The organism is Streptomyces sp. NPDC013457, assembly GCF_043089925.1.
GTDB lineage: Bacteria > Actinomycetota > Actinomycetes > Streptomycetales > Streptomycetaceae > Streptomyces.
In genome coordinates this window covers 425,434-483,104 of sequence record NZ_JBICBL010000002.1, presented here as the reverse complement: position 1 = coordinate 483,104, position 57,671 = coordinate 425,434, and the positions used below count along the sequence as shown (strand labels likewise).

Here is a 57,671-nt window from a genome sequence, read left to right as displayed (position 1 = left end):
CCGAGGACGCGCAGTGGCTGGTCGTCGTCGAGGACCCGGACGGCCGGCTCGACTCCGCGGCACTGGACGAACTCGCCGCGGAGTACGAAGGCTGGCTGGAGGCACCGTAACGAGCCGAGCGGCCCTTACGCGGACGGGTCCGAACCGTCCGGGGCCGAGGCCGGGTCGGCGCCCGGGCGGGAGCCCGTGTCGGCGCCCTCGGCGGCAGGCTCCCGTGACGGCGGTACGGCCGGCAGCTCGGCGAGCTCGATGCCGAACAGGTCCCGGTACGCCGCCCTCACCTCCCCTTCACCGTCGAGCAGCCGCTCCGTCCGCTCCCCGCCCTGCACGGTCGTGACGAGCCTGTGGCCGCTGAGGGTGATCCGTCCCTCCTCGGTGAGCCGGGAGCAGATGGGCGAGCGGGTGAAGTGCGAGTCCGGGGAGGTGCGGTGGTACCAGGCCCCGGCCGTGAAGTCGGCGAGCACACGCGGCCGGCGCTCCAGCCGGTACCGCGGCTCGCCGTCGCGCAGCACGTCCAGGTCGCCCTCGTCGGTCTCCACGACACGGAACGTGCCTGCGGGATCGAGCTGGTCGCCCCGCTCGTCCAGCGCCAGCGGGAGGTGGCTGTGGTCGCCGAATCCGACGTCCACGAGCCACCGCCCCTCCTCCGCCGTCTCCACCAGCACCGCCATGTGGTCGTACGGGATGCCCAGCACCCCGTCCTTGCCGACGACACGCGCCTGGAGGAGCGTGGCGGTGAAGCCGAGCTCGCGCAGCAGGACGGCGAAGGTGGAGTTGAGTTCGTAGCAGAACCCGCCCCTGCCCGCCTCGACGATCTTGTCGAGCAGCGGCTTCTCCTCCAGGACGATGTCCTCGCCGAGCTGGATGGACAGGTTCTCGAAGGGGATCGCCCTCAAGTGGCGCAGATGAAGGTCGCGCAGCGCGGCCAGGTCCGGGCGTTCCGGTCGGACCGCTCCGATGCGCCGCAGATACGCCTCGACCGGCACGTCCACCGAGACCGCGGCGACCGCCGCCTCCCCCGTGTCCGCCGTGTCGGCCGTGTCCCCCGTGTCCGAAGCCCGCTGGGTATGAGTGGTCATGCTCCGAGTCTGGCGCCGCGCCCCTCGGTTCGGCCATGCGGCGCTGGTCCTAGGTCGGATGCCCGAGGCCCGTGGCCCGAGGCGTCCCCGCACCGCCTCCCGTACCGTCCGGGTCATGTCCGATCATGAACATCCCCTCCCCCGTCCCCGCTCGCAGCGCAAGCAGGACGTTCTCACCCGCCTCACGCAGGACGAGGACCTCTGGGTCGCGACCGCGTCCGGCAGCGACGAACCGTGCCTGGTCCCGCTCTCCTTCGTCTGGGACGTCCAGGACGGGCTGCCGGACCGCGGGACCCTTCTGCTCTGCACGAAGCGGACCAATCCCACGGCCCGCAATCTCACCCCGAGGGGCGAGGTCAGGCTCAGCCTCGGGCACACCCGGGACGTGGTGCTGATCGACGGCACGGCGGAGGCGGTGGAGGGCGCCGACCTGCCGACCTCCTCGGCCGACGTCTTCGCGGCCAAGCTGGCCTGGGATCCGCGCGGCCGGCCCGCCTGGGTCTACCTCCGTGTCACCCCCAGGTCGGTGAAAGCCTGGCGCGAGGCGAACGAACTGGCGGAGCGGGAGCTGATGCGTGCCGGGGAGTGGCTGGTCTGACGTCCTGCCGGCGCCGGCCGGGCTCAGGCCGTGGGTACGGCATCCTGGGCGGGCGTGGGCAGTTCGCGGGTACGGGCGAGCGGCGAGGGCAGCAGCCAGAGCACGGCGAACAGACCTCCGACGGTGGCGATCCAGAGGGTCGGGCGCAGCCCGAGGGCCGTGCCGAGTACACCGGCGGCGAGCGCTCCGATCGGACGGAAGCCGTGGTTGAGGGTGCGGAAGGCGCCCATCACCCGGGCCCGGATGCTCTCGGGTATCAGCGCCATCTGCCACGACGCCGCGGCGATGTCGACGATCATGACGGCGACGCAGGAGAGGAACTCCGCCGTGAACAGCAGCGCGACGACGAGGGCGGTGGGGCCCTGGCTGAGCGGTATGAGCAGCAGCGGCGCGGTGAAGCCGACGAAGCCGAACACGATCGAGGGGCCGATCCCGATGCGGCGTACGACCGCCCCGCTGCATGCGGCGCCGACCAGCCCTCCCACCGCTCCCGCGCCGAGCACGGCGCCGAGAACGCCGGCGCTGAGGCCCAGTTCGACGGTGGCGTAGAGCACGAACAGCGTGTGGAACATGTAGTTGAAGAACTGGATCGTTCCCGAGGCCGCGAACAGCGCCCGCATGGACGGCTCCCGGACGAGCCAGCGCAGGCCCTCGGTGAAGTGGCCCTTGCCGCCCGGTGCCGGCGGGGGCTCCACGGGTCTGATCCGGGCCAGGTAGCCCGCCGAGACGAGATAGGTGAGGGCGTCGGCGACCAGGGCGATGGGCGCCGTCAGCATCTGCACGAGTACACCGCCCGCGCTGGGACCCGCCAGCCAGGCCATCGAACGACTGCCGTTGACCAGTGAGTTGGCCTGGACATAGCGGTCGGCCGGGACCAGCGCCACGAACAGCGAGGCGTTGCAGGCCTCGAAGAGCACGGCCAGCGCGCCGACCCCGAAGGCCACGAAGTACAGCTGCCCGAGGGTGAGGGCGTCGAGCAGATAGGCGACGGGAAGGGTCAGCAGCAGCGCGGCCCGTGCGAGGTCGGCCGCGATCATGGCGCGCCGCCGCTTCGCCTGCCGGTCGGCCCAGGCCCCGAAGGGCAGGTTGAGCAGCAGCGCGGGCAGCAGTTCCGCGGTCTTGAGCCAGCTCATCTCCGCGGCGTCGGCGCCGAGGACGAGTACGGCCGCGAGCGGAATCGCGATGAGGGAGATCTGGTCGCCGACGAGCGAGACGGTCTGGCCGGTCCAGTACCGCCGGAAGGTCCGCTCCCGCAGCAGCGCGGGTATGCGTTCCGTCAGTCTCATCCCTCACTCCTCATCGTCTTCGTGGAGGAGATCGGGGATCTCCTCGGGAATCTCTCGGTCCAGATACGCGATCCGCAGCACGCTGACCGGCCGGGCCCCTTCGGGCCGCAGCGACGCGTCGCCCGCGCGGTCCTCGTACGGCTGCAGCAACTCGTCGACCCGCCGGCTGAAGGTGGCCAGCTCGTCCGGCGTGAGGTGGAGCAGGGAGTCGCCGAACATCTCGGCCTCCCGCCACTCCCTGGGCAGCCGGTGCCGGTCCTCCATGGCCCGCAGGACCCGCTCGAAGTACCGCTCGGCGATCGCGACGCTCAGGGCGTCCGCCGCCTCCGCGACGGAGGCGTCCTCGCTGTCGCCCGGCCATTCGGTGTACCGGGCGGTCGCGCGCCAGGGCTTCTCCCTCCCCCGGCCGCCCGGCGCCTCCTCCACCAGCCCGTACTTGGCGAGTATCCGCAGGTGGTACGAGCAGCTGGCCACCGACTCCCCGGTCAGCTCGGCCGCCCGGGTCGCGGTGAAGGGCCCGCTCCGGCGCAGCAGACCGACCAGGGTCATCCGCGTGGGGTGGGCGTAGGCCCGCAGGGCGCGGGCGTCCGTGAGGCTGATGCTGCGCGGCTGCTCGTCGCCGGGCGGCGTGGCCGCTGTCTCATGCTCCGACATGATGTAAAGCTATCTTTAGAAAGACTCCTTTACAAGCGTTTCTTTACCTGCGTGTCGTTCGCAAGCGCGTCGTTCACGGGCGTCGTCGCGCGCTCGGCACGGCCAGCAGCCCCGCCCCTGCCCCCGTCACCGCGATCGCGCCGTCCCGATCCGTCCGCAGCACCTCGGCGCCCGCCGCCCGCAACGCCTCGACCGTCCGGGGCGAGGGGTGGCCGTACGGGTTGTCCCGGCCGGCCGACACCAGCGCCAGCCGCGGTCTGACCGCCCGTATCAGCCCGGGATCCTGATGGGCGGAACCGTGATGGGCGACCTTGAGCACGTCCACCGGACCGATCCCCGGGTACGCCCGCAACAGGCCTCGCTGGGACGGCGGTTCGAGGTCTCCCAGGAGCAGCAGCCGCAGCCTGCGCCCGGTCCGGACGAGCAGCGTCACACTGGCGTCGTTCGGCCCCGACTCCTCCGCCCCCACCCCGTCGGCCCGCGCCCGCGGCCACAGCACCTGCCACTCCAGCGGGCCCAGGCGTCTTCGCTCTCCGGTCCCGGCCCGGACCACGGGCACTCCCGCCTCCGCGGCCGTGCGGCGCACGAACGCCGCCTGCCCTGGGGGCTCTTCGAGCCCCGTCGTCTGGATCGCCCCGACCGCGCGCCCGCGCAGCACCCCGGGCAGCCCCGCGACATGGTCCGCGTGAAAGTGCGTCAGCACCACCAGGGGAACCATGCTGACCCCGAGATCGTGCAGACACCGGTCCACCAGGACCGGGTCGGGCCCCGCGTCCACGACCACCGCCGCACCACCACCGGCGGCCAGCACCGTCGCGTCGCCCTGCCCCACCTCGCACATCGCGAACGACCAGTCCGGCGGCGGCCAGCCGCTGACCAGCCGGGTCAGCGGCGGCGGCCTCACCACCGCGAGGAACAGCAGGGCGACACAGCCCGCTGCGATCCTCCGCCGGAAGGGCAGCCTCCAGGCTCCGAACACCACCAGGCCGAAGACACCCGCCAGCAGCAGCGCGCCCCACCATCCGCCGGGCCACTCCGTCTCCGCCCCGGGCAGGGAGGCACCGGCCCGGGCCACGCCGGCGACCCACCCGGCGGGCCAGGCCGCGACCCTCGCCACCAGCTCCGCCGCCGGCAGCGAGACCGGGGCCAGCGCGAGCGCGGCGAAGCCCAGCACCGTGGCCGGCGCCACGGCCAACTCGGCGAGCACGTTGCAGGGGATCGCGACCAGGCTCACCCGGGCGGCGAAGACCACCACCACGGGCGCGCACAGCGCCTGGGCGGCCAGGGCCGCCGCCAGCGCCTCGGCGATCCTCCCCGGCACCCCGCGCCGCCGCAGCGCATCGCTCCAGCGCGGCGCGACGGTCAGCAGCGCACCGGTGGCCAGGACCGAGAGCAGGAATCCGTAACTCCGCGCGAGCCACGGGTCGTAGAGCACCAGGACCAGCACCGCCGCGGCCAGCGCGGGGACGAGCGACCTGCGGCGGCCCGTGCCGATGGCGAGCAGGGCGACCGCGCCGCAGGCCGCCGCCCGCAGCACGCTCGGATCCGGTCGGCACACGACGACGAAGGCGAGCGTCAGCCCTCCCCCGACGACGGCGGTGGACCGCAGCGAGAGCCCGAGCCGAGGCGCGAGCCCACCGCGTTCCGCCCGCATCGCCGTACCCGGCCGTCCGATGAGCAGGAGCAGCACGATCGTGAGGTTGGAGCCGGAGACGGCCAGAAGATGGGTGAGATCCGTGGCCTCGAAGGCGTCGCTCAGCTCCGGTTCGATCCGCGAGGTGTCGCCGACGACCAGGCCGGGCAACAGCGCCCGGGCGTCCGGAGGAAGGTCCTCCGTCGCGCGACGCAACCCCGCCCGCAGCTTCCCCGCCGTGCGCTGCGCGGCGTTCGGCGGCCCCGTGATCCAGGGTGGTCCGGCCCCGTGCACCCGGAACACCGCCGCGAACCGGTCATCCGGGTGCATCGGGGGCGCGAGCCGTGCGGCGATCCGCAGCCGGGTCGAGGGCAGCAGCCGCAGCCACTCCCGCTGGGCCTCCCCGGCCGGCACGACCACCAGGACCGGAGTCCTGGTCCGGTGCGCGACTCCGCCCCTCACCTCGATCCGGCTCACCTCCGCGTCCAGCACGACGGAGACCGGCGCCGCCCTGTCGCCCCGGATCCGGGCCCGGGTGAGCCGTGGGTCGGAGGTGACCGTCACCTCCGCCCTCGCCCGGGCGTACTCCTCCGCGAGGCCGGGCACCGGCCCGCGGCGCAGGTCCGCCGCCTGGAACCCGCCCGAAGCGGCACCGGCGGCTGCGCAGAGCAGCACGGCACCGCCCGCGGTGGCCCGCAGCGCCCAGCCGGGCCGCACCCGGAGAGCCACCAGAAGGGCAGCGGCCACCGCCAGACAGACCAGCACCCCCGCGACCACCCACCACCCGGCCGCCCCCACCGCCCACGCCGCCGCTCCCCACGCCGCCAGCGCCGGTGGCACGAGTCGGAGGTCGACCGGCCCCTCCTCAGGCCTTCGCCCACGCCCGGTCGCCTCACCCGTCTCGTCCGCCTCGTCCGCCTCGTCCGCCTCGTCCGCCTCGAGCACACCGGGCTCGACGGGCACACCGCGCACGTCCGGCGCGTGGGGCGGCTTGGGCGCGCTCATGGCCGGACCAGGGGTGACAGGTCCGCGAACCGGCGCTCTCCGATGCCGTTGACCTCGCGCAGCTCGGCGACCGACCGGAACCCGCCGTGCTCCGTACGGTGGTCGACGATGTGCTGGGCCAGTACCGGCCCGACCCCGGGCAGGGTGTCGAGCTGCTCGACCGTCGCCGCGTTGAGACTCAGCGGCGCCGCCCGCGTACCCGCAGCGGCGCCCGGCCCCGTGCCCACGCCCGCACCACCGCCACCCACGACCGCGGCCGCCGGCACTCCGACGGCGACCTGCTCTCCGTCCATGAGGATCCGGGCGCGGTTGAGGTGGGTGAGATCCGTCCCCGGACGGACTCCGCCGGCCGCCCGCAGCGCGTCGGCGACCCGCGACCCGGCCGGCAGGGTCAGCACCCCGGGCCGTCGCACCTTGCCGCTCACATCGACCACGACGCCCGTGGGCGGTGCCGCGCTCGTCGGCGCCGCCGGGACCACGGGGGACGCCCCGGCCTCCGGCATCGGAGCCGCCCGCACGATCTCCGGCGCCCTGACGGCCTCCGGCCGCCCGGTCCAGAAGTACCGACCGGCGACCCCGGCGGCGACGACGAGCACCACGGAGAGCGCGGCGAGCGTCCTCGGTTCCAGGCCGCACCGGGACTGGACCCAGACCGGTAACCGCTCGCTCAGCGCGAGCCGCAGCCGCTCCCACCGCCCGGCGGCCACCCTCTCGCCCGGGTGGCCCGGTGGCGCCTCGACGACCTCCTGCGCGCCCCACTCCGGCGGGGGCGACGGCGATGGCGACGACTGCGGCGAAGCCGCGGGCCCGGCCGCGTCGAGGAACAGCGCCTCTCCCCGGCGCCGTACGGCGGCGCCGTTCACCGCGACCGCGCTTCTCCGCCGTGCCCGGCCTCGGTCGGTGAGAGGCCTCGTCGGGGGCGAACCGCGCCCGCGGACACGGATGCGCCCGTCCGATCCGGGCGCGCGGCCGGGACCGCTGGACGCGGCAGGACGAGTGATGCGACGCGCGGAGTCACGCGTCGGCGGACGGGATGCGAGATGTGTGCGAAGAGCCATGGACAGGACGGTAGGCACATCCGTCCGAATCCGCTGAGACCCCTCGATTTCCGTGGACAGGCGCCCAGTTGTGGAAAAACCCGTCACTCACACGAGGGACGGGAAACGTCAGCGGGGCGACACGACGACGGCCAGAAGCCCGGGACCGGTGTGCGCCCCGATCACCGCTCCCACCTCGCTGACGTGCAACTCCTCCATCCCCGGCACCCGTTCCCGCAGACGGTCGGCCAGCACGGCGGCCCGCTCGGGGGCGGAGAGATGGTGCACGGCGATGTCGACGGCACCGGTGCCCGCCCGTTCCACCGCGATCTCCTCGAGCCGGGCGATCGCCTTCGACGCCGTCCGGACCTTCTCGCGCAGCTCGATCCGGCCTCCGTCGAGCTGGAGCAGAGGCTTCACCGCGAGCGCGGAGCCGAGCAGGGCCTGCGCGGCTCCGATCCGGCCGCCGCGGCGGAGATAGTCCAGCGTGTCGACGTAGAAGAACGCGGACGTACCGGCGGCACGCTTCTCGGCGGCGGCGACCGCCTCGTCGATCGAACCGTCGGCGTCCACGACCTCGGCCGCCGCAAGCGCGCAGAAGCCGAGCGCCATCCCCACCATGCGCGTGTCGACCACCCTGACCGGTACGGGCGCGTCCTTGGCGGCGACGACGGCGGCGTCGTACGTACCCGAGAACTCGCCGGAGAGGTGCAGCGAGACGATCCCCCGCGCCCCGGCCTCGGCCGCCGCGCGGTACGTCGCCGCGAAGACCTCGGGGCCCGGCCGCGAGGTCGTCACCGGCCGCCGCTTCTGGAGCGCCTGGGCCAGCGAGCGGGCCGAGATCTCGGTGCCCTCCTCCAGCGCTCTGTCGCCGATGACGACGGTGAGCGGGACCGCTGTGATGCCGTGCCGCTCCATCGCCTGGGGTGGCAGGTAGGCCGTGGAATCGGTGACGATCGCGACATGCCGGGACATGAGCGGGAGGTTACCCGCCGGGGCGGCCCCACGGCAGCCCGGCCCCGTGTTCCGCGACGTCGGCGCGTTCCTCGGCGTCGGCCGGAGGTCAGTTCGTGGTCTCGGGGCGCGCCGTCTTCTCCCATGGATAGGCGGCCCGGCGCGGGTCGGGGGCCGTGATCGCCTGCGGCGGCTGCTGCCCGGGGGCCGCCGTGTCGGGACGCTGCCCCGCGGCCGCTCCGTCCGCCTCGGCGGACGCCGACGCGGACGAGGCGGCCCGGCCGTCGGCCTCGCCGGGCCACACCTGTCCACGCTCGGCGCCCGGCGCGGCGGAACCCGCGTCGGGCCAGGAGAAGTCGTCCGAGGCCGGGTCCTGGGCGGTCGCCCCCGACCAGTGGCGCAGCGCGCCCGCCTCCAGGTCGATCTGGGCGCTGAGGGAGCTCAGGTCGTCCTCGGCGAACCGCCGCGCCCGGTCCCTGGCCGCCCAGCGCAGCGAGTCGGCCGAGTGCGTGATCCGCTCCGTGCGCTCCCGCAGGTCCTTGAGCTGTGCGGCGACCCTCGCCCGGTCGGGCTCGCGCTCCAGGCGCTTGAGGTCCTCGTCCAGCTCACGGCCGTGGGCGGTGAGACGCTGGAAGAGGTCGAGCGACTCCTTCAGCGAGGCGTCCTCGGCCACCCCGGCCTGCAGGGCGTCCTGCGTCGCGCGCATCGAGGTGCGCAGGGAGAGCCGCAGCTGTGCCAGTTCCCCGCCGACGCCGGCCTGCCCGAAGCTCTTGGCGCGCAGGGTGGTGTCCTCGACGGTGCGCCGGGCCTGGTGGATCGTGCGGTCGACGCCGCGTTTGGCGGCCTTGACCGCCTTCACGGTCGCGTAGACCCCCAGCGCCACGAAGGCGAAGAAGAGCAGCGCCATGATCACAATCGCGGCTTCCATGTGCGCCCCTCCGGCGTGGGTCGAGTTCCCTCGGCTGTCGTTCTTCCACGGTAAACGGAACGGGCAGGCCGGTGGTTCCCTGGGAACCCCCAACCTGCCCGTAGGGGAAAGCCCCCATGCCGTGCCGTGCGGCTGTCAGGCGACGATGTTGACCAGCTTCGGCGCGCGCACGATCACCTTGCGGATCTCGGCTCCGCCCAGCGCCGCGACCACGTTCGCGTCACCCAGCGCCAGCGCCTCCAGCTCCGCGTCCGTGATCGCCGGGGAGACCTCCAGCCGGGCCTTGACCTTGCCCTTGATCTGCACGACGCAGGTCACGGTCTCGTCCACGACGTACGCCGGGTCGGCGACCGGGAAGTCCTGGTGGACGACCGAGTCGGTGTGGCCCAGCTTGCGCCACAGCTCCTCGGCGATGTGCGGTGCCAGCGGGGCGACCAGCAGGACCAGTCGTTCGGCGACCGAACGGGCGACCGGGCCGCCCACCTTGGTCAGGTGGTTGTTCAGCTCGGTGACCTTGGCGATGGCGGTGTTGAAGCGCATGGCCGCCATGTCCTGCGAGACGCCGTCGATCGCCTTGTGCAGGGCGCGCAGCGTGTCCGCGTCGATGCCGGCGTCCTCGGTGTCGACGACCGTCGCCTCGCCGGTCGACTCGTCGACGATGTTGCGCCACAGCCGCTGCAGCAGCCGGTACTGGCCGACCACCGCGCGCGTGTCCCACGGGCGGGAGACGTCCAGCGGACCCATCGCCATCTCGTACAGACGCAGGGTGTCGGCGCCGAACTCGGCGCAGATCTCGTCCGGCGTGACGGCGTTCTTCAGGGACTTGCCCATCTTGCCCAGGACGCGGCTGACCTTCTCGCCCTCGTACCAGAAGGCGCCGTCGCGCTCCTCCACCTCGGCCGCCGGCACGGCGATACCGCGCGCGTCCCGGTAGACGAAGGCCTGGATCATGCCCTGGTTGTACAGCTTGTGGAACGGCTCGGCCGAGGAGACGTGCCCCAGGTCGAACAGCACCTTGGACCAGAACCGCGCGTACAGCAGGTGCAGTACGGCGTGCTCGGCGCCGCCGACGTACAGGTCGACGCCACCGGTGGGCATGCCCTCACGGGGGCCCATCCAGTACTGCTCGATCGCCGGGTCGACCAGCTTCTCGGAGTTGTTCGGGTCCAGGTAGCGCAGCTCGTACCAGCAGGAACCGGCCCAGTTGGGCATGGTGTTGGTCTCGCGGCGGTACTTCTTCGGTCCGTCGCCCAGGTCCAGCGTGACGTTGACCCAGTCCTCGTTGCGGGACAGGGGCGTCTCGGGCTGGGTGTCGGCGTCGTCCGGGTCGAAGGTCCGCGGCGAGTAGTCGTCGACCTCGGGCAGCTCCAGCGGCAGCATCGACTCGGGCAGCGAGTGCGCGATGCCGTCCTCGTCGTAGACGATCGGGAAGGGCTCGCCCCAGTACCGCTGGCGGCTGAACAGCCAGTCGCGCAGACGGAAGTTGACGGTGCCCTCGCCGATGCCGCGGTCGGCCAGCCAGGCGGTGATCCTCGCCTTGGCCTCGACGACGCCCAGGCCGTCCAGGGAGATCTCGTCGTTCGCGGAGTTGACCAGCTTCGCCTCGTACGAGGCGAAGGCGTCGTCCCACGTGGACGGGTCGGTGCCACGGTCGTCGCTCGGCTCGACGACGCAGCGCATCGGCAGCTCGAAGGCGCGGGCGAAGGCGAAGTCGCGGGTGTCGTGCGCCGGGACGGCCATGATGGCGCCGGTGCCGTAGCCCATCAGGACGTAGTCGGCGATGAAGACCGGGACCTGCTCGCCGCTGACCGGGTTGGTCGCGTACGCGCCGGTGAAGACGCCGGTCTTGTCCTTGGCCTCGGCCTGGCGCTCGACGTCGGACTTGGAGGCGGCCTGCTTGCGGTAGGCGGCGACGGCGTCGGCCGGCGTGGCGTGCCCGCCCGTCCACACGTCGTGGGTACCGGCCGGCCACGCGTCCGGGACGATCTTCTCGACCAGGTCGTGCTCCGGGGCCAGGACCATGTAGGTGGCGCCGAACAGGGTGTCCTGGCGGGTGGTGAAGACGGTGATCGCGCCGGTCTCACCGACCTGGAAGTCGACGCGGGCGCCCTCGGAGCGGCCGATCCAGTTGCGCTGCTGCAGCTTGATGGCCTCGGGCCAGTCCAGCGCGTCCAGGTCGTCCAGCAGGCGGTCCGCGTAGGCGGTGATGCGCATGTTCCACTGGCGCAGCTTGGCCTTGAAGACGGGGAAGTTGCCGCGCTCGGAACGGCCGTCGGCGGTGACCTCCTCGTTGGCCAGGACGGTGCCCAGGCCGGGGCACCAGTTGACCGGCGCGTCGGAGGCGTAGGCCAGGCGGTACTCGCTCAGGGCGTCGGCGCGCTCGGCGGCGCTCAGCTCGCTCCACGCGCGCGTGGAGGCGCCGGGGATCTCACGGGTGCCGTTCTCGAACTGCTCGACCAGCTCGGCGATCGGACGGGCCTTCTTCGCCTCGCCGTCGTACCAGGAGTTGAAGATCTGCAGGAAGATCCACTGCGTCCACTTGTAGTACTCCGGGTCGATCGTCGCGAACGACCGGCGCTTGTCGTGGCCCAGGCCCAGCCGGCGCAGCTGGACCTTCATGTTCTCCATGTTGGCCTCGGTGGACACGCGCGGGTGCGTGCCCGTCTGCACGGCGTACTGCTCGGCCGGCAGGCCGAAGGCGTCGAAGCCCAGCGTGTGCAGCACGTTGTGCCCGGTCATGCGCTGGTGGCGGGCGAAGACATCGGTGGCGATGTAGCCCAGCGGGTGACCGACGTGCAGGCCCGCACCCGAGGGGTAGGGGAACATGTCCATGATGAACTTCTTGGGGCGTGCCGCGATCGCCGCGTCACCCGCCAGGTCACCGGTCGGGTTGGGAGCCTCGTAGGTTCCCTCGGCGTCCCAGAAGTCCTGCCAGCGTGCCTCGATGTCGGCGGCCATGGCCGCCGTGTAACGATGCGGGGCCGCCGTCTCGGCAGCCGAATTCATCTCGCTCATGATCCTTGAAGCTCCATCGATCGTCTCTGCCCACTGCCCGCGAACTGCACTGCCACGAAATGAAAAATCCCCTCGCACAGGAGGGGACGCCGCGCCGATTCCGACCGGATCTTTCATCCGTCGGGACTGATCAGCGCGGCTCGCTAAGCAGAAGGCGTACGGCACGCATGGCGTCAGGGTACCGCAGGGCCCGTGCGGGCCGCACCGGCGTTCCACCGTGCGGCCGGGCCGCCCGAGCCGCCCGGGTTACTCCGCGTATCGCCCTTATCCGGGGCAACCCAAAAGTCAGTTACGCGTCCTGCGCGCTGTAAACGTGCAAACCACCTACCGCCTGGTATGGGGCGACCTAGCATGCGGCAACGGGACCTCTTAATCCGCACCATTCGGAGTCGCCCCCATGAACCCTCATCGCAAGATCCGCTCCACTCCCGCCCAGCGCACCGGTTTGAGCAGACCGGCGCAGGGCGGGATATCGGCCGCGGCCCTGGTGATCATTCCTTTGCTCGCCATCGTCGGCAGTGACGGATTCCGGGCCGCGCTCGACTTCACCAGCGGCGTGCTGTCGCTGGTGTCCCTGACCGCGTCGGTCGCGTGGGGTCTGATCGCCACCGACCGGCTGTTGCTGTCGACCCGGCACCGGCTGCTCGCCCAGGGCATCCATCGCGCCACCGCGATCGCCTCGCTCGGCTTCCTGCTGCTGCACGGCACCGTCAAGGTCTCGCTCGGCCATGTGGAACTCATCGGCGCGCTCATCCCCTTCGGGCTGGGCATCACGGGCACGTCGGCGCTCATCGGCTTCGGCTCGCTCGCCGGACTCCTCATGGTCGTCGCCGCGACCACCGGAGCGCTGCGCAGCGCACTGGCCGGCCGCGGCCGCTTCGCGGCCCGCTGGCGGCCGCTGCACATGCTGGCCTACCCGGCCTGGTGCTTCGCCCTCGTGCACGGTCTGTACACGGGGCGGCCGGCCGCCACCTGGGTCGTGGTCATGTACTGCCTGGCTCTGACCGCGGTCGCCTCCGCCGTCTCGCTCAGGATGCTGCCCGCCCCGACGCAGCGGGCGCTCGCCGACCGGTTCGCCGGGCTCCTCGCCTCCCTGGAAGGCCGTACACGGCCCCTGGAGCGCGACCGCGCCGAGCTGCCCGGCCTGGCCACAGCACCGGCCGAACCCGCCGTCACGTTCGGCGAGGAGCCACGCTACGAACCCCCCACCGTGTCCACCGAGTGGCTCGACCGCCCCACGCCCGGCGTCCCCGGCGGCTTCTCCGCCGCCTACCGCGCGGTGTCCCGCGCCACCGCCGCGCCCGAGCCCCCTCCCTACACCCCCGAAGGCACTGCCCCGCTCGCCGAACGCATCCCCCTGACCGAGGAGCTCCCCGTCGTCCCCGACACACCCGTCCGTCCCGGCTACTGGCCCTCTCCCTCGCCCCCGATGCCGACGTACACGACCCCACCCGCGATGCAGTCGTACGAGGAGCCGCCCGCGGCGCCGATGTACACGGCCCCGCCCTCCGTCCCGGCGTACTCCACCCCGCCCCCGGTGCCGACGTACACGACCCCGCAGCCGACCCCGACCTACGCCACCCCGCCTCCCGCGGGTGAGCCCTGGACCGCACCCGCAGGAGACCGCCCGTGAACGCCCCGCTCCCCGACGTCCCCGAGGTCCGCGTCGTCGGTCTGCCCCAGCTCACCCAGGGCTTCGACCTGGTCGAGCGGCTCGGCCTCGACATGCACCTGAAGGTGCACGGGCCCCTGGATCCCATGAGCGGCGACCAGCTCGCCCAGCTCGCGGACGACATATCCCTCCACGGGCGCGGGGGCGCCGGGTTTCCCTTCGGCCGCAAACTCAGAGCGGTCGGCAAGGCGGCGATCCGCCGCGGAGTGCGCCCCGTCGTCGTCGTCAACGGCAGCGAGGGCGAGCCCGCCTGCCGCAAGGACACGGTCCTGCTCAACCGTGCCCCGCACCTGATCCTGGACGGCGCGCTGCTGGCCGCAGAGGCGCTCGGCGCCCGGACGCTGATCGTCGCCGTGACGCGCAACTCCACGGAGATCTCCATCCGGTCGGCGCTCGCCGAGCGGGGTCTCACCGACCGGCGCGGGCAGCCGCTGCGCGCGCGTGTCGTGCGGACTCCGGAGCGGATGGTCTCCGGAGAGGCCTCGGCGGTGATCCGCGCGGCATCGGGCGGGCCCGCCCTGCCGGCCGGCCGCCGGGAGCGCGCGGCGGAGTCGGGCGTGGGCGGCGCGCCGACGCTGCTGTCCAACGCCGAGACGTACGCCCAGCTGGCGATAGCCGCCCGGGTCGGCCCACGCCGCTACGGGCACTCCGGTCTGGACTCGGAGCCCGGCACGGTCCTGCTGACGCTCTCCGGGGCGGTGGCGCGCCCCATGGTCGTCGAGGTGCCGACGGGTGTCCCGCTGCGGTACGTGCTCCAGCTGGCGGGCGCCCCGCTGCTGCCCCAGGGCGTCCTCACGGGCGGCTACCACGGCAACTGGATCGACTCGGTCTCGGTCGACAACGCCGTCGTCTCGCGCGCGTCGCTGGCGGCCGTCGGCGGCGCGCTGGGGGCCGGGGCGATCCTGCCGATCGGCCCGGAGACCTGTCCGCTCGGCGAGTCGCTGCGGGTCGCGAACTGGCTGGCGGCGGAGACGGCGGGACAGTGCGGACCCTGCCGGCTCGGGCTTCCCGCGGCGGCGGGCGGACTGTCCGACGTCCTGAACGGAGGCGGCCCGGCCGCCCTGGAGGCGCTGCGGGAGGTCACCCAGGCGGTCAAGGGCCGCGGCGCCTGCAAGCACCCTGACGGTTCGGCCCGCTTCTTCGCCTCGACCCTCTCGGCCTTCACGGACGATCTGGCCGCCCATGTCCTCGACGGCGGCTGCGGCCGGCCGACGGTCGGTGTGCTGCCGCTCCCCGCCCCCGGCTACCAGGACGCGGAGGAGTCGATTCCGAGCGGCGAGAAGCTGGCGGTGGACTGGACGCTGTGCCAGGGCCACGGGCTCTGCGCCGACATCGTGCCGGAGCTGATCAGGCTGGGCCCCGACGGCTACCCGGCGCTCGCCGACGCCTCCGTGCCGATGCATCTGCGGGGCCGGGCGCAGCGGGCCGTACGCCGCTGTCCCGCGCTGGCCCTCCGGATCGAGCAGGGGCCCCAGGAGCGGCCGGCCCTGCCGCCGGGCGGTGGCCGTAAGGCACTGGGCAGCGGACGGGGTTGATCCCCGGACCACCGGAAACGAAGAAGCGGACCATCCGATTCGGATGGTCCGCTTCTCTTTCTGTGGAGCTAAGGAGAATTGAACTCCTGACCTCCTGCATGCCATGCAGGCGCTCTACCAACTGAGCTATAGCCCCTTGCTGTCCGCCTCGTCCGGGTTTCCCCCGCGGCGACAGACAGAACATTAACCGGCTCCCCGTGGGATCACCAAATCGTTTCCCTGGCGGCCCGACGGCGACGGGTAGGGTCCCCCTCTGTGACCGTGTCCGTGCTCGCCCGAACCCGCGCCCGCCAGTGGCCTCTCGCCACCGCCGCGGCTGCCTGTCTCCTGTCGTTCATAGCGTTCTGGGTGGCCCAGCGGCTCGCCCACGTGAACATGCTCGACGTGATGGTCTACCGGGCGGAGGGGGAGACGGTCCGGGCCGGGGGCGACCTCTACGCGATGCGTGCCACCTCGGCGAACCTCGCCATGACCTATCCGCCCTTCGCGGGGCTGCTGTTCGTCCCGCTGACGTTCGTGGGCGTTCCGCTGATGCGGACACTGACGACCGCGGGGAACCTGCTCCTCGTGCTCGCGCTGGTCCAGCTCTCCCTGCAACTGGTCCGCCCGTCCCTGCCCGGAGCGCGGCTGTGGCGCGCGGCGCTGCTGGTGGCGGCGGTCGTGGTCTGGTGCGAGCCGGTGTGGACGACCCTGCGGTACGGGCAGATCAACCTGCTCATCGCCGTGGCCGTGCTGTGGGACTTCACACGGCGCGAGGGGAACCGCTGGGCGGGAGTGGGCATCGGTCTGGCGACTGCGGTGAAGCTCACACCGGGACTCTTCGTGGTGTTCCTGCTGGTCGCCGGGGTGCTCCGGTGGCGCCGGGAGAGGCGCTGGAACCAGTGGCTGCGCACGGCCGCCACGGCGACGGGGGTGTTCCTCGCGACGACCCTGGCGAGCGCGCTGGCCCTGCCGTACGACTCCAGGCGGTTCTGGACCGAGACGCTCTTCGAGACGGGGCGGGTCGGCTTCGCCGAGGAGACCGCCAACCAGTCGCTGCGTGGAGTGCTGGCCCGGCTGATGCACACCGACGACCCGGGCCTGTGGTGGCTGGTGGTCGCGGTGCTCTTCGGAGGCGCGGCGATGGCGCTCGCGGTACGGGCCGCGCTGCGGGGGGACAAGGCCCTGGCCGTCGTGGTCTGCGCGATCACGGCGCTGATGGTCAGCCCGATCTCCTGGTCCCACCACTGGGTGTGGTGCGTCCCGCTGCTCGTTCTGCTGGTGGAGCGCCGTGACCAAGTGCGGCCGCGCTGGGCCGCGGGGGCGGTGGCGCTGGTCTTCGCCTCGTTCGCGCTGTGGTGGGTGCCACACGACCCGGGCCGCCCCGAACTCGACCAGAACGCCGGTCAGATGCTGCTGTCCGCGGTCTATCCGCTGACCATGACGGTGCTCTTCGCGGGTTACGCGCTGGCGCGCCGGCGTCAGGCCGTGGCGAAGGAGTAGAACCGCTTGAGGGTGCAGTGCTCGTCGAGGAGACGGCCGTAGATCGGCTCTCCTTCGAGCTCGCGGTACGTCTCGATCGGGTCGCCCTTTATGATCAGCGCCCGCGCGCACTCCTCGCACCAGTACTGGTACTCGGCATTGACCGGATCCATGTCCCTGACGATGGGCGTACCGCTGCCGCACCAGTCGCATTTCCGCCTGTGTGCTCCCATCACTCAGCTCCAGCTGTGGCCGCAGGACGTGCACACATAGGACACTCCGCCGTTGTCACCGAGCATTTGGGCCACCTGGGCGGAACCGCACGAGGAGCAGTCGAGCCGCGGTCCGGCCCCCTCGACGGCGGCGCGGACCGCGCGTGGGACCGCGTCTGGGACCGCTGCGGGCTCGGCGACAGCATGGGCCTCGGCATCCTCGGCACCACTCACGGCCAACGCGCACTCCCCTCCCGCCCGGACCCTCGTTCCCCTCCGGCCGTCCGATTCTGCCATGGCCCCGCAAGGGGGTCAGGCGCGTCGGCGTACGAGGGCGGTCGACGCGCCCAAGATCGACGCGGCGGCGAGCGCGAGAGCGCACGCCCAGAGCGCGTCGGCGGAGGCGGGCGCCCCCGGCGCGTCCAGCCGGCCGAGGAAGAGGGTGCCGAAGGTCGCCACGCCGATCAGCTGGCCGAGCTGGGTCACGGTGGCGAGCAGGCCACCGGCGTCGGCGGCGTCCTCGGGCCGCACCCCGGCCAACGCGCCGGTCAGCGCGGGGCTGAAGGCCAGCGCGAGCCCGCCGCCCATGGCCGCGAGCGCCAGGTAGAGCACCCCGCCGCCGCTGCCGCCGTCCTTGAGCAGGCCTCCGACGGCGGCCGCCGCGACCGCCGCGACGAGGAATCCCCCGGGGATCAGGAAGCGCTGACCGCGGGCGGGCCAGCGGCGCCAGGTGAGACCGACCGCGCCGAAGACGACGGCGGCCGGCGCGAAGGTCAGCCCGGCGCGCAGGGCGCTGTACCCGAGCCCTCCCTGCAGGTGCAGGGTGATGGTGAAGAGGAACCCCGCGTTGACGGCCATCGCCACACCGATCCGGATCGCGGCCCGTCCGATCCCGGGGGTGCGCAGGACGCGCGGAGAGAGGAGCGGGGCGCCGCCGCGGCGGGCGAGCCGCGACTCGTACGCCCCGAAGACGGCGAGGACCACGGCGGACGCCGCGAGCGAGAGCCAGGCCCACAGCGGCCATCCCTCCTCCTGCCCGAGGACCAGGGGGACGGTCAGGAGGGAGACGGCGGCGGCGAGCAGGACCAGGCCGGGCAGGTCGAGGGAGCGCGAGCGTTCCGGTTCGGTGCGCGCGTCGGGCGGCAGGACGCGGGCGCCGAGGGCCAGCAGGGCCAGGCCGATGGGGACGTTGACGAGGAACACCGGCCGCCAGCCGCTGCCGAACAGATCCGCGCTGACGAGGACTCCGCCCGCGACCTGGCCCGCGGCGGCGCCGGTGGCCAGCACCGCGGAGTACGCGCCGAGCGCGCGGACGCGGGCCTCCCCAGTGAAGTTGCGCTGGATGAGGCTGAGCACCTGCGGGATCATCAGGGCGGCGCCGGCGCCCTGGACGATCCGGAAGGCGATCAACTGGCCCGTTCCCGCGGCCAGTCCGCAGGCGAGCGAGGCGGCGGTGAAGAGGGCGAGTCCGCCGAGGTAGGTACGGCGGTGGCCGAGCCGGTCGCCGAGGCGCGCGCCGGTGATCAGCAGGACCGCGTAGGCGACGGTGTATCCGGCGACGACGAGCTGAAGTCCCGCTCCGGAGGCGGAGAGTTCGGTACGGATGGTGGGTGCGGCGACGTTGACGATGAAGACGTCGAGCAGCGCCATGAACTGGGCGGCGAGCACCACCGCGAGCAGCATCCGCCGCCGGTTGTCAGTGCCGCCGTCTTTACTGAGTACGGGACGTGTTGAGGTCGTCGTCATGTCAGGGAGCCTGACGCCGATCCGATACGAGTAACGAGAGCCCGCCGATGCTGGTACTGACACCACCTGGCAACGGCGGCGGGGGGACTCGATCATGGGGGTGTGACGATCGTGGCAACACCGACACCGCGCCGGCGCAGGCACGAACTGGCCGCGTTCCTGCGCAGCCGCCGGGCCCGGGTGACGCCGGAGGACGTGGGCATGCCACCAGGCCTGCGCCGCCGCACGCCCGGGCTGCGCCGCGAGGAGGTGGCCCAGCTCTCCGGCGTCGGCGTCACCTGGTACACCTGGCTGGAACAGGGGCGCCCGATCAACGCCTCCGCCCAGGTGCTGGACGCGGTGGCGCGTGTCCTCCGGCTCGACCGGCCCGAGCGGGAGCATCTGTACCACCTGGCGGAGGTGCCGTTCGCACCCGACCAGAGCACCGAGGACGTGGACGTCGTCAGCCCGGAGATCCAGGGCATCCTGGACGCCCTGGCGCCCCATCCGGCGGTCGTCTACAACAGCCGGTACGACGTGCTCGCGACCAACTCCCCCTACCGGCTGCTGTTCTCCGTCCCGGAGATGAGAGCGCCCGGCGTCCGCAACGTCCTGTGGACGCTCTTCACGATCCGCGACGCGGACTGCCCGCTCGTCGACAAGGAGCGCGAGCTGCCGCTCATGGTCGCCCAGATGCGCGGGGCGTACGGCCGGCACGTCGGCGAGCCCGCCTGGGAGTCGTTCGTCCGGCGGCTGTCGGAGGCGAGCCCGGAGTTCGCGCGAATGTGGCGGAGCGGCGATGTCGTGCCGCCCCGCAGCCAGATCAAGACGTTCCGTCACGACGCGGTGGGCGTGCTGCGGCTGACGTCGGTGTCGCTCTCGATCAACGGGATGCCGGAGTGCCGGATCGTGGCGTACACGCCGAACGACGAGGAGAGCCGGCGGGCCGTAGAGACGCTGTGCGTCGAGGAGGTGGACACCTGGGAGTGACGGAAACGACGAATCCCGCCCCCTGGCGGGGACGGGATTCGGTGACTGTGGAGCTAAGGAGAATTGAACTCCTGACCTCCTGCATGCCATGCAGGCGCTCTACCAACTGAGCTATAGCCCCTCGTGTTCTTCGCGCTCCGCGCTGCGAACAAGAAGAACTTTAGCCTGTGACCTGCCGGAAAGTGAAATCCGGGTCTGCGGGCCGCTCAGTCGTCGTCGCCGAGGACCGGCTCGGGCAGCGTGCCGGCGTTGTGCTCCATGAGCCGCCAGCCCCGGGCGCCCTCACCGAGGACGGACCAGCAGCAGTTGGAGAGCCCGCCGAGGCTCTCCCAGTGATGCGCCTCCAGGCCGAGGAGCCGTCCGATGGTGGTGCGGATCGTGCCACCGTGGCTCACGACGACGAGCGTGCCGTCCTCGGGCAGCTTGTCGGCGTAATCCAGGACCACCGGGGCGGCCCGGTCGGCGACCTCGGTCTCCAGCTCGCCGCCGCCCCGGCGCACGGGCTCGCCGCGCTTCCAGGCGGCGTACTGCTCGCCGTACAGCGCGACGATCTCGTCGTGGGTCAGCCCCTGCCACTCCCCCGCGTACGTCTCGCGCAGGGCGGAGTCGTGCGCGACGGGGTGACCGGTGAGCGCGGCCAGCTCGGCCGCGGTGGCCGCCGCCCGCTTCAGGTCGGACGCGATGATCGCGTCCGGCTTGAGCGAGGCGAGCAGCCGAGCGGACCGGCGCGCCTGGGCGACACCGGTCTCGGTCAGCTCGATGTCCGTGGAGCCCTGGAAGCGGCGCTCCAGGTTCCACGAGGTCTGACCGTGCCGCCACAGGACGATGCGGCGGCCGCTGCCGCCTCTGGCGGTGCTCAGCTCAGCTCACCGTCCGTCCCGTCGGCGGCACCCGTCAGCGCGGCGTGCTCGGCGGCCTTGCCGCGGGTCTTCAGGGCGTCCTCGGGGAGGGGAAGCTCGGGGCAGTCCTTCCAGAGCCGCTCCAGGGCGTAGAAGACCCGCTCCTCGCTGTGCTGGACGTGGACGACGATGTCGACGTAGTCGAGGAGGATCCAGCGGGCGTCGCGGTCGCCCTCACGGCGGACCGGCTTGGCGCCGAGGTCCTTGTTCAGCCGCTCCTCGATCTCGTCGACGATCGACTTGACCTGGCGGTCGTTGGGCGCGGAGGCGAGCAGGAAGGCGTCGGTGATCGACAGCACATCGCTGACGTCGTACGCGATGATGTCGTGCGCGAGCCGGTCGGCCGCCGCCTGGGCGGCGGCGTTGACGAGCTCGATGGAGCGATCCGTGGCGGTCACAAGCAGGCTTTCGTCGGCGGTCAGAGACACATCAAGGGTCTCACGTACCGCCGACCGCCCCGCAAACGATTACGAACGGGTCACTTCTTGCTCCCGGGGATCTTGTAATCCTGGCCCAGGACCACCGTGACCGCCGCGTTTCCGACGGGCTCGCCCTTCTTGACCGCGGTCTCCGGGAGGCCGAGGGTCTTGGCGACCTCGACCGCGGTCGGCTTCTGGGCGTCTTCGCCGTAGAGGACCTGCGAGCTCTTCTGCGTGCCGGCCTCCGTGCCGCCCACGAAGGCGAAGCCTCCGTTGACCAGGACGACCCTGGCGGCCTCGGTGGCGTCCTTGCCGGTCGCGTCGCGGACCGAGACGCGGACCGCGCCGCCCTGCTCGGGCGGGGTGACCTTGCCGCCGAGGATGTCCTTGACCACGCTGTCAGCCGCGCCCTCACCGAGGGAGCCGTCCTGCTGCACCGGGAGGACCGCCGTCTTGTAGTCGCCGCCCTTGGCGTGCTTGGCCAGCCCGGCGAGCGAGGCGCCGAGGTCCTTCTCGGGCAGGGAGGGGTCAAGGATCATGACCAGCGTGGCGATCGTGTCCGCGTTGGCCTTGGGGTCGTCGGACATCTTCCGCAGCACGGCGTACATGACCTGGCCGAAGCGCTGGAGCTGCTTGGCCTCGGCCTCGCCGGGCGCGCGGTAGGTCGCGTAGGCGACGGCGGCGCGGCCGTTCAGCGTCTGGTTCTCGCCCTTGGTGACGAGCGGGTCCTCGCCCTTCTTGTCGCTGGGCACGGTGACGTCGGTGGTCAGGTCGATGTTGCTGACGATCTCGACCAGGTTCTCCAGGTACGGGGTGTCCAGCCGCCAGGTGCCGGCGATCTCCGTACCGAGGAGGTTGCCGATCGACTCGCGGGTGCCGCTGGACCCGTCGTCCTCGACGGACTTGGCGAGGGTGGTCGAGGTGCCGTCGTCGGTGGAGACGGAGAGCGCGTTCGGGAGCAGCACGGTGGTGCCCTGCCCGGTCGTCGTGTTGTCGACGAGCAGGGCGGTGGAGGTGCCGCCGCCCTTGAGGTCGTGGAGGTGGACGACGATCGTGTCGCGCTTCTGCGGGCCGGTCGCGGTGTTCTGCTTCTGCTCCTCGCCCGCGAAGCCGGGGAGCTTGCCGGCGGACCAGAGGTAGCCGACCCCTCCGACGGCGGCGAGGGCGAGGACCACGATCAGGGCGACGACCCGGTTGCGGCCCTTGCGCCTGGCCTCCTCGCGCCGCTCGGAGCGGCTCTCGGTGAACTTCAGCCAGTCGATGACGTCTTCGGAGTCCTCGTCGGGCTCCTCGATGAACGAGAACTGCTCGGTGCGGTAGTCGCGCTCGCCGCCGTCCTCGGGCGCGGAGCGCGGGCCCGGCACACCGGCCGGAGCGGCCACGGGGGCGGCCGGAGCGGGAGCCGGCGCCGCTTCGGGCTGTACGGCCCACTGCTGCCCGGTCTCGTACGAGGAGTATCCGTAGCCCTGCTGCTGCCCGTGCTGCCCGTACGGGTCGTACTGGGGCTGCTGGGACGTCTGGGGCTGCTGGGGCTGGGCGGGCTGCCCGTAGGCGTCGTAGCCGTACCCCTGCTGCGGCGCCTGCGGCTGCTGCGTGTGCGGCCGGTCCTGCGGCTGCTGCTGCGCGTACGGGTCGTAGGCGTCGTACGGCTGCTGTGACTGCGGTGGGACCTGCTGGTACACCGGTTGCCCGTACTCGTCGTAGCCGATGATCTGCGGCTGCGGGTAGTACGGGTCGTACGGGTTCTGATCGTTCACCGGTGCCCCTCTCCGAGGCTCACTCGCCGCGGTACAACTGGCGCTTGTCGATGTAGCGCACCACGCCGTCCGGCACCAGATACCAGACCGGGTCGCCCTGCGCGACCCTCGCCCGGCAGTCGGTGGACGAGATGGCGAGCGCGGGAACCTCGACCAGCGAGACGCCGCCCTTGGGCAGGCCGTCGTCCGTGAGGTCGTGGCCCGGCCGGGTGACGCCGATGAAGTGGGCGAGCGAGAAGAGCTCCTCGGCGTCGCGCCACGTGAGGATCTGCGACAGCGCGTCGGCCCCCGTGATGAAGAAGAGGTCCGAGTCGCCGTTGAGGGAGCGCAGGTCCCGCAGGGTGTCGATCGTGTACGTCGGCCCACCGCGGTCGATCTCGATCCGGCTGACCGAGAACTGCGGGTTGGACGCCGTGGCGATGACCGTCATCAGATAACGGTCCTCGGCCGGCGAGACGGCCTTGTGGCTCTTCTGCCACGGCTCGCCGGTCGGCACGAACACCACCTCGTCGAGGTGGAACAGGGCGGCCACCTCACTGGCGGCCACCAGGTGCCCGTGATGGATCGGGTCGAACGTTCCGCCCATCACGCCGAGTCGGCGCTTGCCGCGGCCGCCAGTAGACACTTCCTGCTCTCCCATGCGTGCAGAGCCTACTGGCACGGCAGCGGGCGCCTTCGGTCCGGTCGCCGGCTCAGCGGTCGCGGTTGAAGCGGGTGGTGATCCACAGCAGCAGGAGCAGCGCGCCGAACGCGCCGAAACCGGTGAGGTAGGGGCTGAGGCTGTCGTGGTTGCCACCGTGCTCGGCGCCTTCGGCGAGCGTGACCAGGTTGGCGGCGGTGCTGTGGAGGCTCATCTTCTACAGGACCTATCGATCGGGGACGGGAGCGAAGACTTCGCGGACATCGTATGCGGGCCGTCCGGGCACGCTCACGCCGACTCAGTCGTTGTCCCGGCTGTCGTACCCCGTCGCGGCCCACCGTGCCCGAGTTATCCACAGGCTCCGGTGGCGATGGACCCCAGCACCTAGGCTGGGACGCGTCAGGGGGACGAGCAAGGTCTCGTACGAACAGGGGGCATCCATGACCGAGAAGTCCGACAACGACCGGGGGAACGTGCCGAGCAGGCAGCGCAGGCGCTTCCCCGGCATCTCCTCACGCGCCTACGAGCACCCCGCGGACCGCTCGGCGCTCGTGGCCCTGCGCAAGCTCACCGGCTTCGACACGGTCTTCAAGGCCCTCAGCGCGCTGCTGCCCGAGCGCAGCCTCCGACTGCTCTTCCTCTCCGACTCCGTGCGGGTGAGCGACGCCCAGTTCGCGCACCTCAACGACATGCTGCGCGACGCGTGTTACATCCTGGACCTGGAGAAGGTCCCGCCGATGTACGTCACGCAGGACCCGAAGCCGAACGCGATGTGCATCGGCCTGGACGAGCCGATCATCGTGGTCACCACGGGCCTCGTGGAGCTGCTCGACGAGGAGGAGATGCGGGCGGTCGTCGGCCACGAGGTGGGCCACGCCCTCTCCGGTCACTCCGTGTACCGCACGATCCTGCTGTTCCTCACCAGCCTGGCGGTCAAGGTCGCCTGGATCCCGCTGGGGAACGTGGCGATCATGGCGATCGTGACGGCGCTGCGGGAGTGGTTCCGCAAGTCCGAGCTGTCCGCGGACCGCGCGGGCCTCCTGGCCGGTCAGGACCTCCAGGCGTCGATGCGCGGTCTGATGAAGATCGCCGGCGGCAACCACCTGCACGAGATGAACGTGGACGCGTTCCTCGCCCAGGCTGACGAGTACGAGAAGGGCGGCGACCTGCGCGACTCCGTCCTGAAGATCCTCAACGTGCTCCCGCGCACGCACCCCTTCACCACGGTCCGGGCGGCCGAGCTGAAGAAGTGGTCCGAGACCCGGGACTACCAGCGGATCATGGACGGGCACTACCCGCGGCGGTCGGAGGACAAGGACACCTCGGTGACCGACTCCTTCCGGGAATCGGCCGGGCACTACGCCGATTCGGTGCGCACCAGCAAGGATCCGCTGATGAAGCTGGTCGGTGACATAGCCGGCGGCGCGGGCGACCTGGCGAACGACCTGGGCGGGAAGCTGCGCAACCGGTTCGGCGGCGGAGCACCCGGCACGGACGGCGGCGCGGGCGACGGCGGTGGCGCCGAGGGCGGTCAGAAGGAGGGCTGAGCGCTCGGGGCGAGAGTCCCGCAGAGCGAGGAGACGGCCGGCCGGCCTGTGGCGTACGGGTCGGTGACGGCCGCCCCGCCGGGATCCGGGGCTCGCTCGCCGGCGAGCAGCGGGTGCAGCGTGCCGGACGGGTCGGTTCCGCAGGCCTGCGGACCGGCCTGGACGGTGCTGGCCAGCAGTTCGGCACGGTGCATCCGCAGGTCTTCACGGTCGAAGCGGAAGTGCGTCTCGCGGTGCACGGTGAAGAGCGACGCCTCGCTCACGGGCCCGGCGCCCGAGGCAGCGGGGCGCAGGGCGTAGGTGAAGGTGTGGTCCGAGGTGACCTCCAGCATGTCGGTCGCCGTCTCCGCGAAGCGGAGGGTGCCCTGGACGCGGATGCCGGGGGACGCCAGGGCGACCTGGGCGGGGTCGAACCGCACCAGCCAGCCGGCGACCGCGTGGCGGCCGTCGTCGAGCGAGGCCTCGACGCTCTGGTCGAACTGCGCCAGCTGGTCGGGGTCCACGAGCAGCCGGGCGGGCCGGACCGTCGCGCCCTTCAGGACCTCGGGGTCCAGTGAGGACGCCACGAGGTAGTCCTTGGCGATCGCCAGGGCGGCCACGACCTGGCTCTCCGAGAAGTGCGTGGTGCGTCCCGTGACCGGGAGGTTGATGCCGGCGGCGCCCGTGCGGTACTCGGCGGCGGGGCTGTGGGCGAACAGCTGGGCGGGCTCGCCGCCCGGCACGGGGCTCTGCGGGGCGAGCGGGACCATGGTGATCCGCAGCGGTTCGGCGCGCTGGTCGACGGGGGGCTGGTAGGGGTTGCGGACGCCGAGGTAGATGGCCGTACCGAACGCGAGGAGGATCAGCAGGACCAGCATGAGGGCCTGGCGGGAGCCGCTTCTGGCCTCCCTCCAGGTGGGGCGGGAGCGCACGGCCTGGGAGTGCTCGCCCATCCGCTCCTCGGCGGAGAACTCCTGGAGCCGGGCAGCGCGGACGAACGACTCGTCGAAGACGACGGATCGGTACTCGTCCTCACCACCGCCGGGGTCGGGAACCGGCCCCTCAGGCGGGTCGCCACGCCCTGCCATACCTTCAGAGTAGGTCGGACGGGGCTCGGGTAAACGCCCAGGTACACGACAAGTTCCGAAGAATTCCGACGAAACCCCCGGCCACCAGGGCGCATGACCCCGAAGCTCGGATCGGAGGGTTCAGGGCGTCCGGGGGACGGCCGGGGCGGGGGGCGCGGAGTACTCGGCGGAGGCCGAGGGCGCGGTGACCGCCGGAGGGCTCACCCGTGGCTTGTCGATGCCGGTGGTGGCGGGTGCGGGGACCTGGTCCTGCCGGTTGGCGGAGGCGCCTCGGTAGACCGCGGTGAAGGCGAGGGCGACCATGCCGACACCCATCACGAGGGCGAGCACCCAGGCGACGGGCCGGTGCCAGCGGGCGCTACCCCGGTAGGGGCGCAGGGCGCCGCCGTGGGGGCCGTAGGGACCCGAGTCGTCGTCGAGGTCGTCCGGGTCGTACACGTGGCCGTAGTGGCCCCCGAGGGGGTCCGAGAGGTCGTAGCCGTCCTCGCGGAGATCGTCGTCGCCCGGTCCGCCGCCTGCCCGGGCACGGGCGGCCTCCGCCTCGGCGCGCGCCTGGGCGGCCGCGAGCAGGCGCTCCACGGCGGTCGGCTCATGGACCTCGGCGGCCCGTACGAAGTCCTCGTCGAACACCACGGTGGCGAAGTCGTCCGCGCCCCCGCGGTCGTCAGCGTTCTCAGGGTCCCTGCCGTCCGGGAACGGCTTGCCCCCCACGTCGTCCGGCACGTTTTTCAGAGTAGACCTGGGAGGTGGTTTTGGGCAGGGAGAGTGCGAACTATCCCCGCCCGTCCGGCTCCCCGATCGCCCTGCGGGGGCGGGGCCGATCGGGGGATTCGGAGGTCAGCGCGTGTGGCCGTCGCCGGTGACGATGTACTTCGTCGAGGTCAGCTCCGGCAGGCCCATCGGCCCACGGGCGTGGAGTTTCTGGGTCGAGATGCCGATCTCGGCCCCGAAGCCGAACTGGCTCCCGTCGGTGAAACGGGTGGACGCGTTGACGGCGACCGTCGTGGAGTCGACCAGCTGGGTGAAGCGGCGGGCGGCGGCCTGCGAGGTGGTGACGATCGCCTCGGTGTGGCCGGAGGACCAGAGCCGGATGTGTTCGACGGCCTTGTCGAGGGAGTCGACGACGGCGGCGGCGATGTCGTAGGAGAGGTACTCGGTCTCCCAGTCCTCCGGGGTCGCGGGGACGACGGTGGCCTTGGAGCCCTCGGCCTGGGCGAGGACCCGCTCGTCGGCGTGGACGGTGACCCCGGCGTCCGCGAGGGCGGCCAGGGCGCGGGGCAGGAAGGCGTCCGCGATGTCCCGGTGAACGAGGAGGGTCTCGGCGGCGTTGCAGACGCTGGGGCGCTGCGCCTTGGAGTTGATCAGGATGTCGACGGCCATGTCGAGGTCGGCCTGGGCGTCCACGTAGACGTGGCAGTTTCCGGTGCCGGTCTCGATGACCGGGACGGTGGACTCCTCGACGACGGTACGGATCAGGGAGGCGCCGCCGCGCGGGATGAGGACGTCGACCAGGCCGCGGGCGCGCATCAGCTCCCGTACCGAGTCGCGGGACTCGCCGGGGACGAGCTGGACGGCGTCGGCGGGCAGTCCCGCGCCGCCGACGGCGTCGCGCAGGACCTTCACCAGGGCGGTGTTGGAGGAGTAGGCGGAGGACGAGCCGCGCAGGAGGACGGCGTTTCCGGCCTTGAGGCAGAGGGCGGCGGCGTCCACGGTCACGTTGGGACGGGCCTCGTAGATGATGCCGACGACACCGAGGGGGACGCGGACCTGGCGCAGGTCGATGCCGTTGGGGAGGGTCGAGCCGCGGACGACCTCGCCGACCGGGTCGGGCAGGGCGGCGACGTCGCGCACGTCGGCGGCGATGGCTCGGACCCGCTCCGGGGTGAGGGTGAGCCGGTCGATGATCGACTCGCTGGTGCCGGCCTCCCGGGCACGGGCGATGTCCTCGGCGTTCGCCTCGACGATCTCGGCGGTGCGGACCTCGAGGGCGTCCGCGATCGCCAGCAGGGCGTCGTCCTTGGCCGCGCGCGGAAGTGGCGCGATTTCGGCGGCGGCGGCGCGGGCGCGGTAGGCGGCCCGGGCGACCGGGGACAGGTTGTCGAGGGGCGTGAGCGAGGTCATGCCCGCAGGGTACTGGCACCTCTGCGGACATCCCTCACGAATGCCGTTCGCATCCCGCACTCCGAGACGGCCGTCTCGGTGGCCGCGTGGGCCGCGGTGACGCCGGTCTCAGTACGGGTGGACGCCCACCGGGGCGGCCGGCGGGGGGCCGTAGCCCTCGGCGATGCGCTGGTGGTAGGTCTCGCGGTCGATGACCTCCAGGCCGACGATCTCCCAGGGCGGCAGCTTGGCGCTCTGCCGGTGCTCGCCCCACAGCCGCAGCGCGACCGCGGCGGCATCGTGCAGGTCACGGGCCTCTTCCCAGTACCGGATCTCGGCGTGATCATTGGCATAGCGGCTGGTCAGCAGGAAGGGATGGTCGTGGGCCAGCTGTTCGAGGCCGCGCCTGACCTCCTTCAGCGGGGCCTCGGCGCCCGAGACGCTGAGGGTGATGTGCCAGAGCTTCGAGGCGACCACCGGTCGCTCCTCGACGCGTGTCCCAGCTGTGTCGGTGTCCTGTCCCTCGTCGAAGTCGGCTCCGGCCTCGACACTGGTCAGGGCGCGTTCGGCAGTCCCGCGGGGCGGTGCCCCTGGGCGCGCTCGTCTCACCGGCGGCCTCCTGATTGATGCGTGTGGTGCTGTACCCCGCCCTTGTCTTGTCCCCGAGACAAAGTTGACCAGCCCGAGGCGGCGTCCGGGGCGGTTTTGGTAAAGGTCCCTACCGGATGGCCGGTCTTTCGGCCGTTTCTCCACACGGCTCTCACGCAGCGGCCCGTCAGGGGCGGACGACGACCAGATCGTCGCGGTGCACGACCTCCCGCTCGTACTCCGGGCCGAGCTCCCTGGCGAGCTCGGGCGTGGAGCGGCCGAGCATCCGGGGGATCTCCTTGGCGTCGAAGTTGACGAGGCCGCGGGCGACGGCGCGGCCGTCGGTGTCGCGCAGCTCGACCGGGTCGCCGGCCACGAACTCCCCTTCCACGGAGGCGATTCCGGCCGCGAGGAGCGACTTCTTGCCCTGGACGACGGCCCGTACCGCGCCCTCGTCCAGGGTCAGGTGACCCTGCGGGGTGGAGGCGTGGGCGAGCCAGAGCAGCCGGTCGGCGGAGCGGCGGCCGGTGCGGTGGAAGTACGTACCGGTGTCGCGGCCGGAGAGGGCGTCGGCGGCGCGGACGGCGGAGGTGAGGACGACGGGGATGCCGGCGGCGGCGGCGATCCGGGCGGCCTCGACCTTGGTGACCATGCCGCCGGTGCCGACCCCCGCCTTTCCGGCGGAGCCGATCTCGACGTGTGCGATGTCCCCGGGGCCCGCCACCTCCGCGATCCGCGCGGATCCCGGCTTGGCGGGGTCGCCGTCGTAGAGCCCGTCGACGTCCGAGAGCAGGACGAGCAGGTCGGCTCGGACGAGATGGGCGACGAGGGCGGCGAGCCGGTCGTTGTCGCCGAAGCGGATCTCGTCCGTGGCGACGGTGTCGTTCTCGTTGACGACCGGCAGGGCGCCCATGGCGAGGAGCTGGTCGAGGGTCCGGTAGGCGTTGCGGTAGTGCGCGCGCCGGCTGGTGTCGTCGGTGGTGAGCAGCACCTGCCCGACGCGTACGCCGTAGCGGGCGAAGGAGGCGGTGTAGCGGGCGACGAGCAGGCCCTGGCCGACGCTGGCGGCGGCCTGCTGGCGGGCGAGGTCCTTGGGCCGGCGGGTGAGGCCGAGCGGGGCGAGACCGGCGGCGATGGCGCCGGAGGAGACCAGCACGATCTCCTTCTCGCCGCCGCTGCGGACCGTGGCGAGGACGTCGACGAGGGCGTCGACCCGGTCGGCGTCCAGGCCGCCGGAGGCGGTGGTGAGCGAGGAGGAGCCGACCTTGACGACGATCCTGCGGGCTTCCTTCACGAACTGCCTTGCCTCTGTCACCTGTACCGCCGTCACCTGCGTCGCCCTCATTCCGATGTCTGCCAGGCAATCTACGCGAGCGGGGACGGACGGCGCCCGTCCATTCCGCTGAGTGGAACGGCCGGGCGGCACGCGGCGGAACCTGCCGGCGGCGCGGCGGAACCTGCCGGCGGCGCGGCGGAACCTGCCGGGGGCGCGTACGCGTGACGGTCACGCGGCGCCGCCCGGCCCGTCGTCACCGGCTGGCGACGGAGTCCGACCCGACGCCCGCGTCACCGGCGGGGCCCGCGGCGCCCGCCTGTGCCTTCCGGCCCCCGGGCACGAGGATCTTCTTCGCCAGCAGGTAGGTGAACGGGATGGCGACGACGGCCGCGACCAGCGGCGCGATCCGGTCGTCCATCCCGGCCCACGTCACCAGCGCGTACAGGCCGACGCTCTGCACCAGGTAGTTGGTGAGGTTGGTGAGCGGGAAGAGCGCGAACTTCTTCCAGGTGGGGCGGGTGCGGTAGGTGAAGTAGGTGTTCAGGAAGAACGAGCCGACCATGCTGAGCACGAAGGCGAGGGAGTACGCGGCGAAGTACGGCATCCAGGGGTGCAGCAGCAGGTAGCAGCCGTAGAACGTCCCCGTGTTGATTGCGCCCACCACGCCGAAGCGGACGATCTGTCCGAGCTGACCGCGCATCACATCTCCCGTTCGGTCGCCGCGACGCGGGTGCGGCTGCCGTCGCGGCGGCCCGCGGCGTAGGCACTGCCGGCGATGGGGCGGCGCCTCGTGGAGCGGTCGGTCTCCTTGACGAGGAAGTGCGGCCGGCGCTTGGTCTCGTAGTAGATCCGGCCGATGTACTCGCCGATCAGTCCCAGCATGATCATCTGTACGCCGCCGAGCCCGACGATGATCGCGACGAGGGTGACATAACCCGGGGCACTGACGCCCTGGGTCAGGGCGGCCACGACGATCCAGATCGCGTACAGCGCGGCGAGACCGGTGAGCGTGAGACCGAGCCAGATGGCGATGCGCAGGGGACGGTTGTTGAAGGAGATCAGCCCGTCCATGCCGTAGTTGAGCAGGGAGCTGAACTTCCACTTCGTCTCGCCCGCCTCGCGCGCGGCGTTCTGGTAGTCGAAGGTGACGGTGTCGAAGCCGATCCAGGAGAAGAGCCCCTTGGAGAAGCGGTTGTACTCGGGGAGCGACAGCAGCGCGTCCACGGCCGCGCGGGAGAGCAGGCGGAAGTCGCCGACGCCGTCGGTCAGTTCGACGTCGATCCACTTGTTGACACCGCGGTAGTAGAGCCGGCTCAGGGCGCTGCGGAGCTTCTTGTCGCCCTCGCGGGTGCGCCGGGCGATGATCTGCTCGTGGCCCAGCTCGTGGAGTTCGAGCATCCGCTGGATGAGCTCCGGCGGATGCTGGAGGTCCGCGTCCATGATCACGACGGCGTCGCCGGTGGCCTCGCGGAGCCCGGCGAGCATGGCGGCCTCCTTGCCGAAGTTCCGGCTGAAGGAGACGTAGCGGGTCTCCTTCTCGAACTCGGCCGCGATGGCGCGCAGCCGGAGGAAGGTGCCGTCCCCGCTGCCGTCGTCGACGTAGCAGATCTCGTACGTGACGGGCAGGGCGCCCAGCACCTCACGGATGCGGGCGTCGAACTGGTCGATCACCGCTTCCTCGTTGTAGCAGGGGACAACGACGGACAACTTGATCATGAACGTTGGCTCCTGAACGACGAGCGCGATCTACGGGACGGGTGGTCGGTACGAGACGAACCGGCGGTGCGTGTACGGAGCAGGTGGGCGGCGGTCACGGCGAGCAGCAGCGCCGCGGCCGCACCGCTCGCCGCGAGCCCGAGCCGCAGCCCGGGGGTGCGGTAGGAACAGGCGAGCCGCGAGGCGCCGTCGCCGAGTTCCACGGCGATCAGGCCGCCGAGCGTGCGCGGCACACGCGCCGGGCCGCCGTCGACGGCGCACAGCCAGCCGGGGACGGCGGGCACGGAGAGGACCGCGGTCCCTGCCGTACCGGGCGCGAAGGCGGCGCCGATGCCGTGGCCGGAGGAGTCCACGCGGCCGGGGCCGGTGGCGCGCAGCTGCCGCACGGTCCGGTCGAGCGCGGCGCGGTCGAGGCAGCCGACGGGGCTCTCCGGGATGTACTGGCGCTGCGCCGAGCGGACCCTGACCGCGACCCGGCCGTCGGCGGGGACGGTCCCGAGTCGGTACAGCGGGTTGCTGGTCATGGGGTACCTGCCGGCGGGCCGGAGGGTCGTGCCGAGGGCGTCGACCCGGCCGCGCAGCCAGGGCGCGTACCAGTACGCCTCCGAGCCGGGGGCGCAGACGGCGGTGAAGGACGTCCCGGCCGCGTCCGCTCCGTCCGCGCCGAGTGGCCAGCCGCGACCCGGGACCGGCCGGGGGCCACCGCCGCCGCGGGCGAGCCTGGGCACCTCGTAGAGACGCGCGCCCATCACCCGTTCCTGGCGGGAGAAGAGCGAGACGTCGCGGACGGTCCCGTCGAGGGGCGTGCCGGCGGGCCGCAGGGTGACGACGGGAGGGGCGAGGGCCGAGCGCCGGACGAAGCCGTCGGGTCCGGCGTCCGGTTCGAGGTAGGTGCTCACGCCCATGACGGCGCGGCCGACCGGGTCGTCGAAGCTGCGCGTGTGGCGCCCCTGGATGTACCAGCCGGCGCCGAGCCGGTGCAGGGCGTCGGCGGTGACCGCCGGGAGGTAGCTGCTGTAGTAGCCGCCGCCCTGCCCGGCGAGCAGCATCGGGTCGTTGGAGGCGAACGAGTGCGGGCCGGGGTCGGTACGGCTCGCGGGCCACGCGTCCGCCGCCTTCAACTGCCCGTACGCGGCGAGCGCCTGGCTGTCGAAGGTGCGCTTGGGCTTCCACCACTCGATGGCGTCGCGGATCCGTGTCGTGGACAGGACCGTGTACGAGGAGGAGAGGAAGACGGCCCCGGCCAGGGCCACCGTGAGGCCGCGGCGCACGCGGCGGTCGCCTCGGAAGCGGTCCAGCGCGAGGAGCAGACCGAGGAGGACGAGGCCGCCGGCGGCGAGGATCCAGGGCCCCGTCACCATGTACGCGGTGGTGCTCACGCTCAGGACCAGGACGAGCACCAGGGCGCCGCCGCGGAGCAGTTCGGGGAGGCGGGGCCGCCGGGCGAGCGCCAGCCAGGCCACGCAGACCAGCACGGCCGTGAGGGCGATCGAGGCGCGGTAGGGGCTGCCGTTCGGCATGGCCAGTCCGTGCCAGAGCAGGATCGTGGGCTTCCAGACCAGGGAGCAGGCCATCAGCGCGACCAGGGCGAGCCAGGCGACCCGCTCCCTGCCCGGCGCGCGGCGGACGAAGGGGTAGGTGGCGACGAGGAGCAGGGCGAGCATGCCGACGGAGATGTGCGGCACCCGCCCGACGAGACCGCCCGGGATCAGGTGCGCCAGGTAGTCGAGGGGCGCGGGCGGGCCCTGGTAGACGGCCTCGGGGGCGGGCTGGGAGAGCTTGCTGGCCTTGAGGCCGACGGTCAGCACGGGCGCGGCGAGCAGGATCCCGGCGCCGGTCATGGAGACGGCCCGCGCCACCACGCGCAGCCGCTCCGCCACGGGCCGCCCGTCCAGCAGCACCCGTACCAGCAGGATCAGGGCCATGCCGATGGTGGCCATCGCGGCGGTGTAGAAGTTGCCGGCCCAGCAGACGGTCACGAGGAGCGCGCCGGTCACCCAGCGGCGGCGGCGCAGGCACCAGTCGTAGGCGATGCCGAGGAGCGGGAGGGCGACGAGCCCCCACATCCACATGGGGTCGGAGAATCCGTCCGAGACCATCCAGGCACTCAGTCCGAATCCGACCGAGAGCAGCGCGCGCAGCCAGGGACTTCCCTCGTGGAGCCGGCCGAGAAAGACGGTCATGAGCGCGGCGGCGAGACCGACGCTGAGCAGCGTCACCAGAAAGACGGGGAACTCGACGCTGTGCCGCGGGAAGATCCCGACCAGCCACGAGAACGGGTTCATCAGATAGGTGAAGAAGTCGGCGAGAAAGGGCGTGCCGTATCCGCTGGCCCAATTGAAGAAGAGGTCGCCATGGGCTTCGCCGTGCATCAGGTCCCGGAGGTGCGCGTGGAACGGCACGAACTGATTGCCGAGGTCGTTCACCGCGCGGGATCTGCCGCCGAAGGGATAGGTACCGTGCACGGCCATGGCGAGGCAGTACGCCGCCATGGCGGTCACGGCGGCGAAGCAGGGCGCGGTCCGCCGCGCCCTGAGGTCTCCGGAGAGCGCCGGTCCGGTCCGTGTCAGCCCTGGAGAGGAATCGTCTCCTCGCCGGCCGGCGCCCTTCTCAAGCGAGGGATTCAGCACGGCGGACATCCCTGAATTCCGAACTCCTGGTCGACATTCGAACGGCCCGTCACTTTCCCTCGTCCATTTATGCACAAACAGGTTATGACCCGATGCGCACACTTCTCTTGGAAGAGGACGGAGCCGATAGGGTTGCCCCTTAAAAATCGACGAATCCGATCGCGGAGCGCCCCGTCATCCGGGCGCGGACCCCCACCCGGACGCCTCCCACCCCATCGGACCGTCGGAAAGTGAACGCGAGGTGCCGTCGAGGCGGCCTGCGCACGAAAATGGATCGAGGTGCCAGTGCCTGACGTCTCAGTGATCGTCATCGCCTACAACGACGCGGAGCGTCTCCCTACGGCCGTGCGATCGGTGTTGGACCAGACACTGCGGAGCGTCGAGGTCGTGATCGTCGACGACTGCAGCGGGGACCGCACCTTCGAGGTCGCCCAGGAGCTGGCAGCCGCCCAGCCGGAGCGGGTACGGGCCTACCGGCTGCCGGAGAACAGCGGCGCGGGCGGAGAGCCGCGCAACGTCGGCATCGGACACGCGCGAGGCCGGTACGTGATGTTCCTGGACAGCGACGACGTCCTGGAGCGCAACGCCTGCCGCAACATGGTCGCGGCCGCCGAGGAGACCGGCGCCGACCTCGTCTCGGGCCTGTGCGTGCGCCTCACCAAGGACACCGCGCACGAGAAGCGCAACGAGTGGTACCCGTGGCTCTACTCGGCGACCCGCACCCTGGAGTCCGTCACCGAGCTGCCCGACCTGTTCGTCTGGGACACGCTCTCCACGAACAAGTGCTACCGCCGCGGCTTCCTCCTCGACAACGGACTCCGCTTCCCCAAGGGGATGTTCTACGAGGACCTGATGTTCGTCGCCGACGCCTACCTCGCGGCGAAGAGGATCACCCTCATCCCCAACCAGGTCTACTTCTGGCACGTCTACGAGCAGGCCGAGGTCAAGTCGGTCACCAACAGCCGCCACGAGATGGTGAACTACCGCCACCGGCTGGAGATCCACCGCCGGATCGACGCGCTCCTCGACCGGCACGGCCTGGAGGAGCTCCGGGCCGCCAAGGACGTCAAGTTCCTCAAGCACGACCTCGTCCTCCATCTGCGTGATCTTCCGTTCCGGGACGAGGCCTACCGCCGCGAGTTCGCCGAGCTGACCCGGCCGTACCTCCAGGGCCTCGACCGCGAGGCGTACGGCAGGGCGGCCAAGATCCAGGCGATCTGCGCGTACCTCCTGGAGAAGGGCGACTGGGAGAACCTGCTGCCCGCCGTGGACACGCTGATCCACCGCGACAAGGTCTCCTCACCGCTCGCCCGGCGCGACGGCCGGGTCTACTGGTGCGCCGAGCACCTCGACGACGCGTTCGGCCGCGAGGTGCTCGACGTGACCGAACTCGGCTACCACCAGAAGCCGATCGGCAAGCTGTTCCTGCGCAACGAACTCACCTCCTACACGGAGTCCGGCGGCACCGCACGCCTCGCCGGCCGGATCACCAACCCGCTGGGGATCGTGGCGCCCGGGGACACCCTCACCGCCGAGCTGGAGTTCCGTGCCCGCCGCCGCAGCCTGCGGACGTACCTCTTCCCCGTCACCTCGCTCCGCCACGACGGCGAGACGGTCCACTGGGAGACCGAGGCCGACATCGGCTCGACGCTCCGTCCCCTCGGCGTCATCGACCCGGTGTGGGACGTCCGCGTCGTCCTCCGGGCCAACGGCGTGCCCACCCGGACCCGGCTCACCGTCGACCGGCACGACCTGGGCGGCGGGGCGCTCCCGGTCACACCACGGCTGACCCGCCTGGTGGGCGACCGGATGGAGCCCCACCCCACCGCCAAGGGCCATCTCGCCTTCCGGCTCGTCTCATCCAAGGGCGACAGCGACCGGATCGAGGAGTTCGTCCAGCGCGGCCTGCGGGGGAAGCCGGGGCAGCTCGCCAAGTCCGGCCTGCGCCGGGCCAAGGCGCTGCGCAAGACCCTCACTTCCGGCGAGACGAAGCTGCGCGTGTACCACGAGGTGTACAGCCGGCTGCCCGTGAGGAAGCGGACGGTCGTCTTCGAGAGCCAGTTGGGCAAGCAGTACAGCGACAGCCCCCGCGCGATCTACGAGGAGATGCGCCGCCAGGGCCTGGACTTCCACGCGGTCTGGTCGTACGCCGGAACACCCCGGGACTTCCCCGAGGGCGCCCAGCTCGTACGCCGCTGGTCACTGCCGTACCTCAAGGCGCTGGCCCGTGCCGAGTTCTGGATCGACAACCAGAGCTATCCGCTGAAGCTGGCCAAACGGCCCGAGACGACGTACATCCAGACCTGGCACGGCTCGGCGCTCAAGAAGATGGGGTTCGACCAGCCGCTGCTCAAGGCGCAGACCAGGCAGCAGCAGGAGGCCCAGCAGACCCACCTCGACCGCTTCGACCACTTCCTGGTCCGGTCGGAGCACGACGTACGCACCCTCGCCAAGGCCTTCCGGCTGCAGGAGCGGACGCTGCTGCGCTCCGGCTACCCGCGCAACGACGTGCTGGTCCGGGCCCGCCGGCGCGAGGAGGAGGCGGGTCGCCGGGTGCGCGGCCCGCTCGCCGAGAAGCTCGGCATCCCCGCGGACAGGACCGTGCTGCTGTACGCGCCGACCTTCCGCACCGCGGGCAAGGCCGGCCGCTTCGCGCTCCCCTTCGACGTGGAGCGCTTCGCCGAGGAGTTCGGCGACCGCTACGTGCTGCTGGTGCGGGCCCACTACTTCAACCACGTGGTGCTGCCGCCCGACGTGGAGGGCAAGGTCGTCGACGTCTCCTCCGAGCACGACGTGATGCCGCTGATGGAGCTCGCCGACGCGCTGATCACGGACTACTCCTCCGTGATGTTCGACTACGCGCTGCTCGACCGGCCGATGCTCTTCTTCACGTACGACTACGAGGCGTACGTCCACGAGGATCGCGGGACGTACTTCGACCTGCTGGAGCACGCGCCGGGACCGGTCCTCCGCACGGAGGACGAGCTGTACGCCTCGCTGCGGAACCTCGAGTCCGAGGGCCGGGAGTACTGCGACGCGCGCAAGCGCTTCGTGGCCGAGTTCGGCGAGTACGACCAGGGCGACGCCGCGCGCTCGATCGTCCAGAAGTTCTTCTCCGGGTGGAGCCGTCGATGACCGACACGATGCAGACAGCGACCAGGACGACGACCAGGGACATCGTCCTCGTCTCCAACAGCGTCGACGAGGTCGGCGGGATCACCAGCTGGTCGCACCAGATGGCCCGGCTCTTCAGCGAGCGCGGCCACGCGGTCCACGTGGTCGGCATCGTCCCCGCCCCCGAGGAGCGGCGGGCCGACCTCGGGGACGGTCTGCCCTACCGGACGACGACGCTGTACGACGCCCATCCGCCGGTCCTGAAGCCTCGTCGCGGCGTCAGGGGCAGGCTCGACCTGGTCGAGCGGCGGCGCAGGGCCTCGCGCGCGTCGGGCATGCGCAGGGAGGCGGCGAAGCTCACGGAGATCCTGCGCGCCGTGCGCCCGGGCTCCGTCGTCGTCGTGACGCAGGTCTGGGCGATGGAGTGGGTGGCCCTCGCGGACACCACGGGGCTGCGGGTGATCGGCATGAGCCACGAGTCCTTCCAGACGTGCCGTGCCTCGTCGCGCTTCCAGCGGGTCAAGCGGTACTACCAGGACGTCGACCGGATGCTGACACTGACGCGCGAGGACGCGGACCTGTGGATCCGGCAGCGCTTCGACCACGTCGGCGCCATGCCGAACCCGCTGCCGTTCTTCCCCGACGAGCCCTCCCCGCGCACCGCGAAGGCGGTCGTCGGCATCGCCCGGCTGCACGAGGAGAAGGGCGTCGACCTGCTCCTGGACGCCTGGTCCGAGGTCGCGCCCCGGCATCCGGACTGGGTCCTGCGGATCTACGGCTCCGGCGACGAGGAGGCCGCGCTGAAGGCGCAGTCGGAACGGCTCGGGCTGGCCGGCTCCGTCGCGTGGATGGGGCGTACGGACGACGTGCCGGGCGCCCTGCGGGGCGCGTCGCTCTTCGCGCTCTCCTCGCGGGGCGAAGGCCTGCCCCTCACGCTGATGGAGGCGATGGCGACGGGCGTGCCCTGTGTCGCCTTCGACGTGGCCCCGGGGGTCCGCGAGATCATCGAGCACGGTGAGAACGGTCTGGTGGTACCGCCCGGCAACACGGGTGAGTTCGCGCGCAGGCTGGACGAGCTGATCTCCGACAAGGAGCTGCGCGACCGGATGGGCGAGCGGGCCCGCGTCGACATCCAGCGGTATTCGACGGACGAGATCGTGGCGCGCTGGGAGTACCTCTTCGCGCTGCTGGACCGCTAGGAGACGCGGGGCCGGAGACGCGAGGGGCCCTCGACGACGAAAAGGAGGACCGCCGGTGACCGGCGGTCCTCCCTTCGTACCGGGTGTCGGCGCCGGATCAGGCGGAGGCGCCCCGGCGGGCGACCCAGCCCGCCCAGGCGGAGTCGATCATGTCGCGGACGTCGTGGCGGGCCTTCCAGCCGAGCTCCGCCGCGATGCGGTCGGCGGAGGCGACGACCCGGGCCGGGTCGCCGGGGCGACGCGGGGTGACGAGCGGGGTGCCGGAGTGGCCGGTGATCTCGTTGATCAGGTCGATCATCTCGGTGACGGAGACGCCCTCGCCACGGCCGATGTTGACCGTCAGATCGCGCGGCTCGCCGGCGGCGGCCCACTCGGCGAGCTTCCGCGCGGCCACGAGGTGCGCGTCGGCCAGGTCCTCGACGTGGATGTAGTCGCGGACACAGGTGCCGTCCGGGGTCGCGTAGTCGTCGCCGAAGATCCGCGGGGCCTCACCGGCGTCGAGCCGCTCGAAGACCATCGGGACCAGGTTGAAGACTCCGGTGTCGGCCAGCTCGGGGGTCGCGGCGCCCGCCACGTTGAAGTAGCGCAGGCAGGCGGTCGAGATGCCGTGGGCCTTGCCGGCCGCGCGGACCAGCCACTCGCCGGCGAGCTTGGTCTCGCCGTACGGGCTCAGCGGCAGGCAGGGCGTCTCCTCGGTGACGAGGTCGACGTCGGGCATGCCGTAGACGGCGGCCGAGGAGGAGAAGAGGAAGTTGCGCACGCCGCCGGCGGCCACGGCCTCGAGGAGGACGGTGAGGCCCAGCACGTTCTCGCGGTAGTAGTGGAGCGGCTGCTCGACGGACTCGCCGACCTGCTTCTTCGCGGCGAGGTGGACCACGCCCGTGACACCGTGCTCGGCGATGGTCCGGTCGAGCACGTCACGGTCCAGGGTCGAACCGACCACCAGGGGAACGCCCTCCGGGACCCGCGCCGCGTAGCCCGTGGACAGGTCGTCGAGGACGACGACCCGCTCCCCCGCCTGCGTCATGGCGCGGACCACGTGCGAGCCGATGTATCCGGCGCCACCGGTGATCAGATAGGTCATAACGCCCAAATCCCTTTCGCTAAGTACCGCGGGAGAGCCTGCGGAGCCTGGCTGCGACAGCCCGGAGCCCGTCACGGACACCGGGTGCGATCCGCACCGCGAGCGAGCCGTTCGCCGTGGTGTAGTGCTGCACCAGCAGTACACCGTACCGGCTGCTCAGCAGGACCCGGCGTCGCTGCCGCTCCTCCGGCAGCCGCAGCGCGGTGGTGAACGACGAGCCGTCCGCGCAGCTCACCGTGATCCGCAGGTCCCAGAGCTGGGTGCCCCTGCCCTCCCGGCTCCGGCCCGCCCGTGCGAGGGCGGTGAGTCCGGCCGGGACGCGGCCGGTCCAGCCGCCCGCGACCTCCCTCAGCTCGGCCCGCTCGGTACGGACGGCCACGTCCGAGCCGCGGGGCAGGAACGAGACCTGGGCGGTACGGGGCACGGCCTTGGTCAGCCTGCCGTACAGGTCGCGGACCGTGAACCGCAGCTCACCGCGGGCGCGACCGCGCAGATCGGCGTCGACGACGAGCGGGAGGGCGGCCGGGGGCAGGGTGTCGACACCGTCCAGCTCCGCGCCGGGAAGGTCGTCGGACCAGACGGCGGCGCCTCCGTCGCGGGCGTACGGCGGGAGGAGCCGGGCCGGGTCGGCGGCGAGCCGGGACAGCCGGGTCAGGTCCCTGGGCTCGTCGGCGGCCAGGATGAAGCGGGCCATCCACCGGGCGGGAGCCGTCGCGGCGGCGAGGTCGCTCTCGTCGAACGCCTTGAGGTACTCACGGGTCGCCGCCCACCACTCGCCCACGTACGCGGCGTCGCGCCGCCGCAGCTCGCGGGCGTACAGGCGCAGGTCGTGCTCGAGGAACTTGGCGCGGCAGGCGGCGGCGAACTCCGCGCGGCCGGCCGCCTCGAAGGTCTCGACGGCCGTGCGGTGGGCGGCGATTCTGTCCTGCCAGTTGGTGACGCCGTCCCGGTCGAGGGAGATCGACAGATGGGCGGCGGCGCGGCGCACGTGCCAGACGTAGACCGTGTCGGGGACCACGGCGACGCGGGGCGCGGCGGCCAGGACGCGGGCGGTGAAGAGGAAGTCCTCGTAGACGCAGTGGCCTTCGGGGAAGCTGATGCCGTGCTCGGCAAGGAAGGCCCGGTCGTACACCTTGTTGACGCAGAGCGTGTCGTGGACCAGCGGGGTGAGGTCCGCCACCGTCTCCAGGAGGGCCGGCTCGTGGTAGAGCGCGGGCTGCCAGCGCACGTCGCGGCCCTCGGGCAGCTCACGGCGCACGCAGGCGCCGACGGCGACGGGGGCGCGATGACGCTCGGCGGCCGCGACCAGCGCCTCGGCCGCCCCCTCGGGGAGGATGTCGTCGCTGTCGAGGAATATCACCACGGGAGCGGTGACCGCGCGGACTCCGTCGTTGCGCGGGGTGCCGCAGCCCCCGCTGTTCACCGTGCGGTGGACGACGCGCAGCCGGGGGTGGAGCGCGGCCAGCTCGTCCAGGACCCGCGCCGTTCCGTCGCTGGATCCGTCGTCGACGGCCACGACCTCGGCGACCACGGGTCCCTGGTCGAGGACGGACCGGATCGCCTCACCGACGAGGGTCTCGTCATTGTGTGCGATTACCACGACACCGAGCTTGCCCGCTACCTGAGAATGGGTGACGCTACTCACATCGGGGATCCTACGGGACGCGCGCCCAACGGATTGCGCGCCGGGCTGCGTTCGCCCGGGGCGCGGTCCGGGCCCCGCCGGGAGAGGGGTCGTCACCCGTCATACTGGATACGTTCACATGTCCGTATGACCAGGTTCAGGAGTCGACCGCAGTGCGCAATCCCGAGGCACCCCGGCTGCTTGGGGTCTACCGCCGAGCCATACCGGAACGCGTGCGGAAGGCCATCGTCGCGCAGGTCGACGCCGACGTCCGCCGCCGTCTGAAGATCCGGATCGCGAACGGCACCGCCGCCGCCGAGCGGCTGCGCAGCGGCCGGGTCGCCAAGCGGTACGAGGCGCTCACCGCCGCCGAGGACCGCGCCGTGATCACGGTCGGCCGCGAGTCGAAGGTCGCGCTCGTCTCCCCCGGGATCACCCCGCTGGAGGCCCGCCGCGCGAACCTGGGCGCCGTCCTGGCCGCGTTGTCCGGGGCGGGGGTCGAGCACTTCTGCGTACGGAGCCAGTCGGACACCGCCGCCGCCGTGGCCGTCCGGGCGGAGGACCGCGCCGCGGTCGTCACGGCGCTCACCGACGCCTGTCACCGGCTGCCGGGCTACGTCGCCCCGATCGGCGGGAGCAGCGCCGTCTCGGGAACCTCCCAGCCCGGCTTCGAGGCGGCCACCTGGCAGCGGCTGCGCGACGCCGACGTGCTGCGACTCACCTGGTACCACACCGATCCCACCCAGCTCCTGAAGCTCGGCGACCGGTACGGCTGCGACGTCGAGTTCTGGCACGAGGAGGACGGCGAGCTGGTGGCGCCGAGGCCCGGCAAGATCGCCTCCGCCCTGCCGCTGCGTGGCGAGACCGTCACCGTCCCCGAGTCGTACTTCACCAGCCTCGCGCCCCGCGAGTCGGCCGACGCGGCCCGGGTCCCGGCCCGCGCGGAGACGGCCGTCGTCCACACCGACGAGGTCACCTTCCCGATCGACGTCGTCTACACCTGGGTGGACGGCTCCGACCCGGCCTGGCTGCGCCGCCGCGCCGAGTTCTCGGGCGAGGCGTACCACGCGGAGGCGGCCAACGCGGCGCGCTACCTGAGCCGAGACGAGCTGCGCTACTCGCTGCGCTCGCTGCACATGTACGCGCCGTGGGTCCGCACGATCTACCTGGTGACGGACGACCAGCAGCCCGACTGGCTGGACACCGACGTCCCCGGCCTGAAGGTGGTCAGCCACAAGGACGTCTTCCGCTCCCCCGACCTGCTGCCGACGTTCAACTCGCACGCGATCGAGTCCCAGCTTCACCACATCGAGGGACTGTCCGAGCACTTCCTCTACTTCAACGACGACGTGATGCTCGGCAACGAGGTCACCCCGCAGGACTTCTTCCACTCCAACGGGCTCACCAAGTTCTTCCCGTCCCCGGCCCTGGTGCCGCTCGGCGAGCGGACCGTCGACGACCCGCCGGTCGCCGCGGCCGGCAAGAACAACCGGCGCCTGATCGAGGAGCGTTACGGCGCGGTCCTGGTGCAGAAGATGAAGCACATGCCGCACGCGCTGCGCCGCAGCGTGCTGACGGAGATCGAGACCGAGTTCGAGGCCGAGTACCGCCGTACCGAGGCGAGCAGGTTCCGCAGCATCGACGACATCTCCATCTCGTCGTCGCTGCACCACTACTACGCCTTCCACACGCAGCGCGCGGTGCCGTCCCAGCTGCCGTACGCGTACCTGGACCTGACGCACCCGTGGACGGAGACCCGGCTCGGCCGGCTGCTCGCCAGCCGTGACAAGGCCGTCTTCTGCGTCAACGACACGGTGTCGACGGAGCAGGACGTGACCGACCAGAAGGACCTGATCACGCCCTTCCTGGAGGCGTACTTCCCGGTGCCGAGCCCGTACGAGAAGAAGCCGTAGCGCGCCCAGGAACGAGAGTGGGGCCCTTCCCCGTCCGGCCGGACGGGGAAGGGCCCCACTCTTTCGCGTGGAGTCAGCTGCGCTCGAAGCGGGACCGCACCGGGAAGTAGGCGTTCAGGAAGGCCCGCAGCACGCGGTCCTGCTCGTCCACCGGCACCTCGGCGTCCGCGGACTCGCCGATGCAGAAGACGTCGTGGCTCCGGCTGGCGAGCAGTCGGCTGAGCACCGAGTGGTGCTCGTAGTTGCCGACGTTGACGTAGCTGCAGGAGATCGCCGACGGCACCGAGCTGCCCGTGAGGTAGCCGTAGTGGTGGTGCAGCGACGAGGTGATCGACAGGTCCGAGTTGGCCCGGAACGGGTTACGGGCCGTCGCCGAGACCTCCTCCGGGAACCGCTCGGCGATCTCGGCCAGCACGCTGCGGCGCAGCGGGTGCGGGGCGTGCAGGAAGCCGTGGGTGGCCACCCGGCCGAACGCCTGCTCCAGCAGGGCCCGGTTGTTCTTCGCCGCGGCGAAGTAGCCCTCGTCGTCGTCCGACGGCTCGCTCGGCGGGACGGAGGTCGGCGAACGGAACAGCTTCGCGACACCGTTGCTCAGGAAGAACGAGCCCGGGGAGAGCGGACGGCCGATGAAGACGTCGTCGTTGAAGTAGAGGAAGTGCTCGGAGAGCCCCTCGATCCGGTGCAGCTGGCTCTCGATGGCGTGCGAGTTGAACGTCGGGAGCCAGGACTGGTCCGGGAAGATGTCCTTGTGGGCGACCACCTCGATGCCGGGCTGGCCGGCGTCCAGCCACTCGGGCGTCTGGTCGTCCGTCACCAGGTAGATGGTGCGCACCCACGGCGCGAACATCTGCAGCGACCGCAGCGAGTACCGCAGTTCGTCACGGTTGCGGAAGCGGACGTCACCGCTGTCGGCGTCGTCGACCGGCATGTCCAGCTTGCGACGGACGTCGTCACGGCGCTTGCGCCACGCCGGGTCGGTGTCGTCGACCCACGTGTAGACCACGTCGATGGGGAAGTCGACGTCCCACATCAGCGGCTTGGTGAACTGGCTCAGCGTCGGATAGTCGTGCCCGCCGACCTGCAGCTTGGCGGTGGGCTCCAGCGACGGCAGCCGGCGGCCGAGGAGCGTCGTCGTGCGCGGGCTGTTGCGCCAGCCGTCCTCGTCCTCGTCCCAGAACTCGACGGTGCAGCCGTACGCCGGCCCGTAGCGCAGGGTCCGGCTCGCGCTCGTCACCGGCTTGAAGATCTTCACACCGGCGACCTCGCCGACGGTGTCGAGCCGCTCGGCCAGGACGGCGCCGGGGGCGGCACCGCGCGGCGTGATCAGCTCGCCGTACACGGGCTTGCCGTGCAGCACGGTCGCGAGGGCCTGGAGGGCCTTCTCACGGTGCTCGACCGGGACGGCGACCGTGTGCGCGAGACCGTCGTTGCGGACCAGGGTGAAGGGGACACCGGCGTCCTCGAAGGCCTTGGCCGTGATCTCCAGGTTGAGATTGGCCATCGTCGGGGCGTCGATGTCGTCCCGCTCCTCGGCCAGGCGGCCGGCGGACCGGATCAGGGACCGGTCCTGGGCCTGGATCAGTACCTCGCGCGCCTTCTGCTCGTCGGCGGAGTTGGCGAGCAGGGAGACGGGGGCGGCGACGCTGAAGCTCTTGGTGCCGCCCTGCGCGATCCGCAGGGCGGTACGGTCGGCCCGCGCGGCGAGGCGCTCGGGGGTGTCACGGCGGGCGACGAGGCGCTCGAAGAGCTCCTCCCACTGCGCGGTGATCTTCTCGCCGGAGAAGCGCTCGTTGACGCCGGCGCGCGCCGCCTTGCCGAAGGCGTGGCGGGTGTCGTCGTCCTCCATCAGCCTGGACATGGCCGCGGCCAGGGAGTCGATGTCGCGCGGCGGGACGAGCAGTCCGTCCACGTCGTGCCGGATGATCTCGGCGGGTCCGGTGACGATGTCGTACGCGATCACGGGCACACCCGCGGCGAAGACCTCGAGGAGGACCAGGGGGAACGCCTCGTTGCGCGAGGGCAGCAGGCAGAGCGCGGCCTTGGCCCACTCCTGCTCCATCTGGTCGGAGCGGCCCATGAGCTCCACCCGCGAGTGGATTCCGAGCCCCTCGACGAGGTGGCGCAGCCGCACCTGCTGGGGGCCGTCGCCGAAGATCCGCAGCGTCCAGTCCGGGAAGTCGGCGGAGACACGGTGGAAGGCGTGGATCGCGTGGTCGAGCTGCTTCTCCGGGGTCATCCGGGCAGCCAGGACGATCGTCTTGCTCTCCAGGTCGGAGCGCTGTCGGTAGCCGTCGGGCACCGCGTTCGGGATGGCGACGAGCTCGGGCGCCGCGGCGCCGAGCGAGTCGGCGAACCAGTCGTTGGTGCGCTCGGTGAGCGAGACGAGGGCGTCGATCCGGGGCGCGTACACGAGGAGCGGCTCGCCGGAGACGCCGCGCAGCTGGGAGGCGCGGTGCTCCTGGTGGACGGTGACGACCCGGGCCGGCGCGAGGTCGGCGACCGCGGCCATGAGGGCCGGCGTGGTCGTGACGAGGACGTCGGAGTCCAGGGAGCCGAGCGCCTGGGTCATCTCGATGTCGGAGAGCCGGTTGAAGGTGCTCTCCCACGAGGGCTTGATGATCTCGCTGGGGAGAGAGGTCAGCGTGCGGCAGGCCTCGGCGTCGAGGGTGGAGGTGCGCACGGGGCGCTCGACGCCGCCGGTCCGGTCCACCAGGTAGCGCCGCTTGACCTTGCGGGCGGCCGCGAAGAAGGGTTCCTGCCGGGTCTTGAAGACGCTGAGGACCTCGACGTCGTGCCGGGGCGCCAGGTGGATCGCCTGGGTGTAGGCGGCCATCTCGGTGCCGCCCATTTCGTCGCCCCAGGTGAGCAGAAACGTGATCTTCATGCGACTTCCTCTGTGCTGGGGTGCGCGGCTATGACATCTGCGCAGTTGACGGCGAGCGCTCCGGCCGCGGTGACATGGGCGTGCACCCGCATGAGGGAGCCGTTCTCGAGTGCGACGATGCGGAAGGGGGTCCGGTAGACCTGCTTGAGGTGACGGACGTCGGTCAGCTTCCGGGCGATCTTCAGCCGGGTGCCGCCGAGCCGCAGGTACAGGTCCCAGGTCCGGGCCGTTCCGCGCCCCGCGCCCATCCTGTCCAGAGGAACGTCGAAGGTGAAGCGGTCGCCCTGCCAGTCGGGAGTGACAGTGAGGGCCTTGTGGTTGCCTCGCCGCAGCACCGCCTCCGCCGTCGCGGCGGATGCCTTGGCGGGAGCGGTACCGATGAGTCGTCCGTGCACCGTGACCCGGTCCCAGCGCAGGTCGAACGAGGTGAGTTCGGCGTGCGGGCGGGGGGCGCGGACCTTCAGCAGCGCGAAGCCGTCGACCGAGCGCACGAGCCGGAAGGTCGCGCCGCTCGTCGGCGACGGGGAGAACGGGAGAGTGGGGCCGTCGGAGAGGTCCCGGCTCGCGGCCGCGGCGATCGTCGCGCGGCGGGTCTGCCCGCCCTCGTCCGTGAACAGGACGGCGAGACGCCAGATGCCGCTGCCGAGCACCGGTCCGCGACCGGCGGGCTCCGGGCAGTCCTTGTGGCGCAGGGGGACGGTCGCGGTGAGCAGCACCGTGCCGTCGGCCTGCGGTTCGAGCTCGAGGGGCACGCGCTCACGGCTCGTACCGTGCGAGAGTACGAGGTCGGCGGAGGTGAGGCGCCGCCCGGGGACGGCGAGGGCGACGTTCAGGGTCCTGCCGCTGGAGACGGAGAAGTGCACGGGCTTGAGCTGCGCGCTCGGCCGGATCCCGCCGCCGATCGCCGGCACGGTGTGCAGCTGCTCTACCCGACGGCGCATGCGTACGGCGGCCCGGCGCGCACGCTTCGCAGCGCCCACCGCGTAGGGCAGCAGTGAGTCACTCACGGCGATTCCCGGCTTCCATTCTCAGCTGACAGTCAGCGGCACATGCTGTCAAGGACGAAGTTCAATGGCAAGTTGACTCCTGATTTGACCATTATGTGACCGCAATCACTCGATCAAGTGAAACCTACATGTCTGTTTCCCCTCTTTACCTGTGGCGATCTCGCCGGATCGCCAGCAGGAAAGCAGGGGGAAAATGGGCCGCCGCAGCACCTTCGACCACTTCGTGCCGTCGCGCCGCACGCTGCTCGGGTCCGTGGCCGGCGTGACGCTGGCCGGACTCGTCGGCGGCTGCACCACCGCACCCGCCGGGGTGCCCCCCGTCGACCACGCGGGCGGCGGCGGCTCCGGGATGCCGGTGAGGCAGCTGGGCGCCGAGCCGCGGACCGGATTCGCGGAGCCCGACGGTGCGCGGGTGATGCAGATCGTGGCCCACCCGGACGACGACCTCTTCTTCATGAACCCCGACGTGATCCACACGCTGTCGAACGGCGTGCCGGTGATCTCCGTCTACGTCACGGACGGCGGTTCCTTCGGCGTGAACGCCGTCCCCGGCCGACCCAGCCCGCCCGCGAACCTACCCGCGTACATCTCCTCACGCCAGCAGGGGCTGCGGCAGGCGTACGCGCGGATGCTGGGCGCCCCCCTCTTCACCACGTGGGAGCGGACCACCCTCCCGCTGCCCGAGGGCCGGGAGGCCGAGCTCAACGTCCTGGAGCACCAGGGACGGCGGGCGGAGCTGGTCTTCCTCAACATACGGATGCACGCGAAGGACCGCGGCCGGCAGGTCAACATGACCCATCTGTGGGGCACCCCCGGCGTCCGCCTCCCCACCCAGCCGACGCCGGAGTCCCCGGTCCAGAAGGCGTTCTCCTACGGCCGCCAGGACCTGGTGGACACCCTCGTCTCGCTGCTGCGGCGCTACCGGCCCACCCTCATACGGACGCTCGACCCCGACCCCGACGCCCAGGTCCACGACGAGCGGCACCCGCGCGGCAGCGACCAGGTCGGCTACTCCGACCACCCCGACCACACCGCGACGGCGCTCTTCACCTGGCGCGCGCTGGCCGAGTGGGCCGACGCGTCGGGACGCCGCGGCAAGGCGCCCGCGTTCCAGACCGAGTCGTACCGCGGCTACTACAACCAGCGCTGGCCGCACAATCTGCCGCCCGAGACGGTCGCCCTCAAGACCGAGTACCTGAACGCCTACGGCGGCGACCCCTCCTGGGAGTGTGGCAACCCCTCCGGCTGCGGCGACTACGCCATCGGCTCCGACCGCGTCCTCGTCTCGAAGAAGGGGTGGGTACGCAGCACCCACCGGCGCTATCCGAACGCCGGGCCCCAGGTCGTGGCCTCCGAGGACGGCTCGCTGACCGTGTACGCCGTGCTCGGCACCCGGCTCGCGCGCTGGACCGGCACGTCGGCCGGGGTCCTGGGCGCGCCCGAGGACCTCGGCGGCGGGCCGCTGGCGCCCGCGATCTCCGTGACCACGGACGCCAAGGGCCGACAGCTGATCTTCGCCCTGCGCTTCTCCCGGATAGAGGGACCCGCCTCGCGCAACGTCCGCGAGATCGTGATGCTCCGGCAGCGGACGGCCGGCGGCCCCTTCGACTCCAGCTGGGTCGGGCTCGGCAACCCCGAGTCCCGCCCGCGGCGCTCCCGCCTGACGGGTCCGCCGACCGCGGTGACCGGCGCGGACGGCCGCGTCCACGTCTTCGTACGGAACGGAGACAAGGGAGTCAGCACCCGCGTCCTCGACGAGCGGGGCGACTGGTCGCCCTGGCGGGCGCTGCCGGGCGGGTACGTCCAGGACGGTCTCGCCGCCACGGTGGACGGCGGCGGGCTGATCCACGTGTTCGCCGCCGCGCCCGGCTGGGTGGAGCACTGGGCGCAGCGCAAGCCGTCCGCCGAACTGCGCAAGGGGTCGCGGCGATTCGTGGCCCGACCGGGGGACGTTCCGGACGCGGTGACCGCCGCGGACGGCTCCGTCCTGCTCGGCTACCGCCCGGTGACGAGCGACCGTGTGATGGTCGAGCGGCTGGCCGCGGGGCGGACCGGTCGCTGGACGACCGTGGCGAACCCGGTGGTGCCGGGCTACGGCCGTGTCGGTCTGGTCGGCGGCCGCAAGCCGACCGCGGACGGGCTGCTGATGGCGGCCTCGGCCGGGGGCGGCGAGGCCCTGGTGTACGACGTCCGCGACGGCGGAGCGGCCCAGGCGCGCGCCCGGCAGACCGCCGTCACGGTGGGCAGCCCGGCGGCGGTGACGGCGGTCGGCGGCGCTCCGGCGGCCGTGGTCACCCTCGGCCTGACGGGCCGCCCGGTCGTCACCCACCTCCGGGACATCGCGGACAGCCAGGAGTCCTGACCGCCCGCTCCCGCACGAGCGCCCCACGGCCGGAGTGGCACGTGGGGCGCTCGAAGCGTCTGTGACGCGAGGGAGGGGCGGGCAGACCCTAGAACGGGTTGAACTCGTCGAACTCGCGCTGCGGGTCGTCCCGCTCCGCCTCGCGGTCGCGGCGGCGCTGCGCGGCGGGACGCGGGGCTTCGAGGCGGTGGTCCTCGCCACGGCGGCCGAGCATCTCCGCGCCGGCCATCATCGTGGGCTCCCAGTCGAAGACGACCGCGTTGTCCTCGGAGCCGATCGCGACTCCGTCGCCCGATCGGGCGCCCGCCTTCATCAGCGCGTCCTCGACGCCCAGGCGGTTGAGCCGGTCCGCCAGGTAGCCGACGGCCTCGTCGTTGTTGAAGTCCGTCTGGCGGACCCAGCGCTCCGGCTTCTCGCCGCGCACCCGGTAGACGTCCTCGGCCTCGTCGTACGTGACCGTGAAGCCCGCGTCGTCGACCGCCTTCGGACGGAGGACGATCCGCGTCGACTCCTCCTTCGGCTTGGCCGCACGCGCCTTGGCGACGATGTCGGCCAGCGCGAAGGACAGCTCCTTCAGCCCCGTACGCGCCACGGCCGAAGCCTCGAAGACCTGGTAGCCGCGCTCCTCCAGGTCGGGGCGGATCATGTCCGCCAGGTCCTGGCCGTCCGGGATGTCGATCTTGTTGAGGACGACGATGCGCGGGCGGTCCTCGAGACCGCCGTACTGCTTCAGCTCCTCCTCGATGATGTCGAGGTCGGTGACCGGGTCGCGGTCGGACTCCAGCGTCGCCGTGTCCAGGACGTGCACGAGCACCGAGCAGCGCTCCACGTGGCGCAGGAACTCCAGGCCCAGGCCGCGGCCCTGGCTGGCGCCCGGGATCAGACCCGGCACATCGGCGATCGTGTAGACCGTCGAGCCGGCCGTGACGACGCCCAGGTTCGGGACGAGCGTGGTGAAGGGGTAGTCCGCGATCTTCGGCTTGGCGGCCGACAGCACGGAGATGAGCGAGGACTTGCCGGCGCTCGGGTAGCCGACCAGCGCCACGTCGGCGACGGTCTTCAGCTCCAGGACGATGTCCCGCGCCTCGCCGGGCTCGCCGAGGAGCGCGAAGCCGGGGGCCTTGCGGCGCGCGGAGGACAGCGCCGCGTTGCCGAGGCCGCCGCGGCCGCCCTGGCCGGCGATGAAGGTGGTGCCCTGGCCGACGAGGTCGGCGAGCACGTTGCCCTGCTTGTCGAGGACGACGGTGCCGTCGGGCACGGTCAGGACGAGGTCCTGGCCGTCCTTGCCGGAACGGTTGTCGCCGGCGCCGGGCTGACCGTTGGTGGCCTTGCGGTGCGGCGAGTGGTGGTACTCGAGGAGTGTGGTGACGGCCTGGTCGACGACCAGGATCACATCGCCGCCGCGGCCGCCGTTGCCGCCGTCGGGGCCGCCGAGCGGCTTGAACTTCTCCCGGTGTACGGAGGCGCAGCCGTGGCCTCCGTTACCCGCGGCGACATGCAGCTCGACGCGGTCCACGAAGGTGGTCATGGTTCTGTGCCTCCAGTTTGGGGGTCCCCCCGGCCGGAGGCTGGGGGAGGGTACTACGCGGTGGAATGTCTATCTAGTAACACGCGAAAGGCGGACCCGCTTCCCTGCCGGGAAGTGAGGTCCGCCTCCGCAAAAGAACCGATCAGGCGACCGGAACGATGTTCACGACCTTGCGGCCACGGTGGGTGCCGAACTGCACCGAACCGGCCTGCAGGGCGAACAGCGTGTCGTCGCCGCCACGGCCGACGCCCGCGCCCGGGTGGAAGTGGGTGCCGCGCTGGCGGATCAGGATCTCACCGGCGCTCACGACCTGACCGCCGAAGCGCTTCACGCCGAGCCGCTGAGCATTGGAATCGCGACCGTTCCGGGTGGACGATGCGCCCTTCTTGTGTGCCATCTCTCCTCAGTCCCTTACTTCGCAGCCGCGGGGATGCCGGTGACCTTGATCGCCGTGTACTGCTGGCGGTGGCCCTGGCGACGGCGGTAGCCGGTCTTGTTCTTGTAGCGAAGGATGTCGATCTTCGCGCCCTTGTGGTGGTCCACGACCTCGGCCGTGACCTTGATACCGGCCAGCACCCACGGGTCGCTGGTCACGGCGTCGCCGTCGACAACGAGCAGCGTAGAGAGCTCTACGGTGTCGCCAACCTTGGCAGTGGAAATCTTGTCAACCTCAACGATGTCGCCGACAGCAACCTTGTGCTGGCGACCACCGCTGCGCACGATGGCGTACACGCGGATCTCTCTCTCACTCGGGAACGGTCCCCTGATGCCAGCCGCTCACGCGGGCCGAAGCCCGCGGCGATCCGGAAGTGGACGAGCGGCCTCTCCCGGAAGCCCGGGAGGAGGGTGCTCAGGGGGGTGGCGCGTCATACGACACGCCGACGGTCAAGGTTACGGGCCGGTGCCTCAAGGGGTCAAATTCGGTGACTTCACCCTCCGGGGCGGTGCGGGCCGTCCTGGGGACGGCCCGCACCGGCGGCAACCTCAGTCCTGCGCGGGGGCGGCCGTCTTCTTGGTGGCCGCCTTCTTCGCAGTGGTCTTCTTCGCCGCGGTCTTCTTGGCCGTCGCCGTCTTCTTGACTGCGGCCTTCTTCGCGGTGGCCTTCTTCGCCGTCTTGCGGGCGGCCGTCTTCTTGGCCGGGGCGGCGGCCTCGGCCTCCGCCTCCGCGACGGGCGCCTCGGCCGGGGCCGGGGCGTCAGCCGGAGCGGCGGCCGGGGAGTCGACCACCAGGACGGCGGCCTCCTCCGCGCCCGACGGGGAGCCGGCGGGGGCGGTCACCTTGCGGACCACCCGGCGACGGGCCCTCGGCGGGGCGGCCACGGGGGCCTCCTCGACGACGACGGGCTCGGGCGCGGCCTCGACGACCGGCTCCGGGGCGGCGACCGGCTCGACGACGGTCTCGACGACCGCCTCGCCGGCCGGCGAACCGGCCGGGGCCGTCGCCTTGCGGGTGGCACGGCGGCGGCCACGGGGAGCCGGGGCGGCCTCCTCGACGACCGGGGCGGCCTCGGCCACCGGAGCGGCCTCGACGACCGGCTCCGGCTCGGCGACGGGCGCCGGCTCCTCGACCACGACCGGGGCGGGAGCCGCGGCGACCGGAGGACCGGCCGGAGCGGAGACCTTGCGGGTGGCCCGACGGCGGCCGCGGCCACGAGTCGCGGCGGCCTCGGCCTCGGCGGCGCTGCTGTACAGCTCCTCGTCGGCGCGGAAGGGCTCCTCCACGGCCACCGGGGCGGCGATCTCCGCGGCCACCTCGGCCTCGGTCTCGACCGTCTCGGTGTCGGATTCGGTCTCCGCCACGTCGACGTGCTCGTGCTCGTGGTGCTCGGCACCGCCGCGGCCGCGCTTCTTCGAACGCTTGCCGCTGCCACCGCCGCCGGGGGCGGTCGGCTGCTCCATGTGCACGATCACGCCACGGCCGTTGCAGTGGACGCAGGTCTCGGAGAAGGACTCCAGCAGACCCTGGCCGACCCGCTTACGGGTCATCTGGACCAGGCCCAGCGAGGTGACCTCGGCCACCTGGTGCTTGGTCCGGTCACGGCCCAGGCACTCCAGGAGGCGGCGCAGCACCAGGTCGCGGTTGGACTCCAGGACCATGTCGATGAAGTCGATGACGACGATGCCGCCCAGGTCCCGCAGGCGCAGCTGGCGCACGATCTCCTCGGCCGCTTCGAGGTTGTTCCTCGTCACGGTCTCCTCGAGGTTGCCGCCCTGACCGGTGAACTTGCCGGTGTTGACGTCGACGACGATCATCGCCTCGGTCTTGTCGATCACCAGCGAGCCGCCGCTCGGCAGCCAGACCTTGCGGTCCAGCGCCTTCATCAGCTGCTCGTCGATCCGGTACGTCGCGAAGACGTCGACCTCGCTCGTCCACTTGGACAGGCGGTCGGTCAGGTCCGGGGCGACGTGGTTCACGTACCCGTGGATGGTCTCCCAGGCGTCGTCACCGCTGACGATGACCTTCGAGAAGTCCTCGTTGAAGATGTCGCGGACGACGCGGACGGTCATGTCCGGCTCGCCGTACAGAAGGGTCGGGGCGTTGCCGCTCTTCGCCTTCTTCTGGATGTCCTCCCACTGGGCCTGCAGACGCTCGACGTCACGGCGCAGCTCGTCCTCGCTCGCGCCCTCTGCGGCGGTGCGCACGATGACGCCCGCGTCCTCGGGGACGATCTTCTTGAGGATGGTCTTCAGACGCGCGCGCTCGGTGTCCGGGAGCTTGCGGCTGATGCCGGTCATCGAGCCCTCGGGGACGTACACGAGGTAGCGGCCCGGCAGGGAGACCTGGCTGGTCAGACGCGCGCCCTTGTGGCCGATCGGGTCCTTCGTCACCTGGACGAGGACCGACTGGCCGGACTTGAGGGCGGTCTCGATACGGCGCGGCCCGTTGGCCATGCCGAGCGCCTCGAAGTTGACCTCACCGGCGTACAGGACGGCGTTGCGGCCCTTGCCGATGTCGACGAAGGCGGCCTCCATGGACGGCAGCACGTTCTGGACCTTGCCCAGGTAGACGTTGCCGACGTACGAGGTGGCCTGCTCCTTGTTGACGTAGTGCTCGACGAGCACGTTGTCTTCCAGGACGCCGATCTGGGTGCGCTCGCCGTTCTGGCGGACGACCATCACGCGCTCGACGGCCTCACGGCGGGCCAGGAACTCGGCCTCGGTGATGATCGGGACGCGGCGGCGGCCCTGCTCGCGGCCCTCGCGGCGACGCTGCTTCTTCGCCTCCAGGCGGGTCGAGCCCTTGATGGACTGGACCTCGTCGGACGGCTCGGCCTTCTCACGGGCCGGGCGGGGCTCGCGGACCTTGACGACCGTACGGACGCCGTCCTCCTCGCCCGCCTCGGTCTCGCCGCCCGCGTCACCGCTGCGGCGGCGGCGACGGCGACGGCGACGGGAGCTGCTGGAGCCGCCGGACGACGCGCCGCCCTCGTACTCGTCGGACTCGCCCTCCTCCTCGGACTCCTCGTCCTCGGCAGGAGCCTCGTCCGAATCCTCGGACTCCTCGGCCTCCTCGGCCTCGGCGAGCTCACCGCGACGGCGGCGACGGCCGCCACGACGGCGACGGCGGGACGGACGGTCGCCGTACTCGTCGGACTCCTCGGCCTCCGCCTCGGGCTCCTCGGCCTCGACCTCGGGCTCGTCGGCGACGGTGGCCGGCACGGGCTCTACGGCGACGGGCTCGGCGGGCTCGCCACGACGGCGGCGACGGCGACGACCGGCGGGCTCGGGACGCTCGGAGGTCTCGACGACGACGGCGGCGGCCTCCTCCACGGTCCCCTCGACCGTCTCCTCCTCGTCCTCCTCCGGCTCCACGACCTCGGCGGCAGCGGCGGCGGCCGCGGTCTCCGGGGTCTGGAACATCGGCTCGGTGAAGACCGGGGCCTGGAAGACGGCGACGGCGGGACGCGCGGCACGGCGACCGCGGGGCTCCTCCTCCGCCTTGGGGGCCGTGACCGGCTCGGCGGTGAACTGCGGCGACGACGCGCGGCGGCGGGTACGGCCACGGGTGGCGGCCTTCTCGGCCGCGGCGACCTCGGGCTCCGCCTCTTCGGCGGTGATCTGCGCGACGGTCTCCTGCGGCAGGCTCTCGCCCGCGGCGGGGGTGACCTCGGGGCTGGTGGCCTTACGGGTCGCGCGGCGGCGGGTGCGCGCCGGGGCGGCGGGCTCCTCGGCAGGCGCCTGCTCCTCCGCGACGGGCCCGGCGGCGGGCTCGACGACCGTCTCGGCGACGGGCTCGGCGACCGGCTCGGGCGTGGTCGCCTTACGGGTCGCACGGCGGCGCGTACGGGCGGGGGCGGCGGGCTCCTCGACGGGCGCCTCGGGGGCCGCCTCCACGACGGCATCGGCCTCGGCCTCGGCGACCGGCTCGGAGACCGGCTCAGGGGTGGTGGCCTTACGGGTGGCACGGCGGCGGGTCCGGGCCGGGGCGGGCTCCTCGACGGGGGCCTCGGCGGCGGGGACCTCGGCGGCCGCCTCCACGACGGGCGCGGCCTCGGCGGCCGGCTCCGGGGCGGCGGTCTTGCGCGTGGCGCGACGGCGCGTACGGGCGGGAGCGGGCTCGGCGGCCGGCTCCGGGGTGGCGGGCGTCTCCACGACGACCTCGGCCACGGTGTCGGTGACCTCCGCCGCGACCGGCGGACCGGCGGGGCGGGAAGCCGCTCGGCGCCTGCGGCGCGGCGGCAGCTTGTCACCAGGTGCGTTGTTGTCGGTGTTCTCTTCGTGCTGTTCGAGCATGCGGGCGGTTCTCCCGTCACGCCCCCGGGCGCCGCGCCTTGTTCCGGTCCGGCGGCACGATCGCGCACAGTGCGCGGTGCCGCCGTCCGGGGCGCGGGCGCCGCACGGGAGCTGATGTCTGGCTCGCCGGTTCCGTACGCTTTCTCCGTACGGCCTGGCGAAAGTCTCCTGGTCAGTGCGCTGCCCGACCCAGGTGGCTCCCGAGTACCAGGGCTGCGCTACAACGACCGCTCCCTACGCGGAACCTGCACCCGGCGCCGTCGCTGAGGCGGTCGCGGCGGCCGTGGGTGAAGCGGCCGTGACTGCCTCGCGGTCGGGCGCGAGCGGGTCGGTCACCGTGCCGGACTCCTCGTCGAAGAGCCCCTGCGCCAGCCTGGTCACCGCTGCGGGGACCGGCGGCGCCAGGTCGGCCACAGCTCGGAGACCGGACAGGACGTCGTCGGGTCGTACGGCAGGTGTCACGTGCCGAACAACCAGCCGCAGTATCGCACAGGCATTGTCCAGGGGCCTATCAGCTCCGGGACGCGCCTGTGGACGGTCCGCGACGAGGTCGGCGACGGCCGAGCGGGCGTCGAAGGTGCGGATGCCGTTCTTGGTCTTGCGCTGCACTTCCACGGTGTCGGCCGCGAGGAAGGCCGCGACGGCCTTCTCCGCGTCCTCTACGGTGACGCCGTCGAGCCGCAGCTCCCACACGGAGGCGGTGAGCCGATCGGCGAGTCCGGAGGTCCGGGCCTCGACGGCGTCGGTGATGTCGAGGCCGTCCGGGAGCGACTCGTCGAGCAGGAGCCGCAGATTCTCCGGGTCCCGGTGCTCGGTGAGGGCGATCTCCAGGAACTCGGCCTCGGAGCCCGTACCCGTGGGGGCGGCGTTGGCGTACGACACCTTGGGGTGCGGGGTGAAGCCGGCCGAGTACGCCATGGGCACCTCGGCACGGCGCAACGCACGCTCGAAAGCGCGCTGGAAGTCACGATGGCTGGTGAACCGGAGGCGGCCGCGCTTGGTGTAGCGCAGTCGGATGCGCTGCACCGCCGGTGCGGGCGGCGGGCCTTCGGGCTGTCGCTTGCCCAGTGGTTCTTCTCCTCGGTGCGGGGCGGGCGCGGTGGCGCGCCGCCCACGAAATACGGGGTGGCCTCTGGGGGGCCCGACCGGCTCACCCCCGCTTTCGCAGGGAGATCTCGGGTGCGGGCGCCGCGCCGGAGGCGGTTGTTGTACTACCCAGAGTACGCGCAGAGGCCACCACCGGTTCCACAGGCTCGGTCACCCCGGGTCCCCCCACCAGTGCTCGCCAGGCGTCCCTGCGTGCCTGCCGCACGGTCGCGCGCGCCGCGGCGAGGGCCTCCTGCGCGACCTGACCGGCCGCGACCGCCGCCCGCCTGGCCGGCGCCCAGACCTGGTCGCGGACCCAGTGCCCGACGGGGGCGCACACGGTGCGGTAGAACCAGACGGTGGGGCGCCCGACGAGATTCCGGGCGAGCCACGCGAGGGCGGACCCGACGGCCCGGGAGACGAACCCGGCGACGCGCCAGCAGACCCGCAGCGCGTCGAGGAGCTCCCGCCCGGCCGGGACGAGGACGCGGCGGTACAGCCAGACGAGTGGGACGACGACCCCGTACCGCGCGACGGGCACAACGGCGTACCGCCACAACGCGACCCACGGCCACACGAACAGGACCTTCCCGAGCAGACCGAGCCCCCGCACCAGCCCGTGCCCGACCGGGGTGAGGACATGGCGGTAGAGCCAGGCGAGGGGCAGCGCGACCCCGTACCGCGCCACCGGCACCACCACGTACCGCCACAAC

Annotated in this window: 44 protein-coding genes, 2 tRNA genes and 1 pseudogene (1 of these 47 running past the window's edge); 11 read left to right on the top strand and 36 right to left on the bottom strand. The window is 72.1% G+C overall.

Annotation, left to right across the window (positions count from 1 at the left end; genetic code table 11):
- A protein-coding gene (locus ACF1G2_RS07670) for a hypothetical protein (RefSeq protein ID WP_391797377.1) crosses the window boundary here: on the top strand, positions 1 to 110 show its 3' end. Its footprint begins 151 nt before the window's first position; 110 of the gene's 261 nt are visible here — the last part of the coding sequence; its start codon lies beyond the left edge, outside the window; its stop codon occupies positions 108 to 110.
- A gap of 15 nt (positions 111 to 125) precedes the next feature.
- On the opposite strand, the gene ACF1G2_RS07665 is transcribed toward ACF1G2_RS07670, so the two are convergent.
- Positions 126 to 1,079: an arylamine N-acetyltransferase gene (locus ACF1G2_RS07665; protein WP_391797376.1), complete on the bottom strand. Its 954-nt coding sequence runs from the start codon at positions 1,077 to 1,079 to the stop codon at positions 126 to 128.
- A gap of 115 nt (positions 1,080 to 1,194) precedes the next feature.
- On the opposite strand from ACF1G2_RS07665, the gene ACF1G2_RS07660 reads away from it, so the two are divergent.
- On the top strand, positions 1,195 to 1,677 hold the full coding sequence (locus tag ACF1G2_RS07660) for a pyridoxamine 5'-phosphate oxidase family protein (protein WP_391797375.1): 483 nt from the start codon (positions 1,195 to 1,197) through the stop codon (positions 1,675 to 1,677).
- A 23-nt stretch (positions 1,678 to 1,700) separates the two neighbouring features.
- On the opposite strand, the gene ACF1G2_RS07655 is transcribed toward ACF1G2_RS07660, so the two are convergent.
- The 7 genes from ACF1G2_RS07655 to leuS form a co-directional block, all read right to left on the bottom strand.
- Complete coding sequence (locus ACF1G2_RS07655) at positions 1,701 to 2,963, bottom strand: MFS transporter (RefSeq protein ID WP_391797374.1); 1,263 nt, start codon at positions 2,961 to 2,963, stop codon at positions 1,701 to 1,703.
- A 3-nt stretch (positions 2,964 to 2,966) separates the two neighbouring features.
- Entirely contained in the window at positions 2,967 to 3,617 is a 651-nt protein-coding gene (locus ACF1G2_RS07650; RefSeq protein WP_391797373.1) for a winged helix-turn-helix domain-containing protein, read from the bottom strand.
- A gap of 73 nt (positions 3,618 to 3,690) precedes the next feature.
- Positions 3,691 to 6,255 (bottom strand): ComEC/Rec2 family competence protein, encoded by a 2,565-nt coding sequence (locus ACF1G2_RS07645; protein WP_391797372.1) that lies wholly within the window; start codon positions 6,253 to 6,255, stop codon positions 3,691 to 3,693.
- Positions 6,252 to 7,313, bottom strand: coding sequence for a helix-hairpin-helix domain-containing protein (locus ACF1G2_RS07640; RefSeq protein WP_391797371.1), 1,062 nt, complete (start codon positions 7,311 to 7,313; stop codon positions 6,252 to 6,254). Before ACF1G2_RS07640 ends, ACF1G2_RS07645 begins: the two co-directional genes overlap by 4 nt.
- 108 nt (positions 7,314 to 7,421) lie before the next feature.
- Positions 7,422 to 8,267 (bottom strand): DegV family protein, encoded by an 846-nt coding sequence (locus ACF1G2_RS07635; protein WP_391797370.1) that lies wholly within the window; start codon positions 8,265 to 8,267, stop codon positions 7,422 to 7,424.
- A gap of 88 nt (positions 8,268 to 8,355) precedes the next feature.
- Positions 8,356 to 9,174, bottom strand: coding sequence for a hypothetical protein (locus ACF1G2_RS07630; RefSeq protein WP_391797369.1), 819 nt, complete (start codon positions 9,172 to 9,174; stop codon positions 8,356 to 8,358).
- A gap of 135 nt (positions 9,175 to 9,309) precedes the next feature.
- Positions 9,310 to 12,189, bottom strand: a complete 2,880-nt coding sequence (gene leuS / locus ACF1G2_RS07625; protein WP_391797368.1) for a leucine--tRNA ligase — start codon at positions 12,187 to 12,189, stop codon at positions 9,310 to 9,312.
- A 397-nt stretch (positions 12,190 to 12,586) separates the two neighbouring features.
- Here leuS and ACF1G2_RS07620 point away from each other — a divergent pair, with 397 nt between their 5' ends.
- Positions 12,587 to 13,822: a hypothetical protein gene (locus ACF1G2_RS07620; RefSeq protein ID WP_391797367.1), complete on the top strand. Its 1,236-nt coding sequence runs from the start codon at positions 12,587 to 12,589 to the stop codon at positions 13,820 to 13,822.
- Positions 13,819 to 15,396, top strand: coding sequence for an NADH-ubiquinone oxidoreductase-F iron-sulfur binding region domain-containing protein (locus ACF1G2_RS07615; RefSeq protein ID WP_391797366.1), 1,578 nt, complete (start codon positions 13,819 to 13,821; stop codon positions 15,394 to 15,396). The genes ACF1G2_RS07620 and ACF1G2_RS07615 overlap by 4 nt, the downstream gene beginning before the upstream one ends.
- A gap of 63 nt (positions 15,397 to 15,459) precedes the next feature.
- Here the strand turns inward: ACF1G2_RS07615 and ACF1G2_RS07610 are convergent.
- Positions 15,460 to 15,532 (bottom strand) — tRNA-Ala (locus tag ACF1G2_RS07610).
- A gap of 119 nt (positions 15,533 to 15,651) precedes the next feature.
- Between ACF1G2_RS07610 and ACF1G2_RS07605 the strand changes: the two genes are divergently transcribed.
- Entirely contained in the window at positions 15,652 to 16,878 is a 1,227-nt protein-coding gene (locus ACF1G2_RS07605) for a glycosyltransferase 87 family protein (RefSeq protein WP_391797365.1), read from the top strand.
- Here ACF1G2_RS07605 and ACF1G2_RS07600 read toward each other — a convergent pair.
- The 3 genes from ACF1G2_RS07600 to ACF1G2_RS07590 form a co-directional block, all read right to left on the bottom strand.
- Positions 16,857 to 17,090, bottom strand: a complete 234-nt coding sequence (locus tag ACF1G2_RS07600; RefSeq protein ID WP_260226316.1) for a hypothetical protein — start codon at positions 17,088 to 17,090, stop codon at positions 16,857 to 16,859. The genes ACF1G2_RS07605 and ACF1G2_RS07600 overlap by 22 nt on opposite strands.
- Before the next feature lie 3 nt (positions 17,091 to 17,093).
- The gene (locus ACF1G2_RS07595; protein ID WP_391797364.1) at positions 17,094 to 17,309 is read right to left on the bottom strand and encodes a hypothetical protein; all 216 of its coding nucleotides are present in this window, start codon (positions 17,307 to 17,309) and stop codon (positions 17,094 to 17,096) included.
- Positions 17,310 to 17,381: 72 nt separating this feature from the next.
- Positions 17,382 to 18,752, bottom strand: coding sequence for an MFS transporter (locus ACF1G2_RS07590; protein ID WP_391797585.1), 1,371 nt, complete (start codon positions 18,750 to 18,752; stop codon positions 17,382 to 17,384).
- Positions 18,753 to 18,917: 165 nt separating this feature from the next.
- Here ACF1G2_RS07590 and ACF1G2_RS07585 point away from each other — a divergent pair, with 165 nt between their 5' ends.
- Entirely contained in the window at positions 18,918 to 19,784 is an 867-nt protein-coding gene (locus ACF1G2_RS07585) for a helix-turn-helix transcriptional regulator (RefSeq protein WP_391797363.1), read from the top strand.
- Positions 19,785 to 19,832: 48 nt separating this feature from the next.
- Here the strand turns inward: ACF1G2_RS07585 and ACF1G2_RS07580 are convergent.
- From ACF1G2_RS07580 to ACF1G2_RS07555, 6 genes are all read right to left on the bottom strand, one after another.
- Positions 19,833 to 19,905: transfer RNA gene (locus ACF1G2_RS07580), tRNA-Ala, on the bottom strand.
- An 85-nt stretch (positions 19,906 to 19,990) separates the two neighbouring features.
- Complete coding sequence (locus tag ACF1G2_RS07575; RefSeq protein WP_391797584.1) at positions 19,991 to 20,644, bottom strand: histidine phosphatase family protein; 654 nt, start codon at positions 20,642 to 20,644, stop codon at positions 19,991 to 19,993.
- Positions 20,641 to 21,081, bottom strand: coding sequence for a ribosome silencing factor (gene rsfS, locus ACF1G2_RS07570; protein ID WP_362371226.1), 441 nt, complete (start codon positions 21,079 to 21,081; stop codon positions 20,641 to 20,643). Before rsfS ends, ACF1G2_RS07575 begins: the two co-directional genes overlap by 4 nt.
- Before the next feature lie 80 nt (positions 21,082 to 21,161).
- Positions 21,162 to 22,859, bottom strand: coding sequence for an LCP family protein (locus ACF1G2_RS07565; RefSeq protein WP_391797362.1), 1,698 nt, complete (start codon positions 22,857 to 22,859; stop codon positions 21,162 to 21,164).
- Between the two features lie 19 nt (positions 22,860 to 22,878).
- Positions 22,879 to 23,499, bottom strand: a complete 621-nt coding sequence (gene nadD, locus ACF1G2_RS07560; protein ID WP_352187874.1) for a nicotinate-nucleotide adenylyltransferase — start codon at positions 23,497 to 23,499, stop codon at positions 22,879 to 22,881.
- A gap of 52 nt (positions 23,500 to 23,551) precedes the next feature.
- A complete protein-coding gene (locus ACF1G2_RS07555; protein WP_015033566.1) occupies positions 23,552 to 23,713 on the bottom strand; it encodes a hypothetical protein in 162 nt (53 codons plus the stop codon).
- 226 nt (positions 23,714 to 23,939) lie between these two features.
- Here ACF1G2_RS07555 and ACF1G2_RS07550 point away from each other — a divergent pair, with 226 nt between their 5' ends.
- Positions 23,940 to 25,046 (top strand): M48 family metallopeptidase, encoded by a 1,107-nt coding sequence (locus tag ACF1G2_RS07550; protein ID WP_391797361.1) that lies wholly within the window; start codon positions 23,940 to 23,942, stop codon positions 25,044 to 25,046.
- Here the strand turns inward: ACF1G2_RS07550 and ACF1G2_RS07545 are convergent.
- From ACF1G2_RS07545 to ACF1G2_RS07510, 8 genes are all read right to left on the bottom strand, one after another.
- Positions 25,031 to 26,113, bottom strand: a complete 1,083-nt coding sequence (locus tag ACF1G2_RS07545) for a hypothetical protein (protein WP_391797360.1) — start codon at positions 26,111 to 26,113, stop codon at positions 25,031 to 25,033. The two genes, ACF1G2_RS07550 and ACF1G2_RS07545, sit on opposite strands and share 16 nt — an antisense overlap.
- Before the next feature lie 120 nt (positions 26,114 to 26,233).
- A complete protein-coding gene (locus tag ACF1G2_RS07540; RefSeq protein ID WP_391797359.1) occupies positions 26,234 to 26,836 on the bottom strand; it encodes a hypothetical protein in 603 nt (200 codons plus the stop codon).
- A gap of 114 nt (positions 26,837 to 26,950) precedes the next feature.
- Positions 26,951 to 28,234 (bottom strand): glutamate-5-semialdehyde dehydrogenase, encoded by a 1,284-nt coding sequence (locus tag ACF1G2_RS07535; protein WP_391797358.1) that lies wholly within the window; start codon positions 28,232 to 28,234, stop codon positions 26,951 to 26,953.
- Positions 28,235 to 28,342: 108 nt separating this feature from the next.
- Complete coding sequence (locus ACF1G2_RS07530) at positions 28,343 to 28,822, bottom strand: hypothetical protein (RefSeq protein WP_352187868.1); 480 nt, start codon at positions 28,820 to 28,822, stop codon at positions 28,343 to 28,345.
- A gap of 166 nt (positions 28,823 to 28,988) precedes the next feature.
- Positions 28,989 to 30,116, bottom strand: coding sequence for a glutamate 5-kinase (proB, locus tag ACF1G2_RS07525; RefSeq protein WP_391797357.1), 1,128 nt, complete (start codon positions 30,114 to 30,116; stop codon positions 28,989 to 28,991).
- A 214-nt stretch (positions 30,117 to 30,330) separates the two neighbouring features.
- A complete protein-coding gene (locus ACF1G2_RS07520) occupies positions 30,331 to 30,777 on the bottom strand; it encodes a GtrA family protein (RefSeq protein ID WP_391797356.1) in 447 nt (148 codons plus the stop codon).
- Positions 30,777 to 31,793 carry a glycosyltransferase family 2 protein gene (locus ACF1G2_RS07515; protein ID WP_391797355.1) on the bottom strand — a complete coding sequence of 339 codons (1,017 nt, stop codon included), beginning with the start codon at positions 31,791 to 31,793 and terminating at the stop codon, positions 30,777 to 30,779. The genes ACF1G2_RS07520 and ACF1G2_RS07515 overlap by 1 nt, the downstream gene beginning before the upstream one ends.
- The gene (locus ACF1G2_RS07510) at positions 31,790 to 34,285 is read right to left on the bottom strand and encodes a YfhO family protein (RefSeq protein ID WP_391797583.1); all 2,496 of its coding nucleotides are present in this window, start codon (positions 34,283 to 34,285) and stop codon (positions 31,790 to 31,792) included. The genes ACF1G2_RS07515 and ACF1G2_RS07510 overlap by 4 nt, the downstream gene beginning before the upstream one ends.
- Positions 34,286 to 34,708: 423 nt before the next feature.
- On the opposite strand from ACF1G2_RS07510, the gene ACF1G2_RS07505 reads away from it, so the two are divergent.
- Entirely contained in the window at positions 34,709 to 37,558 is a 2,850-nt protein-coding gene (locus ACF1G2_RS07505) for a CDP-glycerol glycerophosphotransferase family protein (RefSeq protein WP_391797354.1), read from the top strand.
- Positions 37,555 to 38,736: a glycosyltransferase gene (locus tag ACF1G2_RS07500; protein WP_391797353.1), complete on the top strand. Its 1,182-nt coding sequence runs from the start codon at positions 37,555 to 37,557 to the stop codon at positions 38,734 to 38,736. Before ACF1G2_RS07505 ends, ACF1G2_RS07500 begins: the two co-directional genes overlap by 4 nt.
- Positions 38,737 to 38,833: 97 nt before the next feature.
- On the opposite strand, the gene galE is transcribed toward ACF1G2_RS07500, so the two are convergent.
- Both galE and ACF1G2_RS07490 read right to left on the bottom strand, forming a co-directional pair.
- Positions 38,834 to 39,820, bottom strand: a complete 987-nt coding sequence (gene galE, locus ACF1G2_RS07495) for a UDP-glucose 4-epimerase GalE (protein WP_391797352.1) — start codon at positions 39,818 to 39,820, stop codon at positions 38,834 to 38,836.
- 19 nt (positions 39,821 to 39,839) lie between these two features.
- Entirely contained in the window at positions 39,840 to 41,420 is a 1,581-nt protein-coding gene (locus ACF1G2_RS07490; protein WP_391797351.1) for a glycosyltransferase family 2 protein, read from the bottom strand.
- A 197-nt stretch (positions 41,421 to 41,617) separates the two neighbouring features.
- On the opposite strand from ACF1G2_RS07490, the gene ACF1G2_RS07485 reads away from it, so the two are divergent.
- Positions 41,618 to 43,357, top strand: coding sequence for a stealth family protein (locus ACF1G2_RS07485; protein WP_391797350.1), 1,740 nt, complete (start codon positions 41,618 to 41,620; stop codon positions 43,355 to 43,357).
- A 73-nt stretch (positions 43,358 to 43,430) separates the two neighbouring features.
- On the opposite strand, the gene ACF1G2_RS07480 is transcribed toward ACF1G2_RS07485, so the two are convergent.
- Both ACF1G2_RS07480 and ACF1G2_RS07475 read right to left on the bottom strand, forming a co-directional pair.
- Positions 43,431 to 46,241 carry a stealth conserved region 3 domain-containing protein gene (locus ACF1G2_RS07480; protein ID WP_391797349.1) on the bottom strand — a complete coding sequence of 937 codons (2,811 nt, stop codon included), beginning with the start codon at positions 46,239 to 46,241 and terminating at the stop codon, positions 43,431 to 43,433.
- Positions 46,238 to 47,248 carry a hypothetical protein gene (locus ACF1G2_RS07475; RefSeq protein WP_391797348.1) on the bottom strand — a complete coding sequence of 337 codons (1,011 nt, stop codon included), beginning with the start codon at positions 47,246 to 47,248 and terminating at the stop codon, positions 46,238 to 46,240. The genes ACF1G2_RS07480 and ACF1G2_RS07475 overlap by 4 nt, the downstream gene beginning before the upstream one ends.
- Positions 47,249 to 47,441: 193 nt before the next feature.
- On the opposite strand from ACF1G2_RS07475, the gene ACF1G2_RS07470 reads away from it, so the two are divergent.
- Entirely contained in the window at positions 47,442 to 49,610 is a 2,169-nt protein-coding gene (locus ACF1G2_RS07470; RefSeq protein WP_391797347.1) for a PIG-L family deacetylase, read from the top strand.
- Positions 49,611 to 49,698: 88 nt separating this feature from the next.
- On the opposite strand, the gene obgE is transcribed toward ACF1G2_RS07470, so the two are convergent.
- From obgE to ACF1G2_RS07440, 6 genes and pseudogenes are all read right to left on the bottom strand, one after another.
- Positions 49,699 to 51,138, bottom strand: coding sequence for a GTPase ObgE (obgE, locus tag ACF1G2_RS07465; protein ID WP_391797346.1), 1,440 nt, complete (start codon positions 51,136 to 51,138; stop codon positions 49,699 to 49,701).
- A 142-nt stretch (positions 51,139 to 51,280) separates the two neighbouring features.
- Positions 51,281 to 51,535: a 50S ribosomal protein L27 gene (rpmA, locus tag ACF1G2_RS07460; protein ID WP_260226291.1), complete on the bottom strand. Its 255-nt coding sequence runs from the start codon at positions 51,533 to 51,535 to the stop codon at positions 51,281 to 51,283.
- A 14-nt stretch (positions 51,536 to 51,549) separates the two neighbouring features.
- Positions 51,550 to 51,870 (bottom strand): 50S ribosomal protein L21, encoded by a 321-nt coding sequence (rplU, locus tag ACF1G2_RS07455; protein WP_015033583.1) that lies wholly within the window; start codon positions 51,868 to 51,870, stop codon positions 51,550 to 51,552.
- A 252-nt stretch (positions 51,871 to 52,122) separates the two neighbouring features.
- On the bottom strand, positions 52,123 to 55,872 hold the full coding sequence (locus ACF1G2_RS07450; protein WP_391797345.1) for a ribonuclease E/G: 3,750 nt from the start codon (positions 55,870 to 55,872) through the stop codon (positions 52,123 to 52,125).
- A gap of 234 nt (positions 55,873 to 56,106) precedes the next feature.
- Positions 56,107 to 56,898 carry a TIGR03936 family radical SAM-associated protein gene (locus ACF1G2_RS07445; protein WP_391797344.1) on the bottom strand — a complete coding sequence of 264 codons (792 nt, stop codon included), beginning with the start codon at positions 56,896 to 56,898 and terminating at the stop codon, positions 56,107 to 56,109.
- A 124-nt stretch (positions 56,899 to 57,022) separates the two neighbouring features.
- Positions 57,023 to 57,671: pseudogene (locus ACF1G2_RS07440) on the bottom strand (hypothetical protein); the annotation flags it as partial.

Bases quoted from the DNA above. Each gene is read 5' to 3' on its own strand.
- ACF1G2_RS07665 (WP_391797376.1), bottom strand. From the start codon at position 1,079: ATGACCACTCATACCCAGCGGGCTTCGGACACGGGGGACACGGCCGAC.
- ACF1G2_RS07660 (WP_391797375.1), top strand. From the start codon at position 1,195: ATGTCCGATCATGAACATCCCCTCCCCCGTCCCCGCTCGCAGCGCAAG.
- ACF1G2_RS07655 (WP_391797374.1), bottom strand. From the start codon at position 2,963: ATGAGACTGACGGAACGCATACCCGCGCTGCTGCGGGAGCGGACCTTC.
- ACF1G2_RS07650 (WP_391797373.1), bottom strand. From the start codon at position 3,617: ATGTCGGAGCATGAGACAGCGGCCACGCCGCCCGGCGACGAGCAGCCG.
- ACF1G2_RS07645 (WP_391797372.1), bottom strand. From the start codon at position 6,255: ATGAGCGCGCCCAAGCCGCCCCACGCGCCGGACGTGCGCGGTGTGCCC.
- ACF1G2_RS07640 (WP_391797371.1), bottom strand. From the start codon at position 7,313: ATGGCTCTTCGCACACATCTCGCATCCCGTCCGCCGACGCGTGACTCC.
- ACF1G2_RS07635 (WP_391797370.1), bottom strand. From the start codon at position 8,267: ATGTCCCGGCATGTCGCGATCGTCACCGATTCCACGGCCTACCTGCCA.
- ACF1G2_RS07630 (WP_391797369.1), bottom strand. From the start codon at position 9,174: ATGGAAGCCGCGATTGTGATCATGGCGCTGCTCTTCTTCGCCTTCGTG.
- leuS (WP_391797368.1), bottom strand. From the start codon at position 12,189: ATGAGCGAGATGAATTCGGCTGCCGAGACGGCGGCCCCGCATCGTTAC.
- ACF1G2_RS07620 (WP_391797367.1), top strand. From the start codon at position 12,587: ATGAACCCTCATCGCAAGATCCGCTCCACTCCCGCCCAGCGCACCGGT.
- ACF1G2_RS07600 (WP_260226316.1), bottom strand. From the start codon at position 17,090: ATGGGAGCACACAGGCGGAAATGCGACTGGTGCGGCAGCGGTACGCCC.
- ACF1G2_RS07590 (WP_391797585.1), bottom strand. From the start codon at position 18,752: ATGCTGCTCGCGGTGGTGCTCGCCGCCCAGTTCATGGCGCTGCTCGAC.
- nadD (WP_352187874.1), bottom strand. From the start codon at position 23,499: ATGGGAGAGCAGGAAGTGTCTACTGGCGGCCGCGGCAAGCGCCGACTC.
- ACF1G2_RS07555 (WP_015033566.1), bottom strand. From the start codon at position 23,713: ATGAGCCTCCACAGCACCGCCGCCAACCTGGTCACGCTCGCCGAAGGC.
- ACF1G2_RS07550 (WP_391797361.1), top strand. From the start codon at position 23,940: ATGACCGAGAAGTCCGACAACGACCGGGGGAACGTGCCGAGCAGGCAG.
- ACF1G2_RS07545 (WP_391797360.1), bottom strand. From the start codon at position 26,113: ATGGCAGGGCGTGGCGACCCGCCTGAGGGGCCGGTTCCCGACCCCGGC.
- ACF1G2_RS07535 (WP_391797358.1), bottom strand. From the start codon at position 28,234: ATGACCTCGCTCACGCCCCTCGACAACCTGTCCCCGGTCGCCCGGGCC.
- ACF1G2_RS07520 (WP_391797356.1), bottom strand. From the start codon at position 30,777: ATGCGCGGTCAGCTCGGACAGATCGTCCGCTTCGGCGTGGTGGGCGCA.
- ACF1G2_RS07515 (WP_391797355.1), bottom strand. From the start codon at position 31,793: ATGATCAAGTTGTCCGTCGTTGTCCCCTGCTACAACGAGGAAGCGGTG.
- ACF1G2_RS07510 (WP_391797583.1), bottom strand. From the start codon at position 34,285: ATGGCGGCGTACTGCCTCGCCATGGCCGTGCACGGTACCTATCCCTTC.
- ACF1G2_RS07500 (WP_391797353.1), top strand. From the start codon at position 37,555: ATGACCGACACGATGCAGACAGCGACCAGGACGACGACCAGGGACATC.
- galE (WP_391797352.1), bottom strand. From the start codon at position 39,820: ATGACCTATCTGATCACCGGTGGCGCCGGATACATCGGCTCGCACGTG.
- ACF1G2_RS07480 (WP_391797349.1), bottom strand. From the start codon at position 46,241: ATGAAGATCACGTTTCTGCTCACCTGGGGCGACGAAATGGGCGGCACC.
- ACF1G2_RS07470 (WP_391797347.1), top strand. From the start codon at position 47,442: ATGGGCCGCCGCAGCACCTTCGACCACTTCGTGCCGTCGCGCCGCACG.
- obgE (WP_391797346.1), bottom strand. From the start codon at position 51,138: ATGACCACCTTCGTGGACCGCGTCGAGCTGCATGTCGCCGCGGGTAAC.
- rpmA (WP_260226291.1), bottom strand. From the start codon at position 51,535: ATGGCACACAAGAAGGGCGCATCGTCCACCCGGAACGGTCGCGATTCC.
- ACF1G2_RS07450 (WP_391797345.1), bottom strand. From the start codon at position 55,872: ATGCTCGAACAGCACGAAGAGAACACCGACAACAACGCACCTGGTGAC.